This window comes from Psychrobacter sp. HII-4, from assembly GCF_904846595.1.
Classification (GTDB): Bacteria; Pseudomonadota; Gammaproteobacteria; order Pseudomonadales; family Moraxellaceae; genus Psychrobacter; species Psychrobacter celer.
Map to the genome: position 1 here is coordinate 1 of NZ_CAJHBJ010000009.1, position 57,671 is coordinate 57,671.

Genomic DNA, 57,671 nt, shown 5'->3' on the forward strand with positions numbered 1-57,671 from the left:
CTTTGATGTCATCAAAGCTTTTCATGCTGCTAGCCATTTGCTGGGCAAGTTTTTTAAGGTCGGTTTGCTTAGTCATTGCTTATTCTCCGGTTAGTGGATTATAAGCAGTTACACAAAGTTTGGGAAACTCTCGCGAATTATAGAGCTACCAGAGATTTTGCCTTAAATTTAAAAATATGATTAAAAAGGAAATATAGTCAGATGACCACAAAAATGTTATACAATAAATCAACTAAACGATTATCAGTATAAATGACCATGACTTACTCCCTAGATTACCGCAAACAAGTTTTAAAAAGCTTAGATGAGGGCATGACCTTTGCCGAAGCTGCTGTTTTCTATGATATCAGTCCAACGACTATCCAGAAGTGGAAAAAGCGTCTTCATAGTAAAACCACCCGATATATTAAGCCCTACAAAATAGAGGATGAAGCCTTAGCTCAAGATGTCAAAGACCACCCTGACGATTATCACTATGAGCGAGCCCAGCGTTTTAATTGTAGCCCAACAGGCATCAGCAAAGCCTTAAAACGTATTGGTATTAGCAAAAAAAAAGACACTTGAGCATCCCAAAACGTCCTCTATTACTCTTAACTCCAATGTTCGGGTAAATACAAACTTGTAGGCTCTAAAGGGTAGTCTTTTTTCGCTTCAACTACTTTCATTATTTCTGAGCGATATTGTATAGCATCAAATTCATAAACTAGATTGCTACCATCTATTTCTATAGTCCATAGCACACTATTGTTTTTAAAAGCTATATTAACTCCTTCCCAACCGCCTTCGTCAGCAATACCTGTAACTGACGTAAATATTAAATATGTACCATCCCCATTTAGTGAACGTACTAGCTCAGATAAAACTATAATCGCTTCGTCAAATTCTGGAAACTGCCATGTTGGCTTATCATCGATAGATAGTTTAATTAAAGAAGCATTTTTAAACTCGTAATTATCAATGACTATAGGATTAATATCTGTTGCATTGATAAGATTAAGATCAAAATTATTCATTTTCATTCGCCTTCTGACGGGAAACATATGGAAACTGAGTAGATCTATCTGGTTTGTCATGATTTATAAAAACTCTCATTTCACCTGTTGGAGTATCGGGAGTACTGATGTTAACAGAATATCTTTTTGCATAACGAGTTATATTATGCATCGTAGATACTGAATCAGGATTTTTAATAGTATCCTCTCTCAAAGCTTTCACATTAACATTTTGTCCAAATTGAGACTTGTTCTTAGTTGACAGCTTACTAGAATCATAAGCATGTTTTTGAGAATGAGGAGTTATAAAGTCTTCAAGATCATTACCTCCACCTTTTTTCCAAAATTGATCGTAATTTTTTGAAGATATTTTTTGGTTATTATCTAACAATACTACTGAGCTGACTAACGATCCCAATTCATCTGCATCTTCCTCTATTTCAGATGAAACTGCTTCGTTATTCCAAGAGCCACCAGCTCCTGCCCCAGAAAACTCACCTCCTTTACCATTAAAACCCGCCCAAAGCCCACCGTCTGCTAAAGCGTCCTTAGTTGCTTGATCAGCCCATTGCGCCATAATTTGCTCAGCCTGAGCGGCATCTACCGTGACATACATTCCTTTGACATTGCCGTTGTTCATCGTGCAAGCATCACCTTCTCTAACCAGCGCCTTGCCTTCGATAAATATCGTGCTTGACCCTGATATAGGTTTGACTTCACCGCCTATCGTCCCTGATTTTACACCGCCCCCAATACCTGCGGCATCACCGAAACATTTGGGCTGAGTGGTTTGATCAAGTAAATATGCAGGCTGACCGTTAAAAAAGGTATGTTCGGCTGTCGCCTCTGCATTATCGATAAATGAGTACAAGGTATAACCAGCAACAGCATCTTTTTTATGTGAAGTATAATTGAATGAGGGTCCAGTACTAATTGCCATGAGTACCGTATCTTTAGAACCTGCTGATGGTAATCTACTCATTATTGATATTCCCTTCCAGAACTAAATCTGATCTAAACGTTGTTATTACGCTAATAAATACCAACTTTTGTGTAATAATACGGGAGCTGCTTCGTAGACGCAATTACGGTTATGGTATCTAATCAGCATTCAACTAGATTTATAGCGGTATATCCCAGCGGAACCATCTGAAAAGGCTCATTAATCAATTAATAGACTACTCATAGTAGACTGCTGTAGTGGAACCACTTAATGAGTACTGAGCATTTTTGGTCTTTCCTTAGCTACATCAGCGATTAGATGCCGTGAGCACTTGGTCATACCTTGTATCTCAGAATAGCTATGACCTGATTTGAGTAGACTTGCGATGATCTTACGTTTTTCAGTATCTTTCCTACGTCCTAAATATTTGCCTTCTGCTTTAGCACGATCAATACCTTGCATCTGACGGTTACGCCGATCTTCATAATCTTTTCGAGCAATGGCTGCGAGCATATCCAGCATCATCGAGTTAATGGCCTGCAATACACTACTCATAAATTCAGTGCTGCTTTCAGGTTGAAGTGCCATATAGGAGGTCGGCAGCTCTTTTGATACAATAGAGAGTTTTTTCTCTGATAACATTCTTTTGAGCGTATCCCAGTCGGCTTGGTTCAAACGCGCCAAGCGATCAATCTGCTCGACTAAGATAATATCGCCCTTATGAGCATCTTCAATCAGCTGCATAAGCTTTGGTCGCACCAAAATAGCTCCTGATTCGTTTTCGACATAGAAAGCAGCAATCTTGTGGCCATGATCGCTTGCAAAGGCGATAAGCTCATTTTTTGCACGTTTAGCGTCTTGCTCTTTGGTAGAGGCGCGGAGGTAAGCTCTGATAAACATAAACACCTAAAATAGTCTGTTATAAGTGGTTCCATTATACCAGTCTGTTTTAAGTGGTTTGTTAATAGATTTAAGGGGCAAAATAACTGGTTCCCTTGGGGTATACCGCACAACAACGAGCATATAAAAAACTGGTTAAATGTTTATTAAATATAATTGTGTCTATAGATCAGACACCGTATGATTATACAAAAGTTGGCCTTATATGGCGTAGTATGACATAGCAACACTTAAACCAGTTTAAAAACAGAGCTTAGTTCTATGGGGGAACATAAATAATGACCACATTACCATCAGCAGGCTCTAAAGATACGGTACTCATGGCAATCAGTAGCGGACCTTCTTTTAATTACACCTCCCATAAAAAAGATGCTGTTGCTGGTTATACCTTGTACGCATTTATCGATAATGCAGAGGCGACTGCCGAACATACCTTTTTCAACGGTCAGCCTGCCTACTTACTTGATCAAACGACCCAGCCCAAATGCTTCGGTGATGCAGCAGGTAGAGGGGGCGGTGTTAGATCGGGGACGATAGGCGGTGAGGTTAAACCCACCTCAGGATCTAGCACGATATTTATAGAAGGCAAGGCGCTTATTAGAGAGGGTGACACTTGCACTATGAACAACGGCAATGTCAAAGGGAAGTATGTCACGGTAGATGCCAGTGAAGCTTACGATATCATGGCAAAATGGGCTGATGAGGCAACTGCGCAAGCGTTAAAAGATGGTGGTTTTTGGGCAATGTCCGAATTAATTTACCAAGCAGAAGCAGATGCTCTTTGGATCAATGTAAAGGGCGATGAAAAAGCATATTATGAAGGACTTAAAAAGATTGCTGAAAGGGATATGGTAGCCTTAGATATATTGACTATGGGCTACCCTATTGGAAAAGTTGGAAGTTTTGCTGCGAAGGCCGGAGCAAAGGGTTTAGGTAGATTTATCACACCCAAAGTTAGAATTGGACCATATAAAGGTTCAACTTCTTCTTCAATTGAACGATATAACAAGTTTCTAAATAACACTACACAAAACACTACCGGTAGTGGAGTAAGAAATTTTTCGAAACCTTCAAGCACTTCTAGAAACAAAGATTGGGAATTATTAACAAAGGATGCTCAGTCTGTAAGAAATATTGGTAAGGATCGTAAATTAGCAATTTTCCCCGATAAATCTAAAGCTATACTTAGACCTAGCACGAGTGGACCAAGAACTATTGAAATACAGAGACCTGATGGAAGTAAAATTGTGGAGATAAGATATGCTAGAGACTAATACGCCTTATATTTCTGAACTAGGAGATACGCTAGATGAAAGTTGGTTTATTAAAGATAAATTAATTTTTGAAAATATGTCTAATATTATCGATAACTTCATTAACTATGATGAAAGCACTATTAATTATAGTACTTTGCGACAAGAATTTAAAAATGAAAAAGTAATAAACATAGAATATGAAAATGAAAGTCACTTTGCTAGTTTTTTAGATTTCCTCTCAAATTATGTAAATCGCAATGTGTATTTTATACCTGCTTCTTTTCATTTAACTGAGGTGGATGAGATGCGACAAGAGTTTTATCCTTACCTGATGGCTAAAGGCTTATTGAGCACTGAAACTTTTCAAAAATCCTTAAATTCTCTTATCTCTATTTACACAGGAGAGTACTTTATCATTCAAGAAAATCATGAATTTCTCATGTTAATTAAGAATGGCGAAGCGATTATTATATATTACTAGCTATTGAGCTTATTTAAAAAAATGCTAAAGCTTTGCATAAGGGGCTTATATTAGAACGTGGTGTAAAATGACAATCAATAAAGTATTAGAGGGTTTTGTTAGCCTATTATGTTTGTACTGGCCTAGTATCGAGCAGTTAATATGTGCGGATGCCACACGTTCTTTCAAGGATGATTGGTTACAAGCAAATTGGGAGTTAATTGTTGAAAGACAGTTAGGGAGTTCTGATCTATATTTAGAAGTATATGGAGACGGTGCAGATTGTAATGATACAAGTTCTCGAGTGCTATTTCCTAACGAAAATGCTACCCATAATCTGATTCTAAAGCCTAAGAATAAAGATAATGTTTATGATATTTTGGGAGAAATTTATATTGATAACAAGGACAATGATATTATTTTTCAAAAGTTCGTAACTATAAAAAAAGACGGCTGGTATAGTCAAGACCATATAAAAGTGTTATAAACTAATTATCAAACCCAATTGTTATTATAAAGACCATGACTTACTCACTAGATTTTCGCAAACAGGTACTAAAAAGTATAGATGACGGTATGACCTTTGCCGAGGCAGCTGAGTTTTACAATCTCAGTCCAACCACTATACAGAACTGGAAGAGACGTATTTATAGCAAAACAACCAGGCAAACCAAGCCCTATAAAATACCAGATGACGTGCTACTTAATGATGTCAAAGAACATCCCGATGATTACCAGTATGAGCGAGCGCGTCGTCTGAACTGTAGCAAAACAGGCATTTATCATGCTCTAAAGCGTCTTGGCATCAGTCAAAAAAAAGACCTTAGAACATCCAAAAGCTTGTCCGATCAAAAGAGCGGCGTATCAGGGAAAGCTTGATCGCTTTACGCAGCAAGGCTATCCCATCGTCTACATGAATGAAAGCGGCTTTGAGCACGAGACCATCCGCTCTCATGGTTACGCGCCTATTGGTAAGCCTTGTATCGATAGCTACAACTGGCAAGGTAAAAAGCGAACCAACGTTATCGGCGCTCTGTATAACAAAATGCTGTTTGCACTGGATTACTTTAATCTCAACATTAACAGCAGCATATTCTACAACTGGTGCAAACACACGCTAATCCCAAGTCTTAAAACCAAATGCGTGATTGTGATGGATAATGCTCGATTTCACAAAAACAAACGCGTTCAAAAGCTACTCAACAGGCATGGTCATCGTATACTATGGCTGCCACCTTATAGCCCTGATTTGAACCCTATCGAGAAAAAATGGGCGCAGGTGAAGTTGCTACGCCAAGGCTGGATGGAGAATAATCTACATAAACTGTTTCATGATATGGGCTGTATCGATTTTATAAAGACTTAACTATATATCAATATGTTATCAGCTTCTAAGCGTTTAACGTCAAGCCATAATTAGGAATAAATATTCTTGCAAACTAAAAATAAAATCTTAAAATTCATACTGATTTGGTTATCAAAGTTCTTCTTACCGCCCTTGGTTGGTGCGGTTTTTTTGGTGTTGGTGTACTCGATATCAACTTTTGATACTATGTTTTGGGGTCATGCTACATTATTAGAGAATATAAGAGTCTCGATAATAATATTAGTAGGCAACATATTTACCTTTTACGTTTATTATTTATTGGCTTACCTCGTATTTTTCTTATATCTGATTATTTTGGAAAAAACGAAGAAGCTTAGCTTATTGGTGGTGATGGTCAGTGGTTTTATTTACGGACTCATACCACTTCTATTTGACCATAAAAGCGTAGAGTCTATTTTGATAGTGGTCATTATCGCCGTCAGCGGTGCGATGTGTGCTGCTTGCTATTACTATTTAGATAAAAAACTTAGGCCGTTATATTCAGTAAAAAATTAAGGCATCAGACTTTATAAGGTGTATGGGATGCTCTACAGCATAGGTCGAGTTAAAACCAGCAGCCCTTTAATAGCGCCAAGTTAATCTGTCTACTTCTTTAAGATCAGGTCTATATTCTTAGCCTCTAACATAGAGGGCATATTTATCTTGCCATCTAAGATGTCACCTGCTTGATTAATCTCATAACAAGCCTTTAAAAAAGCATCTGCTCCTGATGACTGGTCCGAATATTCAAAGGTATCGCACAACCAAGCCGTATTGGACGTGGCTTTGCTTAATGACCATGATGATTTGATATTATCAAAAATATTATTGTAAGTGGCTTTTGGGATGTGATTTTGCGATGTGCCAACCTTTGCACATTTTGGCACTGGAATAGATTGGCCTACCATGGTTTGTACGTCAAGGTCTTCGTTCACAACGTATAAGTATAGCTGTAGAGGATTTAAGGAATAATAATACTGCTTTGGAAAATAAATATTCGGTGCGTCACCTAATTTGTAAATATTTTGAACCTGAGCATATTTAGCCGTTTTGCCGTCGAGCTCAGTATCTCCCGTTTTCACTGTTTTAAGTCGCAGCTCATGAGCATCCTCCGGATCTACGGAGACAAAGGTAAGGTCCATGTCTTCCATTAATTTAATCAGCACTGATGCAACAGGGTATTGACCTTTTGCTATAGCGCTTTCATCAGCTTTACTAATTGAGTTAACGTCTTCACCAACGGCTGAATGGGATTTATTTTGGCTATGAGCCATACCCTCTGTTATATCATTTGCACAAGCTATTAACCCTGATGTAGCAAACAATCCTATCATTATATTTAAAAGTCTTACTCTATAAGACTGGTTCATTTTGTATCCTTTTAAATATAGTAATAATTATCTTATAAACAAATATTCGTTTTTTTCACAAGAGCAAAGCATTGGCTGCACTATATTTTTCAGCAATGATCGATATGGGTATAGCCTACTATTGACGATTAGTAATAGAATTTGCATCTATTGTAATCAGCTTATTATTATCAATAATATAGGCCACCATAACGCTCATAAGACCAGTAATCAAGTTTGCCATACTCATCCGTAATTGTATAAGTTCTATCTGGGAAGCGGTAAAGGGATAATTTGATACTCGTCCATGGAAACCTCTTTGGATATTGAACCGCCCCGGGATTATCAGAGACTCAACTCTCTGAGATATAGCATATAGTTCGATGCCTGTATAGCGCACCAAACACGATTTTATGAGATAAGCGCAAGATTGAACGATCTATCCACTACCCAAAGTTGGACGTTAAGAACAGCACACCCTCGCCATGATATTGAACGTCAAAACAGACATAAAAAGCCTTAGCTAGGCTTTGAGAGATGAAAATGAAAAAAAGTAGCAAGATAATTCTATTGTCCTTGATAGCTGTGCTATTTTTAGCTCTTGGCGTTGGGCTATATGTTCTTTATCAAGGCTATCTAGTGATTTTACATTCTGTCTAGTAAGTAGCTTTAAGGATAATAAAAGAATGAATCAAGTCAAAAAACCTTCGAGTTAATCACAATAATTACACTCACAAGTACATTGACAGCGACCATCAATATATAAAAAATTTAATATAAATAACTTAGGTTCCGTGTTCAAGTCCTCACTAGGGTACCGAACGATTATCATCAAAGCACATTCCCTCACAGAGTATCAATTTTCTTGTAGAATTCCTTGGTTTAGTCGATAATATTTGATTAGAAAAAGCGTTGTGTTTATATACTTACCAGCTTTTTTGAACTCTTTTTATAAGAAACTTAATTTATTGATAACTCGGTAAGGAAAGCTTAATGTCTAATTTTAGATTGGTAGTAGGAGCACTTACGACACTTATACTTATGAGTATAGGTTGTAGTCACAAAGAGCCTAACAACGTTAATGAAGTAAAAGAAAACTCATCAGAAGCCATAACAAAAAACATCTCAGAAGAAGTAGAGGTACGTGGAAGTTTTAAAAGAAGCTTTGAAGTATATCAGCTAGAGGCAAATGGCAAAACTTACTATGTGGCAGATCCAAAACAGCTTTTGATAGAAAACTCTAATAAGATTGGTCAAGACGGCTACTACAAATCGTTCGAAACTTGCGTGGTTGGAGTAATTGGCTCTGAAGGTGGTTACGGGCCTACTGGTAAGTATGAAAACAAAATTACAGTTAGCAAAGTCTGTGTTTAAAAAAAGGTGTACAGCTAATAGCCCAATGCCATTCTAGGAGGTAGCGGGTAGTGTTCAAAATTCTGTGTCATTCCCCTAAACTATGTAAAAAACAAGGAATGACACCATGCAAAACTTTGACTTTAACGAAGCCTTAAAAGGCATTCAAGCAGGTAAACCTATCACAGGCAGTGACGGGGTACTTGCCCCACTCATCAAACAGCTCACCGAAGCTGCCTTAAATGCCGAAATACAAAGCCACCTTGAACAAAGTACGACAAGCAACCGTCGTAACGGTTACAGCAAAAAGACGGTCAAATCAGCAGCGGGTAGCTTCGAGCTTGAAACCCCACGAGATCGTAACGGTGAATATGAGCCTGTGTTGGTCAAGAAACATCAAACTAAACTCACCGCTGGACACTATCTCACCCTTATTTATCCTGAGTGAAAGATCCTCAAATATTACCTTGTCCTCATATTTTTTTGTCACTTGTCTTAGCTCTAACATATTCACTCACCTACACCTAGTCGCTTACTGTCTATTTAATCGTCATTTATTAAATGACTTGTCTTGTGCAGCTCAGCAGTGTATCGGTCAGTTATGACACTTCGATGAAAAAGCCTTGATAATAATCTCGATAAGGGCAGTATTGACCGCTTTATCATTGTTCTCTTTTTTTGACAAAAAAATAGCGCCCATGTAGGCGCTATTTTTAGATAGTAATAACAAGAGATATTGATGACTCAAACAGTATCGTTGGCTAGATTTTTAAAACTAGCGTAAATCATCGACGACTGCCAACATCGCAACCAACGATGCCTCACCCAGCCTCATAGAACGCTCAGGCGACCAGCCTGTCACTGCATCAGGGCTATTATCATTGTCTTTAAAAGGCATCTCCAACGTATTGGCCAGACAATCGAAATGCTCGGCTACCCAATTGGTAGCGACGGTCATATTTGCGGTGCCTGGTGCGTCGATCTCATAGCCATATTCAGACTGAAAATCTGCGCAAGCAAGCTTTAACACCTCTGAGAATCTATCACGCAAATGTGCCAGACGATCATTATAGCTTGGCGTACCCTGTGAGCCGGCTAAAAACACATATGGCAACGCTTCATCGCCGTGCACATCATAAAAGAGGTCAACGCCAGTCTCCTCCATCTTATTGATTACATAAAAGACCTCAGGGCTTTTGTCCAAGCTTGGGTTAGACCATTCACGGTTTAAGTTGGTGCCAGCAGCATTGGTCCGTAGATGTCCACGCACACTACCATCGGGGTTCATATTTGGCACGATATAGACATCGGCTTTTTCTAATAGCTGCTTGGCAGTGGCATTATCGCTGTCTAGCAACGCATATATCAGCCCCTCAACCAACCACTCTGCCATCGTCTCGCCGGGATGCTGGCGAGCGGTAATCCAAATGCTGCGTTTTTGTGTTTCACTACTGCTATCACCATTACCGATTTTTACTAACGTCAAATCACGCTTATCAAGGGTCTCGCCCAGATGCTCCAACGCTACCAATGGGTGCGTTTGGACAGCCGCCAGCAGGTCTTGATGACGCTCATAACTGTATGGGGCAAAATAGGCAATTTGAATAATGTCATATTCCAAGTCTGCCACTATAGTCAACTTGCCATCTTTATAATTGGTAGGCAGACGGAACCAATACTCCCGATCATACGAAGCAACTGCTTGGTAATTCTCCCACCCTGCAACGTATGAGGCCTCCCCTGCATTGACGATATTTAAAGTGTACTGCTCACCTGCCTGACCTGTTAGGCGAAAATTAAACCACTGAAAAAATTCGCCCCCCTCGTCTGGTCGAATCGCCAATTGAATGTCGTCTTTATTTTGTGTATTGATAATATCGATATTACCTGCATCGAAATTTGCCGTGATATGCATAATTTATCCTTTATAAGTTTTATGATATTTATCGCTTACTGCTGAACGGCAAGCGCTTTTGACATACGATTAAGAAACGCCATCAGCCTATTTTAGCAAAAAAAACGCCTCAAAACCCTGCAGGCCAAAGCAGGGTTTTAAGGCGTCCATCATCAGTTAATGATTATCGGTCTTTATTGACCATGACTATCTGCCAAATTATACAAACACCATCCCATCTTCGGTCTGATGTGCCTTGATATCGACATCATAGGCAGCGCTGAGTCGTTGACGGGTCATTACCTCAGTAGGCGTGCCTTGGGCAATAACTCTCCCACCGTTTAGTAGTATCACCTCATCGGTATAGCGATGGGCATGGGTCAAGTCATGCAGCACTACCAAGATACTTTTGCGCTGCTCATGTACCAGGGTGTGTAAATAATGCAATAAAAAACGCTGATGGCGAATGTCAAGATGATTGGTCGGCTCATCAAACATCATGATTTTGGTGTCTTGCATCAGCGCCCGCACGATAGCCAAGCGCTGCTTTTCCCCGCCTGACAAGGTTTGCACACGAGCATCGGTTAGATTTGACAGCTCAAAATCTTGCAGCAAGGTTTGCGCGCGATCAACATGGTGACGATTTGGCCGCTGATACCAAGCAAGGTTTGGCGAGACGCCCAATAGCGCATAATCAAGCACCGTAAGCGGCAGCTCAAAACGCTCATGTTGCCCAACCCAAGCGATATGACCATCACGCATCATCTCATCGATAGGCTGGCCTTGAGCTGTGATATACCCCTGTGTTTTTAACGCCACCCCAGTATGCTGACCCAATACTGTATGCAATAACGTGCTTTTACCTGCACCATTGGGCCCGATAAAGGCGACGAGCTTTTGGCTTGGCACGGTTAGCTTGTCTATTTTTAGCAGCACTTTGTCACCATGCGAGATATGAATATCTTGCATCGACAACAGCTCGCTTGCTTTCTTATGACTTGTATTATTATTTTGACTCGGTTGCCCTGTTTGCATTGACCGTACTGGCCGCACGGGTTTTGCTGCCGCAGCGCTGCGTCCACTTTGAAAAAATGAATCAAGCAATGAATCAAGCATAGTTACTCCTATCAATTAACGGCGGCTACTGCGCACAAACAGCCAAATAAAGAAGGGGCCACCAAGCAGCGCTAAAACGATGCCAACAGGCACATCCACTGGATAAGCGACATGCCGCGCTGTGCCATCAATGAGCAGCAATAATATCGCCCCAAGCCAGCCCGACCAAATCATCAGCCGCATACGCCCGCCACCAAACAAAATAGCCAGCAGGTTGGGCACCATCATGCCAATAAAGCCGATGACGCCGGCTAAGGATACCGCCGCTCCTGTCAATAATGCCGAGGCAATCACCACCAGACAGCGCACCACTCCCACCTTGATACCCAAAGACTTAGCAGCGGCCTCCCCTAGCATCAACCCATCTAACTGCCGACCTAAGGGTAATAAGATAGCCAGCCCCAAGATCATAGAAATCATCGCATAGCGCAGCGGCACAAACCCCGCCTCCGCCATACTGCCCGACAGCCAATTGGTCGCCGAGCGCAGCACCATATCATCAGACATAAATAAAATCAGACTGACCACGGCCGCACAAAACGCACTGATCACAAACCCTAATATCAGCAGACCCATCTGCCCGCCGCCCAAAAACCGATGACAAGCGAGAATAAACAAACACACCAATACGCTTCCGCTAAAAGCGGCAAGCGGTATGCCAACGCCGCCAAACCCCAACGCCAATACCAGCACCACCCCAAGCGCTGCCCCACCTGACGTACCGATTAGGCTCGGATCGGCTAATGGGTTTTCAAACAATGCCTGCAGCGCCGCCCCGCTGACAGACAACGCCATACCAACCAGCAATGCCGTCACCACGCGCGGATAGCGCAGCTGCCAGATAGTATCGTCAAGATGATTGGGGCTTGACCAGTCGCCAAAGCCAATACCAAGAGCCAGCCAAATCAGTAGCAGTGATATGGCCGCCGCCACCAGATAATAAAGGCTGTGCTTGTATTTACTTGATAATACAGGGGTCGGTACTGTTAGTGTATTTGCCATGGAAAGTATCGTTTTATGTAGATAAAAACTCAGTGAGTATATTTGCTTGATGTAGATTTTTTACTTAGGCTATTTTGCGAGTGCATTTAGCTTTTTTAGCACTTCAGGCGACTGTAAGCCATAGCGCAAAAAATCATCGGCTGGCCAAAAATGGACGCCGCCATTTTTACCTGCTGTACTGGCAGCAACCTCAGGACGCTTACTAAATTGACTGACACCGCCAACGACCGCCTCATTATGCTCAGCAATGACAATCACATCAGGCTTGGCGGCCAGCCAGCCTTCTCTCGACAAGGGTTTTAGCCCCGATACGTTGGCGGCATTGATTCCGCCCGCACGGCGAATCAGCTCATCGCCTACCGTACCCTTGCCAGCGACAATACGGCCATCGTAACTTAGCAGATAGCGCTTACCGGTTTTTGCCATAGGACTCATCCCTGCCTGCCAACGCTTGGCGAGCTGCGACCCGGCAGCTTTTTTATCGACATAACTACCAATGGACTTGATACTGCTGGCAAAGGTGCTGACTTCTTCTTTGGGTGCGACATTGACGGCTTTGACTTTTAGTCCATTTAGGCGCTTATAGATACTCGCCGGCTGTACCATATAGCTGCCGAGCACCAAGTCAGGCTTGACCGCCAACACCGACTCGGCGGTGATATTACGGTGCATGCCCACAGCGGGCACGCTCTTTAGCGCCGGATTTTTATTGGTAGCATCTTTACCTACCAGCTTATCGGTCGCTCCTAACGCCACGACCACATCGGCGACATCGGGACTCATGGCGACGATACGCTCATAAGCTTGAGCAGAAAGCGACGGCACGGCCAATATACTAAGGATGGCAGCCGTACTGATAGCACCACGGGTACGTTTTTTATTGATAACTGAGTGCGTGAGTGTTGTTTTTGATAAGGCAGAAAGCATACGTACTCCTAATTTACTAACATAAAAAATGACCCTATATATAGCTAGCTCAAAACAAAATGCTTATAAATTCATACTCGTTGCACGTTCATATGAGCGTCTCGACTTTATTTTGAACTGACTATATTTATAAGCCATTAATGTTAAATAATTATCCAAAATTGATTTTTATGATTGATTTATGCGCTCTCTACTTCAGCCATGACAGCTGGTGCTGACGCTTCTGTATAGCCATGTTCGTCGACAACATTAGCAACTATTTGCTGCCATTCAGCCAGCTCAGGTGTGCCTTCGAGTCGTTGACCAAACACGCTAAAGACACTCGACCCTTTATTATCAAAGCCCTCAATACAAGTCACGACGCCATCTTTGGTAGGGCGTTTGACGCACCATACTTGCGCCAAAGCTTTGTCTTTGAGATGCAGGGTAAAGTCATTGTGGTCTTTGTCTAAAATATTAAACCAATCCCCCATGCGTTTAAGCGTCTGCACCGTACCCGTTTGAATTTGCACAAGTCCGCTATTACCGACAAATATCATAATCGGACATTTGGCATCACGGGCCTGAGTAAATACCGCTTCGACAGCGCTAACCTCAAGCTGCTGCGTCATCTGCTCTGGCGCTTGACGGTAGCTGCTGGCACGGTCGATATCGAGATTTTTTAATAATGAATGAAACTGATGCACATCTGTCATTGCTTGCCAGTCTTGTTGGAGCTGCGTGCGTGCGCCTTCATCCAGCGCCTTGTAGCGCCAGTCACTTAGCGGCGCTTGTACCTCTAACATCAGCGTCTCCGTATTTACCGTCTGCTGCTGCGCCGCAATCAGCGCCTGCCAGCTGGCGATATTCTCATCGCTTAATTCGCGCAGATAGACTTTATCAATCGCCGCTCCCTGACCGTTATAAAACTGAATGCTATAAGACGGTTTGCCTGTGCGACTGGTATCGGTGACCGCCAGCATATGCTGCCACTGCCACATGAAAAACCGTAAATCCAAACCACCAACATTGAGCGCCAATCCCATCTTTTCGCCGAGTTTTAAATTGTGATACGGCGCGGTTTTTTCATGTACGGCCAGATCGTTTCTGACGATGCTCTCAACACTGCCAAAACTTGCAAACTGCTGTAGCACTGCTTTGCACTGATCTCCGATGTACTGACTGTAAGGCGATGCGAGCATCAGCTCAAACTCACTGACCCCCAATGCCGCCGCCCCTTCTGTCGGAAACAGCATCGGCGTGTTTGCTTTTAGTGCTTGGTACTGCTGCCACAGTTCGGTATTTTTTGTGATTAAAGATAACGGTTGACTCATGAGGGTCTCCATAAAATAAATAATAAAAAGCCAATCAGCTCGCTATATACGTAAAGAGATGTACAGCAAAGAGATAAATGACTGAATAATAATCGCCGCCTTTGGCCAAATCTATCTCACTAAATCAAGCAAAATGGCAGCGCTCCATGTTTGTGCTTATCGTTTTTGTCAGACGGTATTGGACGGGAATGATTATGGCAACATTTTTTTAGTTTGTAAATAGAAATAATTATCATTTACATGTTGATAATTATTATCGTTTGAAATATGATGTCTGGGCTTTGTTACTCGTATTGAGTTTTTAAGTAACAAAACCTTGAAGAATTAAATCACCACTAGCCGCTTATTTTGTTGTTTTGATAATTAATCTTAATAAAGCAGAGCGTCAAACCCCTCTGTTTTTTGCTTTCTCTTTTACGAAGGTTGTTTTGTTTATGTCGATGTCCCCGCTTCGCTCTTATTTACCAGATACCCGCTTCTCTACTCGTTTACCACAGTGGCGACAGCGTGCTTTGGTCACTAGCATCGCCTTAGCGTTATTTGCATTGGCCCCTGTCAGCGTCCAAGCAGCAGATTTTGTGGACGACACTCCTGAGCTTACCGATGATACTGCCCTACCAAGCGTCCGTCTCGACCCTATCGTGGTGACCGCCACACGCTCTGAGCGTGCCTTAAGCGATGCGCCAGTTGCGATGCAAGTACTGAGCCGCCAAACGCTCGATGACAACCACGCCCATACCTTAAAAGAAGCACTGGCGCTGTTGCCCAATGTTTACTTGCGCGAAGTCCATGGCAAGACAGGCTATGAAGTCAGTATGCAAGGCTTCACCGGCGATCAGGTATTGGTGCTCATCGACGGCTTACCGATTACCGCCAGTACGGGCTCGACGGTGAACTTAAATCAATACATGAATATGGATATCGAGCAAATAGAAGTGGTACAAGGAGCGGCGTCAGCGCAGTTCGGCAGTGCAGCCATGGGCGGGGTGATTAATATCATCACCAAACCTATCGGCGCAGCGACAGGACATATCACCACCGAGATTGCCAGTAATGATGAACAAAACCCATCAGGTAAAGAAATAGACGCCAACAAACGCTATGTCGAAGCCAGCGTAGAAGGCGCTTTAGATAAAGCTCAGCGTTTTCAGGCGCGCCTATCAGGCTCATATCTAGACAATGACGGCTTGAGCTTGGATCATAAAGCGTGGCCCAGGTTCAAAGACGCCAGCGAGCAGTCACAAATCAGCGCACGCCTAAGCTATCGCCCTGATGGCAAAGGCATATCAAGCGATAGCAATAGTAGCGACGATAGCCGCGTGGTCAAAAACGCTCAATATTGGCTAGAGGCCAGTCACTATAAAGAAGATGACGTCAGCCGCTTTAATTACTACGTGGCACCGCGCTATTTGGCGCAGCAGCGAGATGAGCACATCAGCAAACAGCGCTTTAATGTCGGTGCGCGCGCTGATATCACGCCGCATGCAGACGATCGTAGCAAGACCTATCGGCTGTCCGCTCAAGCGCTGCATGAGGACTATCAAAGTGAGTCTAATACCAAAACCCAGCAGACCATTACCAGCGCCCGTGACACCGACATCAGTACCACGCTAGCGCAGGCACAGCTCGATCTACCTGAGTTGGTGCTATCCGGCGAGCACATTCATCTTATTCAGATCGGCGGGCAGCTTCAGCAAGACAAGCTGAGCCAAACGAAAAACCAAGTCAGCGAGCTGATCAGCGATGAGGTCAGCCGTGACGTCGGTGAGCTGTATATACAAGACGACTGGCTAATCGGTGAGAACTGGGAGGTACTGAGCGGGATTCGCTACCAAAACGATGAAGACTTTGGTGGCCATACGGCGCCAAAAGTATCGCTCAAATATAATCTCATGGACGCCAGCGGCCGCGAGCATATCTTGCGTGGCAGTATTGGCGGCGGTTATCGCGTGCCCAATCTAAAAGAGCGCTACTACGTCTTTGATCATAGCAATTTGGGCTATAAAGTGATGGGCAACCCAAACTTGCAGCCGGAGACCTCAACCAGCTACCAAATCGGCTACCAAGGTCAGCTGAGCGATACACTCAACCTCACCGTCAATGGTTTTTATAATGACGTTGACGACCTTATCCAAACCGACGAGGACAATGCAACCTTTGATGGCAATATCGCTGTTTATAAATATATGAACGTCGATAGCGCCAAAACCTACGGCGGCGATATCGGTATCGACTGGCAAGTGGACGAGCGCGCCAAACTACAAGCCAGCTATGCATATCTCAAGACCCACAACAATGTCACCGATACCGAGCTGACCTATAAGCCCAATCACAAGGCCATGCTGGCACTTGACTATCAAATCAACGACAAGCTACAGCTGATTCCGCGCCTCAACTACGAATCCAAACAGCTCGTCAGCACCAGCACACAGGCGTATTCACCGTCTTGGTGGACGCTCGATAGCAAGCTCAACTATGACATGACGGCAAACCTGAGCCTATACGCGGCGATTAATAATATCTTCGATGTACAGCGTAATGTCACCGATGCCAGTGACTATCGCCCGATCGACAATCGTGAATGGTTACTGGGTGCCAGCTATCACTGGTAAGCCCTTGCCCGCACTTATATTAAAGCAACTTTTGTAAAGCAATTGTTGAAAAAACTCTGTCTATAGCGCTGTTTTTATCTTTAGCCAAAACAACAACCATCAAGGAGCCTGACATGACCAAACCCACCCTAGCAATGAGCACCAAGCCGACCAAATTGGCACTACTTTTTAGCAGCAGCCTATTAGCCCTTAGCATGACCGGCTGCGGTGGCAGCAGTGATGGCTCGAGTAGTGGCAATAACGGAAATAGCGATAATGATGGCAGCACACCGCCTGCCAGCAGTGCCAGCTTTAGCGAAACCGCCACATGGCAAGTCACCAACCTAGCACCTGATAGTGCCACTTGTTATGACTTTGATGCCAAAGCTGAAAGCTCATGTGACGGCGATACATGGGATATTAAGTTTGAAAACCAAGCACGCTCAGTCAAGCTTTGGTCCAATAGTGGCGACTCTGGCGCAGGCATGGGCGGGGTTTTTGGCTTGATCGATTGGTCTGATCTGAGCCGTTATACCAATGCCACCCTTGACCCTGATACAGGCCGTGACATCAGCCTGCACTATAACGAAGACCGCAGCGGCGGGGTGTTTACTGCCAAGCCTTGGTTTGAGTACAACTTACAAGGCAATCATCAGCTATATCCCAACAACCGCGTCTATATGGTCACCACAGACAGTAGTCGCGCCATGACAGACAGCAGCGTCCAGCAGCCGATCTATGCCTTGCAAATCACCAACTACTACAATGATGCTGGAAAATCTGGCTACCCAACCATTCGCTGGATTGATACGGCGCTACCAAACAAGGTACAGACCCAAACCATTAACGCAACCAGCAATGATGATTGGGTATATGTCGACCTAAAAACAGGCCAAAGCAGCACGGACAAAGACAGCACTTGGCAGATCGGCTTTAAGCGTAATGATGTGATTTTGAATGGTGGAGATTCGGGCAGTGGTAAGATTGGCGGTTATCTTGCCGTCACACCAGCAGGATATTATGATGCAAAAGACGAGCCTATTGTCAGTCAATTTATCACCGATGGTAGTGCAGCGACCTTAGCCGACCTTACCAGCACAGCAGACTACGACAAGCCGCTAAGCGCTAGAAGCTGGGTGATTGACAGTAAAGGCTCAGATCTCAACCCTGCGTATACTGGCAACTTCCCGAATTTGGATTTTGGCTGGTACACCTACAATGGCATGACCCATCAGTTAAATGCCAAACCACTTGATAGTGCTCAAGGCGCCCTTATCAGATCTGCTGAAGGCAACAGCTATGCGCGTGTGCGTTTGGATAAGATCAATTATCCTGATAGCACGGCGACGACGGCGACCTCGTGGGAGTTTAAACTAGACATTCAGCCAGCTTCTTAGGCTGTGTTTTTTCACCCAGTCGCAAAGCAAGAAATCTATATAAAAAGCTATTTTTTATAGCTTCTACTTGTCATAGCTTCTATTTATATAGCCTGTATTTGTTTTTTATCAGCGTTCAGCCTTATAAGCATCTATAGGGCGAACGCCAAGCTTCTTTAAAACCCTCAAAAACGTACATTTATTGAGTCTTTATGTCCCCTCGCGCTGCCGCTTCTTTGTATCATATGGTATGGGCGCACTATCGCCTGCCGTTTTTAAAAGTTGTTTTATTAAACCTGCTCAATGCCGCCGTCAGCGTCGGTATCATCGCGTATATCAATCACACCTTTATCAGCCAGTCTGTCTTTAGTGCTTTATCATGGCAGAGCTTGGGGCAGTTTTCGCTATTGGTGCTGCTATTGCTAACGACCACGTTTTTAGCACAATATGCCCTCACGCGCTTGGGTCATCGGTTTGTCTATGAGCTACGGACAAAACTGGTCAAACAAATCATCGACACCGCCGTGCCGCAGATAGATAATCTAGGGAGCGCACGCCTACTTGCCAGCCTATCCTCTGACATTCAGTCTATCACCACCGCGTTTGTGCGCATGCCAGAGCTGGTACAAGGCGTGATTTTATCGGTAGGTGTCGGGCTGTATCTGGGCTGGCTGTCGCTGCCATTGTTATTGATTGTCATGTTCTGGATTGTGATGACGATTTGGATCAGTACTATTTTGGTCAAGCACGTCTATACGCATCTGACAGAGCTACGCGAGATCAATGATGATTTATACCAAGATTATCAGTCCATCATAGAAGGGCGTAAAGAGCTGGCGCTCAACCAACACCGCGCCCAAAGGCTGTATAACGACGACTTTTTGCGGCACGCCAAAGCCTATGAACAGACCGTGACCAAGTCTGACACCTTTCATTTATCGGCAGTAAACTGGTCCAATATCATGATGTTTGCCGCGATTGGTATCATCTTTGCTGTCGCAAGCTCTCTGAACATCTCCATGACTGTGGCCACGACGTTTTCTTTGACGATTTTATTTATGCAGTCCCCGCTCCTACATGCTGTCGGCGCTTATCCCACGCTACAAACTGCCCAAGTGGCTTTAGAAAAAATACAGGCGTTGGCACTTGCTGATTATCAGCCGGATTTTCAAACAGACAGCGCGGCGACAAACTGGCAAACCATCTGTTTTCAGGATATCTGTTATCGCTACCCACACAACACCGATAGCCAAAACACCGATAGCCAAAATGTGACAGCTATCGACAGCAAGCATGCCGATGATATCTTACAGTCTGTTACACTAACTTTGCAACGCGGCGATGTGGTGTTTTTGATAGGGGCAAATGGTAGCGGCAAGTCTACGCTGGCCAAGATCATCACGGGGATTTTTGCCCCGACGACGGGCACCGTAACAGTCGATGGAAAGCTCATTCATTCTCAAAACAGCGATTCACAAAGTAGCGACTTACAAACTAACAACTTACAAAGTAGTGCCGATTATCGCCAACTGTTTTCGGCGATTTTTAGCGATCAGCATCTGTTTACGCAGCTCATCGGTCCTAAAGGACAAGCGCCTGATCGAGTACTGACCGATACATGGCTGCATCAGCTCAATCTGCAAGACAAAGTGAGCATCACTGACGACATTCTCTCTACCGATAAGCTGTCACAAGGCCAACGAAAACGACTGGCCATGCTCATCACTGTCGCCGAACAAAAAGACATCCTCCTCCTCGATGAATGGGCCGCAGACCAAGACCCTGCCTTTCGCCGTGTGTTTTATCAAACACTGATACCCAAGCTCAAAGCCATGGGCAAAACCTTGTTTATCATTAGTCACGACGACAGCTATTTTGAGCATGCCGATCGATTGCTACTGATGAAAGCAGGCCGACTGATAGAGCTAAACGCTGAAGAACGGCAGCGTGCCAGCATCGACGCCATTACAATGCTCAAATAAATGACGCGCGCTTGGCACGATACGCACTACTCGCAGTGGTCGATACTTCTATAGTCAATCCGATATAAAAACGATATGGCGAGATGAAGTGTCGTTTTACGCAGCATCGAGCAGCGCAGGTACAGCACGCAAGAAAACCAACGCTTTATCGAGCAACTTAGATTCGACTATACGAAGTCCTTGAATGCAATTTTCTAATGATAACAATTATCATTAATGTTATTATTATCATTGTTGTAAGTATTGTTACAACTTTGTACCCAAAAGCCAACCATTTCAGTTCAAAAGGACATCAGATGCGGTCTCATTTACCCCCTCTATCTATCCGAACCATCCGAAAAAAACACCTGACATTGGCCGTACAGATCGGCCTCTTAATGGGTGTCAGTCATATCGCAGCCGCTCAATCGATTGCGGCCAAGACAATCGACAACTCAGGCAGTGCTGAGTCGTCTACAGGCGCAGAAGTCATCAGCGAAAGTGAAACGACCACTGCTGCGACCTCGATCGCCCCATCGACCACGTTAGAGGCCATTACTGTCTATGCCGATGGCTATCGCAGCACCGGTACCAAGACCGCCTTAGACCCTGAAGATGCGCCCATGAGCTATACCCGTATCGATCAGGAGCTGTTAAAAAAGCGCCAAGCAGATAGTGTCAACGCTGCTTTGCGTTATGAGCCAGGCATAAGCTCGGAGAGCCGCGGCACAGTCTCTATCTTTGATGAGTATAATATCCGCGGTTTTAAAACCTACTCAAATTTTTATGACGGCCTCAGACTGCCCTATGATGGTGCGTGGAATCTGATGCCACAAGTCGATGTCTATGCAACTGAAGCGGTCGAGGTGGTCAAAGGTCCCGCCTCTTCGCTCTACGGTTATGCTGCACCAGGTGGTATGGTCAACCAGATCGCCAAAACCCCAAAGAGCACGCAAGAAACCGAAGTACAGCTGCGACTTGGCAATCAAAACTTAAAAGAGGTAGCGGTCGATACGACAGGACCAGTCAGCGATGCGCTTAACTATCGCTTGGTGGCATTAAAACGCCAAAAAGACGGTCAAATGCAGACCACCGAAGAAGAGCGATTACTGATTAATCCATCGCTTGAGTGGCAGGCGACTGACGATGTCTCTGTGCTTGCCAATCTGTTTTATCAAGATGATCCAGAAATGGTACCATCCACCCCATTACCTGCCGTCGGTACTGTCTATAATGCCAGCTATGGCAAATTAGACAGCGACGCCTATGCAGGCGATGAATGGAATCATTTTAGTAAAGAAGTACTGATGCCAAGCATTACGGTAAACTGGGATATCAATGACAATCTCACCTTTAAGCACATCTTACGCTACACCGATGCCGAAGCTGAGCAGCGCAATATGTATAATAGTGGCGGGTTGGTCGATGGTAGCGATAAGATCTTAAACCGCGTGGCGTATACCACTGATGAGCGCATGAAAAACTGGACCACAGACAACCAGCTGGCTTATAAGTTTGATACTGAAAATACCTCACATAATCTATTGTTTGGTGCTGAGTATCAAGAGACAGATAGCAATGCGGTTTATTATGATGCGGGCGCAGCGGGTACGCCAAACCTTGACTTATCAACCCCCAATTTTTCCCAGATCGATATCGATACCCTGCCGCTAGATACCTATCGTCAAGACGAAGACATCGAGCAAAGCCAGCTTGGGCTCTATGTACAAGATGAGATGCAGTGGCAAGACTTGACCGTGATTGCTGGCTTGCGTCACGATAAGTTTGAGAGTATCACTGAGCAGACCAAAGCCGCACAAGGCGCGGTGTACGATGCACAAACGATCGATAATGATGCCTCAAAAACCAGTGGTCGTCTGGCGGCCATTTATGATTTGGATAATGGTTTATCGCCTTATGCCAGCTATTCGCAGTCGTTTCAGCCTGTCGTTGGTAGCAACTTTATTACCAATGAAGCGTTTAAACCCACCACCGCCGACCAGCTAGAAGCGGGTATCAAATATCTGTCCTCAGATCGCGCGACCAAAGGCACGCTCGCTGTCTTTGATATCACGCAAAAAAACGTCGTGGTCGCAGACGAAATCAACTATAGAAGCCAAACTCAGACCGGTGAGATTGAGTCAAAAGGCTTTGAGATATCAGGCAGTCATATGCTCAATGACTGGGTGGATGTTGCGGCAAGCTATAGCTATACCGACGCTGAGATTACAAAAGATGAATTCAACCCTGATGTGGTCGGCAATACCCCAGCGCAAACAGCTAAGTACAAAGCCACGCTGTGGACCGACTACTACGCCACAGATAAGCTTACACTGAATGCAGGCGTACGCTACGAAGACGGCATGCAGCTTGATAAACAAAACTCGGATGAGCTACCAAGCGTGACCTTGGTCGATATCGGTGGCAATTATCAAATCAGTCCGATGCTGGCTGTCGGCGCGAGTATCAATAACTTGTTTGATAAAACCTATGTCGGTGCCTGTTACGATATCAACAACTGCTGGATGGGGCCTGAGCGTCAAATGTCTGTCAGTTTGCAGGCGACGTTTTAAGCGTTAATCAAAAAGGCTGGTGTTTTGGTGGAGACTGACCAGAGCACCAATGCTTTATAACTGGCCTGATGACATCCCCTACAAACAAAGCATCTCCGGTAAACACACCTACCGCCTTGTCTGGATAAGTGCTGTCAAATACCGCGTACGCTAGGTGATCATCAGTATGACCTAGTGTCTCGAGCACCCGAATCTCAAGCTGCCCAATCGTGAAACAATCACCCTCATACACCGTCTACTATATTTATCGTTATCGTTGATGTTTTATGTCGTTATAATTTATTCAAGCCGGTGCTTACCGCTTATTGAATTGATGATTTTTTATAAGCTGTTTTATGGGCAAGCAGTTCACACCAATATTTATTTAAAATTTAGCACAGACCAGCGCCACAACATACAACAACATATATTAACATAGCCATTATCTGCTTTGGTGCTAAGCGATGGGTAGCGCCGCCCTATAGTCGATTCTAAATAAAACAGATACATCATATGTCAACGTGGAACTGGTATAAATTTTCCTTGCGTGCTGTGCCTGCGCCGCTCGATGCTGCGTAAAATTTATCCCAGTCCCACTGTATCGTTTTTATACGGAACTCACTATACTGTGAAAATTTTACTGATAAGAATAGATAGATAAAACCTTACTGATCAAAACAGCAGGCATAAAAAATCGGCCTGCAAGCAGACCGATTGGGGCGTCATTTTTATGTTTTTTATGAAGAGCTATGCAGACGCCTTGGCGCTAGGAGCATCTGCGCGGCTGATGGTAATACCGGTAAAACCGAATATCAATGTCAAGAGCAGTGACAAATAGCAGAAAAACGCATAAGGCAAATAATCCAGTACAGGAACGCCTAACGCCTGACTGATAAATACCCCGCACACACTCCATGGTACCAGTGGATTGATGACCGTACCTGCATCCTCAATGGTGCGTGATAGATTTTTGGGATGCAGGTTCAAGCGCTCAAAGGTCGGGCGAAACGCTGTTCCTGATAGTAAAATACTCAAATACTGCTCACCGATCAACACATTGATACTAAGCGCGGACATCGCCGCGGCAAAGATTGCGCGCCCTGCAGTGGTCAAGCTGCCTTTAATCCCTGATAGCAATGCTGGCAAAATACCCAATGCCGTCAGCAAGCCACCCAGACTCAGCGCCAGCACCACGATTGCTTGGGTAAAAAACATGCTTTGTACACCGCCGCGCGATATCATCCCTGCCACTTCGCCCAGCTCTAGCGACTCAGCTGGCGTATAGCCTGCAAATAAATAGCCGCCCAATTGCCCGATACTGGGTGAGCTATGAAAATAGGTGACGATAAGGGCGACAAAAATAGTACAGATGATGGTATAAATGGCGTTGACGCGAAACACTGCCAACCCTACCAACACGACAAAAGGCAGTACCGCATAGTTTTGTACCAAGCCGCTGTCTATCAGCTGGTTTTGTAGTACAGTCACTTGACTTAAGTCCGAGCTCACCGTCTGCCCCGAAAAAAACCAAAACAATATCACGGTCAGTATCCATGCAGGGATGGTGGTATACATCATATTGCGAATATGGGCAAACAGATCAATCCCCACCACAGATGAGGCGATGGTACAAGTATCGGACAGCGGCGACATCTTATCACCAAAAAACGCACCCGACACCACCGCACCTGCAGCGATAGCGACGTTGGCATCAAACGCATGGCTCATGCCGATAAAAGCCACCCCAAGAGTCGCCGCGGTCGTCAAGCTACTGCCTAAGGCCACGCCGATAATAGAGGTCAGTACAAACGCTGAAATATAGTAATACTCAGGCGATATCAGCTGAAAACCAAAATACATCAGCGTCGGGATGGCACCAGACATCATCAAGGCGGCGACCATCAGACCGATAAAAAAGAACAAATATATCGCGCCAATACCGCGCATCACGCCAGAGGCCATCTGCGCTTGCATGTCATCGAAGCTGAGGCCTCGAAACAAACCAATGGCCAGTAGGACACAGATAGCGAGTATCAATGAGAGATGAGGCACCCAGCCAAAGCCGATCATGGTGACGCCCATGATCGCGATGACGATGGCAGAGATCATAAATGCCAGTTGAAAAGAGATTTGAGTGAGTATTTTTGGTGGCATCACACATCCTTAGATTGCCAGTGGATTTGGCGTTAGGGTTGGCTTTGGTGTGGCAAGTTTAATCAGTTGCTCTGATTATTACTACCCTGATTATTTACCAAGTAGGCTATCGGTCTTGGCAGCCATGACAAAATCATTGCGATGCAGCCCCTTAATACTGTGTGACCACCAAGTAACCGTGGCCTTCCCCCACTCTACCAATATGCCTGGATGATGACCTTCTGCTTCGGCGATATCGGCAAGCTCATTGGCAAATGCCATGGCCGCGACGAAGTTTTTAAACTTATACTGGCGCTGCAACTGCCGGATACCATCGACCTCGATAAGTGACCAATCAGGAATCTGCGTTAATAGTTCGCGCGCTTCAGTCTCACTGACTGTCGGGGCACCGATACGGCAGGCTTCGCAGCTGGCTTGGGATAGTGTCGTCATAATAAACTCCTTTTATTGTCATGATTACGTTTTTACGTGATATACGTCCGTGTTAAAGCAAATAAAGCAAATCAGCAGTTGGCATCCATGGCATAGCTCGGCTCAAACAAACCCAGTGACATCGCTTGCTTGACCACGCCCATGATATCGCTGTCGACGATATCAAACAGCGTATCCAGCTCATCAATCACATAATAAATAGGCTGGATATGGTCGATACGATAAGGGGTGCGCAGCACATCGAGCAAATCAAACGCCCGATGCTCAGGCGTGTCGCTCAGCGCATATAATGTCTCAGACGGTGAACTTAAGATACCGCCACCATAGATTTTGCGGTCTTTTGGGGCATGGCCTACCAGTCCAAACTCGATGGTAAACCAATAGAGGCGCGCCAAAAACCACCGCTCTTCTTTGCTGGCGTTGAGACCTAATTTGCCATAGGTTTCATTAAAAGCGGCAAATGCAGGATGAGTCAGCAGCGGGCAATGACCAACGATTTCATGAAAGATATCCGGCTCTTCGATATAGTCCATGTCATCCATGCGGCGAATAAAAGTCGCAACAGGAAAACGCCGCTGGGAGAGCAGTTTAAAAAACTTACCAAAGCTAATCAATGCTGGCACAGCAGCCGTTTGCCACCCTGTGGTCGCTTGCAAGACATCATCGATAGTAGCCAATTGCGGAATTTGGGTGATGGGTAGCTGCAGCTTTGTTAGGCCGTCTAAATATGCTGAACAGGCGCGATTGGGGATTTGTTTGGCTTGTCGCTCGAGCAGCGTTTGCCACATGAGGTGCTCATCATCGCTATAGGCAATATGGCCGTCGCTATCTGGCTGGTGCGAGACATATGGCTGCTTTTGCGGCGCTTCTAGATAGGAAGCTTCTAGACGAGAAGCCGCTAGATGGGCGCTGCTATTAGTGTTATTAGTGGTATTGATATTAGTGCTATCGGTAATTGAGCCGTCAGCTTCTTGTTTTTTGCCGATGTCATTTTTGTGAGTGTTGCTGACAGCGCGTTGATAAGAGGGGATATGTGAGAGGCGATCCATGCCTGTACTCCTTATATGACGATTGTTTTTTCTATCAGCCCATTGTCCCCTACCTGTTGACCATTCAAACTGGCGCGTCTATCACGTCGCCTAATCGGTCAAACAAGCTAGCCAGTCAGGCCAGTCAATGCGGATAAGACTAAAAATACGCAAGCCAACTGCTACGTATAATGAAGCAAGTGGACAAGACAAACTCCTTTTGTCTTGCCCGCAGCTATAGCTATAGCGCTTCTGCTTCTGGTTGACCGATAGCGCCGCGGCGCACTTGGTCGCGCTCGATAGATTCAAACAACGCCTTAAAATTACCTTCGCCAAAGCCCTCTGCATAATCGCCTTTACGCTGGATAAATTCAAAAAACACTGGACTGCCTAAGATGGTCTCGGAAAAAATCTGTAGCAGCAAGCGAGGCTCATTGCCCTCAGTCGTGCCATCTAGCAAGATACCGCGCGTTTGCAGCGCCGCGACATCCTCACCATGACCCGGCAGACGCTCACTTAACATGTCGTAATAAGCAGCGTTTGGCGCGGTCATCAGCGGAATGCCCGCCGCTTTGAGCAAATCGATACTCGCCAGCAAGTCGTCACTGGCTAAGGCAATATGCTGAATGCCTTCGCCATTAAAGTGCATCAAATACTCTTCGATCTGCCCGCCGCCCTGCTTTGATTCTTCATTAAGTGGGATGCGAATTTTGCCATCAGGGGCGGTCATGGCTTTACTAGTAAGACCTGTGTACTCGCCTTTGATATCAAAATAACGGATTTCGCGGAAATTAAAGATACGCTCATAGAAATTTGCCCAATACGCCATTCGGCCGCGATAGACGTTGTGCGTAAGATGATCGATGACTTTAAAGCCATGACCGGTAGGCTGCCTATCGACATCAGCAAAAAACTCAAAGTCGACATCATAGATAGACTCACCGTCTTTGTAGCGGTCAATTAAATATATCAAAGAGCCACCGATGCCTTTTATCGCAGGCAAGCGCAGCTCCATCACGCCTGTTGGCACCTCGACAGGCTGCGCGCCCATCTCAATGGCCCGCTCATAAGCTTTTTTGGCATCCTTCACCCGAAAGCCCATACTACATGCCCCTGCACCATGCTCTTCTACAAAATAGCTGGCGTGGCTCTTTGGCTCACGGTTTAAGATGAGATTGATATCGCCTTGACGATAAAGCGCCACGTCCTTTGAGCGGTGGTTGGCGATGTGGCTAAAGCCTAGCTGCTTAAACAATGCATCGACGGCATGTGGCTCAGGTGAAGCAAACTCTACAAAATCAAATCCGTTTAGTCCCATTGGGTTTTCAAATAAATCTGCCATGGTCATCATCCTTAATATCAATTACTGCTAAAAATAGTTAGTGCTAAAAATTGGCACTGTCAATCCGTATAAAACCTGAAATCAGCGTAAAAATTTGTCTATATCAATAACGCTTATTGACGATGCATTTATATTAGATTAGCTTTATTTATAAGACTAATTGTTTTTTATGATTTATTTATCAGGTTTGCTTATGAATATCAGCATTCGCCAATTGACCGCATTTATCACTGTCGCTGACAATGGTAGCTTTACCCGTGCCAGCGACCAGATGCATCTGACCCAATCTGCCGTGAGTGGTTTGATCAAAGAATTAGAATCCAGCCTCGGTATCGTATTGTTTGACCGCACCACCCGCCAGCTGTCGTTGTCCGCTGTCGGTCGCCATCTGCTGCCACAAGCGCGGCGGGTACTAAATGAGATGCATCTTTTTGAAAACGAAGCCAGTAGTTTGACCAGCTTGGCACAAGGCCAAGTCAGACTAGCGGTGTCGCAGTTTGCAGCCTCCTCTATGCCTGCTGTCATCGCTAAGTTTTCCCAAACCTATCCTGATATCAGCGTGTCGTTATTAGATTGCTCGGCCGAAAATGTCCTACAACACATCCAAAATATCGAGGTGGACTTAGGCGTCGGTACCGAGCTTGGATTTATGGAGATGGATGATGACATCAGCACCGACTTACTGTACGAATTGCCGTTTTGTGTGGTGATGCCAGCGCAGCATGTGTTGGCACACAGAAGTGAGATCGTCTGGCAAGACTTGCTAGAGACGCCGCTTATTACCTTGCAAGGGCCATTTATTGAGCAAGTCACCACCGAGCTTGATGAAGCGGTCGCCGCCCATATTCAGCAAGCGCGCTACAAGGTCAATTTTATGTCGACAGCGCTGGAGATGACGCGTCAAGGGTTTGGTATCACGTTGTGCCTACCCTATATGCCAGAGGTGATCGACTGGGTCAGCGCCAATGGCTTACAGATGCGGCCACTTGCTCATCCAGTCAAGACAAGGCGGTTTTTTATCTATCAACGCTCATCACGAGCGCTAGCGCCTGCAACGGTTGCCTTTAAGCAGTTTTTGCAAACGTATTTTTCGCAGCACTTTACCGATCTGCATGGCTAATAGCGCCCCTAAAAGTAAGCGATAATGGGGATAAAAACCCTTGCAATACCTCTGATGATAACTTAGCATAAGACATAAATTATACTATAAGTAATAAATTACTTATTACGTAATAAACCTTGTATTTCTTATTCACTCGCTTTTTATCACCTAACTTTATCCTTTATTTTTTTAGCAAGGAGCATCTTATGTCAACGATTGACAAAAACCTGACTTCATTTATCGAGGTTGCCGCCGACTCTGATTTTTCTATTCACAATTTGCCTTATGGTATTTTTAGCGATACCAAGACTCAAGCAGAGGCAAACAACCGCCGTGCTGGCGTGGCAATCGGTGAATACGTACTGGATTTGTCTGTGCTTGAGTCAGCAGGTCTTTTAGATTTAGCAGGCGGGCCGTATTTTAACCAGCCGACTCTAAACGCCTTTATTGACTCAGGTCGAAACAATTGGCAAAAGGCGCGTGCGACGGTTCAAACACTGCTATCTGACGCAGACAGCACCCTACGTGACGACACCGAGCTACAAAAAAAGGCACTGTTTAAGCAAGCGGATATCACCATGCATCTGCCCGTTCACGTGCCAGGCTTTACCGACTTTTACTCATCTAAAGAGCACGCAACCAACGTCGGTACGATGTTTCGTGATCCAAACAATGCGCTGCTACCCAACTGGACAGAGATGCCAGTCGGTTACAATGGCCGCGCCAGCACGGTCGTCGTCAGTGGCACCGATATCGTGCGCCCTTCTGGGCAGCTAAAAACTAATGCGGATGAGCGCCCTATCTTCTCACCTTGTAAGCGCTTGGATTTTGAGCTAGAGACTGCGTTCGTCGTTGGCAAAGGCAACCAGCTTGGTCAGCCTATCGCCGTCGATGAAGCATTTGAGCATATTTTTGGCATGGTGTTGCTCAATGACTGGTCAGCGCGCGATATCCAAAAATGGGAATACGTGCCTTTAGGGCCATTCAATGCCAAAACCTTTGCTTCTGAAGTCTCGCCTTGGATTGTCACCATGGAGGCGCTTGCCCCTTTTAAGACCTCATGCCCTACCCAAGAGCCAAAACCGCTGGCGTATCTAAACGAGACCGCCACTGATACCAGCTTTGATATCAACCTATCGGTCGAGCTGCTACCCGAAAATGCCGAGAGCGCTACTGTCGTTTGTGAGACAAACTTTAAGTACATGTACTGGTCGATGGCACAGCAGTTGACGCACCACACCATCACCGGCTGTAAGGTAGAAGTCGGCGATATGATGGGCTCAGGTACGATCTCGGGGCCGACACCTGACGCTTATGGCTCGATGCTCGAGATCGCTTGGAACGCGACCAAGCCTGTGACGCTGGCCGGCGGTGAGACGCGCAGCTTTATCGAAGATGGCGATACCGTCATCATGAAAGGCTATAGCGAAAAAGACGGCGTTCGAGTCGGTTTTGGCGAAGTACGCGGTAAAGTCTTGCCTGCCCTGAGCTTTGATTTTTAGCTTTGATTTTGACCACTGATACTGGCTATCACATAGGCGTGCAATGCTAAACAGTTCATCACGCTGCCAGAATTTTAGTAAAGCATACGTCCGCTCTGATCAGACCGTTGCTCGAACCATACTGGCAATATGACGCAGGTCACGCCTTATCAAAAGGATATTGATATGAGCTTTACAATTGAAAAAATCCATCACGTGGCTTATCGCTGCAAGGATGCCAAAGAAACTGTCGAATGGTACAAAAAACATCTAAACATGGACTTTATCTTGGCATTTGCCGAAGATCATGTACCCTCAACCAAGGCCTTCGACCCTTACATGCATGTGTTTTTAGACGCAGGACACGGCAATGTCTTGGCATTTTTTGAAGTACCAAATCAACCTGAGATGGGCTTTGACCCCAATACGCCAAGCTGGGTACAGCATTTGGCACTGAAAGTAAAAGATCGCGATGCCCTGATGCTGGCAAAAACGCATTTAGAAGACAATGGTATCGAGGTGGTCGGCGTGACCAATCACGGTATCTTTCACTCGATTTATTTCTTTGATCCAAACGGCCACCGCTTGGAGCTGACCTATGACGATGTCACGTCAGAAGAAAAAGTATCAATGATTACCGAAGCGATGAAGCAAGAGATGCTCGATGAGTGGTCACGTACCAAACGCGCACCCGTCCATACGCAGTTTTTGCACAACGAAGAGTTAGAAGAAGTAAAGCAACAACTCCCTATGGGCGAATAAATAGTCGGTGCAGAACTTGAGTATCGAAAAATAGTGTTAAGGAAAAACAACGTTAAGAAAAAAAACAACGTTACATCACATCATAACGCTGCGCAATTGCCCGTATCTGCGCGACCAAATCACATTGCTCATTTACTGGCAGTTGCTCATTAGTCCCAATGACCGTGATGGCATACTCTAAGCCGATAGGTGCGTTTTTTGCGGTACTGTGGTCGTCTATATGACTTGCCTGTGATGATATCAAAGCAGGCATACTAATGGCGTTGATACCTTTGAGCATATCGCCTGTCACCATGGCATAGCCTTGGGTACGGATATTGGCGCATCGTTTGCTAAACGTCTGACGTTTTTGTGCCATGTCATCATAGGTCTCATGATCACGCCATTCTGCCCTCAACAATGGCCAAATAACCGTATCTGACTGATAGCTGGCAAACAGCTGTCCTGTCGCCGAGGTGCTAAGCGGCATCCGTGAGCCCACACGCGTGATGATACTGATGGCGCTATCTGGCTCGACCGACTGGATAATAATAGGCCCTTCGGTAAACCATTTGGCAATCTGTACCCCGCAGTGCAAGGTGTCTTTGATATCATGAGCGATAAGCGTCAGGCGCTCTAGAAGGTTGTTTGGACGGTGGGCGCGGTGACTTAGCGCATCGACTCTGTGCCCAAGTCCGTAGCGCCCGTCTGCCAATTGCTGTGCATAGTTTTTTCGAATGAGACTGACCAAATAGCGATGACACTTGGCAGGATGCATTTGCAGCGCTTGAGCAATGTCTTTTAACATCATAGGCTCGCGGCGCTCGATAAGGATATCTAAGACGGACAACCCTGTCTCCAAAGACTGGACGCCATTTTTTTGAGTGGTCGTCGCGCTGTCTATAAGGCTTTTGGCTGCTGGCATAATGGACTCGCTAAAAGGCTGCTTTGTGTAGGCTTAGGCCGTGAAATGAGAAGTACAATTTTATAACACTTACGCCTGATTGTATGCATGTGCAGTTGGAGAGCATACATATCTTATGCAACGATAATGACGGGACAAGCTATGGTGGCAACGGGGCGTTTGACTCACAACATAACATAATAAAAGGAAGATACCATGATGAAACTTTACGGTTATTTTCGTAGCGGCACATCTTACCGTACACGTATCGCAATGAATCTAAAAGGCCTAGAGTACGATTATCTGGCAGTCAATCTGGCCCAAGACGAGCAGCTAGCTGAGACGTTCAAAACCCTAAACCCACAAGGATTGGTGCCTATTTTACAGGCTGATGACGTATTACTCTATCAAAGCCCTGCCATATTAGAGTGGCTAGAAGAGGTCTATCCTGTGCCGCCTTTACTGCCCAGTGATGCTGCTGGCCGTATGCAAGTACGAGCGCTGAGTGCGATGATTGGCTGCGACATACACCCTATTAATAACCGCCGTATTTTACAATACTTACGCCACGAGCTGTCTGTAGATGAAGCGCAGGTCATGACGTGGTGCAACCGCTGGATCAGCGAAGGCTTTGCCGCTTTAGAAAAACGCTTGGCAGCTGACCATACTCGCGGTAAGTTTTGTTACGGTGACACGCCAACCTTTGCAGATTGCTATTTGATACCACAAGTGTCGTCTGCGCGCCGGTTTGAGGTGGACCTCACCCCCTACCCAACCATCGTCGCCATTGATGCTCACTGCCGCACATTAAAAGCCTTTATAGATGCCGAACCGATGCAGCAGCCCGATGCACCACAAGCGATCTAGCTGACCCAATGCCATCACCAGTACCCTATTAAGTGCGATATAGTGAACCGCCCCGACTATGTCGGAGTCTGATTTACTTGAGTCAGGCAGCCATGCCTGACAGGATTAAATTATCATAATACCGCTTTTCAAACTCAAAAGGCGATACATAGCCCAATGCACTGTGTATACGCTTTTTATTGAACCAATCTACTCAATTCAAGGTCGCAAGTTGTACATTCGCTAAACCTTGCCAACCTGCTTTTAAATATTCAATCACCTCTGTTTTGTATAACCTATGCCCTGTTTCAGCCAAAGCATTATCAAGGCCTGGTTATATATTTTTTCTTATGTTATCAAGCCAAGCTCGCATACTTGGTGTAAGCAAGCGATGACGACGCCAAGCCATGACAAGCTCCCATTTTAACTGAGGTTGGGTTAGTGGCAAGCAGACTAATCCTGTCAAATCCAACTTTTGAGTATAATATTGAGGCAAAAGAGTCACACCCATATCCTGTTTTACCATGTCAAGAAGCAAGTGCCACTGATTGGTTTGGCAAATAATATTAGGTTCAAAACCTAGTGCTTGACAGTTTTCTATAATCATTGGAGTAAATGATGAGTTGGAGGTAAATAAAATTAGGGGTGCATTTGATAGTGACTTAAGTGTTACCTTGGTTTTTCGCTTACCCATACGGTTTTTATTTGCTACGACCACCACTGGATAACAACATATCGACGAGTAGTCAAAATCATCGTCAATCGGCTTCATCAATGTTGCCACATCAAGTTGCCCCTCTAGAAGAGCCTGCTTAAGTGACTCAGCACCATCTTCGATAAGTGAGGTTTCTATACTAGGATGCATTTGGTAAAAGTTAAAAATAGCTTTGCTTAGTATTTCACTGCCTAACGGTGAAATCCCCAGACGCAACTTACCACCTATTAATTGCTGATAATCTACTACTGTTTGTTCAAGGTTATCTGCCTTTTGTAAGATATCCACTGCTTGAATATAGAGGTGTTCACCAATTTCCGTTAAATTAACTAGCCGCTTTTTTCTATGAGTCAACGGCTTATCAAACAGAGCTACGCCTAAATATTCTTCAAGGTTACTGATGGATTTGGTAACGGTGGGTTGGGTTAGATTGAGTTGGATACTAGCCTGAAGAAACCCACCTGTTTTTACGACTGTCACAAAGCAGCGTAATTGTTTCAAAGTTATCATGAATAATAAACCATGGTTAGGAAAGATAATGAAATTTATTATAGAAATTGGGAATAAAAATAAAAATATAATTCATAATTTATGACTAGGGTATTTTTATAATAAGTAGTCTCTAATCAACAAACAACAATTATTATGCGTAATCCTAATATTCACTTATCCCTATCCTTTGTAGCTGAAAAAAAACTTAGACTTCAACAGTTCTGTCGCCAATCATGGCTTCATGTCCTTATGCAATGCGCTATTATCGCAGCTGTCTGGTATTGTGCTGCGATATTGGTTGAGTTATTGCATTTACCCGTATCCTCAGGCGTCTTAGGAGTATCTTTAATGCTGATCTTATTAATGAGTGGTGCTATCAAGGTCAACTGGGTCAGACTGGGGGCAAAATTTGTTTTGGGTGAATTAGTATTAATGTTTATCCCACTTATGATGTCAATACTTCAATACAAGGCGCTATTTATCAGTAAGGGCTGGCAATTAATGCTGACAATTATCTTAAGTACCGCGATGGTGATGTTAAGCTCAGCATTCACTTTTATTATGGTGCACCGTTTGCAACGTAGATTGTATCGACATCAGATTCATAAAGCCCAATTAAACCTAAAAAATAATGATAATGCGTGAGGATTTACAATGAATATCTGGTCAATCCTTTGTCTCATTTGGACATTAGCTGCTTATTATATGGCTAAAGTAATCTATATGCGCTATCGAAAATCTTGGCTAAACCCAGCTATCACGGTTCCAGTAATAACGCTTTCATTAATGATTATCTTTAATATCTCTTATGATACTTATTGGAAGGATACAGCTTGGATTGTGCAGTTACTTGCCCCCGCAACGGTTGCGTTTGCTATACCTATTTATGAATATCGTCGTTTAATACGTCAACATGCTTTGGCTTTGACCGCTTCTATAACTGTTGGGATGGTGGTGGGAGTCTTAAGCATATACCTATTCACTGGTTTGTTCCACTTTGATAAGACCTTGACCTATAGCTTGATGGCCCGTTCAATATCGACACCATTTGCGTTAGACTTATCTGAAAAAATCCACGGATCTTCCTCCTTAGTTTCATTGTTTACTTTGATTACAGGGATGGTGGGAATGATTTTAGGGGATATGATTTTGACTTTTTTTCGTATTCGCTCACATCTTGCAAATGGAATCGCATTTGGTAATGCATCACACGGTTTTGGTACAGCCCGGGCAAGTCAACGCAATGAGGACGAGGGCGTTATAGCTAGTTTAACAATGATTTTAGCGGGATTATTTATGGTATTCTTAGGCCCTTCATTAATACATGGCGTAATGTTATTTGGGCAAGTTTAAACAAATAAAGCTTGGCTGCGGTGCGCACGCTTATGCCTTGTTCAAGAGACTGTAGTACCTTTTTACGAAGGGTAATGAGGTATGTCATGGTAATTAGCGAGCTGGAATTTAGAATTATCGTAATTAAGCACTCTGGTGAGGCTCATTCTATCTTTAGCGAAGATGGTATTTGGAATGCGATGACAGAGCATCAAGAGCAGGCGATTACTTGGATGCGCTTAGGGTTGAACGCTATCGACAAGTAAATCAAGGCGTTAGCACTTAGTGATTATCGGCCTGCGCGTTTGTTAGTTTTTATCAGATAAACGCCGCTTTACAAACCAACCGATTATCAACACCACGATAAGGATGCCAATACCTGTCGAGTAAGGGGCGAGTGTCGATTCAATAACCTCGTAGTTTTGGCCCATATAGTAACCCGCGAGCGTCAGACCTGTCGTCCAAATGCTTGCACCAAGTGCGGAGAGTCCCAAAAACGGTAGCATCGGCATATTATTCATACCGGCAGGAATCGAGATAAACGAGCGGATACCAGGCACCATACGACCAAAGAATACCGCTTTTTTACCGTGCTTATCGAACCACTCATTGGTAGCTTTGATATCGTCAGGTTTTACAAAAACAAATTTGCCATATTTTTTGGTTAAGGCTATCAAGCGCTCTTCATTAAACACGCGGCCTAAATAGTACAGCGGTAACGCACCAAGCACCGCGCCAAGCGTCCCTGCTAGTATGGCAAGTATGAGATTAAGCTCGCCATTTGAGGCGGCAAACCCAGCAGCAGGCATAATGACCTCAGAGGGAATAGGCGGAAAGACGTTTTCGGCAAACATGGCAAAGATGATGCCAAAGTAGCCAAACTTCGCCGTAATAGAGAGCACCCAGTCACTGATTTGACCCATAAAAAACCTTTAAAATAGAATGAACAATACTGCTGCTAAACCAAATCTTTAGGCAAAAAGATACTAGCTCATCAGTGGTTTTTCAATTTAGAAGGTTTTATCTGCTGTGCAAGTTTCGTTAACGTATGTAGTGGCATCGCGACACCAGCAGCCAGCAGCCAGCAGACCGAGTCCTATAGCGCTCACATGCCATTTTTTGACAGAAGTGGTAGCTGTGGTATTAATACGAGCATTGGCACTGACGCTAGATTTAGAAGACTTGCCACGTGCTTTGGCATATTCACCAACGGCGACAAAACAATTTAAAGCTTCATTCCATATGACTTTATAGATGCGGTTCATGATGCGCACTCCCTTACATAATTATTAGAGGCCAACTCATAGTCGGTATGTAGAGAGCGAATACGACAAAATGACACGGCGGTAAGCTTTAATGAAACTTTTTGCGCAAATGTAACCATTCTTAGCGTTTAAAAACCTAAAAGTTTCATCGTGTACATGTCACTCTTCGGCTATTTACTACCGCTTATCGGAATATATTCTTATAAATGAATATATTCTTTTCATTATCTCTTATTTATATTAGGGCGTGTCCTCAATTCAATTGATAGCCATCTAAATGGGCTAAAAATGGCCAAATCTGGCCAAACGGTGTCAAATAGCTGACGAATATCTCGATATTATCTGCGCTATTTTCCTTGTTTGACGGCGATTTATCTCATTTTTATCGCCATTTTTAAAATGAGGACATGCCCTAAATTACCTCCATTTTTCACAATTTTCGTTCATTGTTCTGATACCAAGCACACCTTTTCGCAGGTATTCGTTACTTATTAAAAAGGTGTGGCAACCATGTAGATCATTAATGAGACGTTTTATAATCCAATAGGTAACACAATCTGCACTATCAGCCCTTGGACACCATCAAGACGATTATAAACGTCAATTTGGCCTTTATGTGCCAGCACCACGGCATGGACGATCGCCAGCCCTAGCCCATAGCCGCCAGTGTCGCGGTGACGCGCCGAGTCTAGCCGTACAAAGGGCTGAAAAATACGCTGCAAGTCTTGCTCTGCAACGCCGCCGCCCTCGTCTATGATGCGGATTTGAATGGCAGGTCTTTTGCCATCTATCTCTGCTGCTTTAATCTCAGCCATAACCGTTGAATCAGCTGCTGTGTGCATAAAAGCATTACGAATGACGTTTTCAAGCGCACTATGTAACTGTTCTTGGTTGCCCTTTACCGTCGACTTTAGGGTTGGTGGCTGCCAGTGCCAATGGACGTTTTTGTGCTGAAATTCAAAACAAACATCTTGTCCAATCTCACTAATAATCTCAGAGACATCAACCCAGTCATTTTCTACATTATCAGTGGTGTATTGCTGCATCTGTAGCGACTGGATATGAATGATTTGTTCGATCAGCTCATTCATTCGCGCAGACTCTTTGTCGATACGGTCGAGGTAGCGATTGGCATTGGGGGCAAAATCTCGCGTCAGCTCGGTCGCCACATCAAGGCGCGCTAAGGGCGAGCGCAGCTCATGCGAGATATCACTAAGCATTTGCTTGCGCGCCAGCTCACTCTCAGCCAGCCGCCTTGATAGCTTGGCCACGTCTTTTGCCAATAGACCCAGCTCATCATCGCCCATTTTTGCCAGCTGGGTATCTGCCTGATAATCGCCAGCAATCATGCGATGTACCGCATGTTGGACGCGGCGCATACGCTGGGTCAAGGTACGGCTAAGCCAAACACAGACCAAGACACTAAAGAAGATAATTAGCAGCAAACGTACCGAAAAATTATTCCGTTGCAGCGCGACGACGTCGGCAAAACGCAGGTGCGGACGCAGCTGTATAATGACAGACTGACCATCTGGCAGCGCGACGGTCTTATCCGCCAGCTCAGGGCGCATCTCGGGGTCTGCTATCGTGCGCTGAGACATCATCGATTGCCAATAAGGATTGCGAGTATTGTTTGGCATACTGGCAGTATCGTCAGAGCGGTGGTGATCTAAGGCGGGTGCGGCGGGTGCGTTTGGCATGGCAGGCATTGATGGCATCGGATGCATGGGCGCACGCGGCATAATTTGCCTGCCGTCTTGACGGTCCGCTTGGTCTCGATAACGCGGAAAGATAATAGCGCCTTGCCCGTTATAGACTCTGATTTGACTCATCAGCCGCCGATCATCACGGTACATCTGCCTGACTGATGCAAAATCGCCCGCTTGCAACGCGGCAGCCAGCTCATTGCGTTTAATCAACAACTGCTCAATCTGCACTTCCATACGCGCGGTCAGCGCTCTTTCAACCAGTATCCGCTCTACCACGATGGACAAAATAGAGGTGAGTAAGATCGTCAATAGTAGACTCAAAAACAGCCGCCAAAACAGCGTGATTCTGGGTCGAAAGATAGAAGTATTTGCGGAATATGTCATTACAGTACCAGCTGATAGCCTTTCCCACGAATCGCTTTGATCGGCTCATCATGAAAAGGTTGGAGTTTTTTGCGCAGGCGTGAGACATGCACATCAAGGCTGCGGTCGAAGGGCTGTAGCTCACGCTGCAACACATGCTCTGATAGCCACGCTTTACTCACCACCTCGCCTTTTTTCTTGAGCAAAGCGAGCAACAAGTCAAACTCGGTGCCTGTCACTTGTAGCTCTGTCCCGTCTATCTGACAGAGTCGCTGGTTTTGATCCAAATGTAATCGGCTCTCAGGTAGCGGCATGTGCTCTAACGTACTATCAGAAGCACTAAGACGGGTGCGTTTTATCACCGCATTGATACGTGCCAACAGCTCACGCGGATTGCAAGGCTTGGTAATATAATCATCCGCGCCAAGCTCAAGCCCAATGATACGATCAATCTCCTCGCCTTTTGCCGTCAGCATAATGACCGGAATATCACTGATGGCCGGCAGTTGCCGCAGCACACTGAGCCCATCGATTTTGGGCATCATGATATCGAGTACCAGCAAATCGTAAGCGGTGGCAGTGCTGGTGTTTTTGAGTCTTTGCATGACCGCTTCACCATCGTGCACGCAGTCACAATCGATATTATGATTTTGCAAGTATTCTTGTAATAACTGGGTCAACTCTTCGTCATCATCGCCGAGTAGTATGTTTGGCACTGCTTTCTCCTTAAGCCGAAGGTCGCTTTGTTGCCTATATTATCAGGCATGGACTTATCATAACGCCATAAACGTTACCTTTCTTAATACTTCATAAAGTATCGCAACCTTTAACTGTCGTAAGATAGCACCTATCAATCACTTGTCGCACTTATCGCCATACTGGCAAGATAAGGTATTTATTGTTTATTTACTCAAATTATAAAAGGATTGTATGATGAAAAAACTACTTATGAGCACAGTATTGGCCGCCTCTAGTGTATTTGCTGTCACCGCCTGCACCAGTGTCAATGCAACGACTGACACCGCACCTGCCACCAGCAAAATGCAAAAGCATCATCAAGGCGGCATGCATAAAGGCGATATTAAAGGCGGCATGCGAGGCCCACTGTCACAGCTAGATTTGAGTGCCACGCAGCAAGCACAAATCAAAGCCATCATGGAGGCCAAACATGGCGACCGTAACGCTGAGCGCGCGCAACACAAAGCAGAACGGGCGCAGATGCATCAACAAATGCAGGCATTAACCACTGCCAGCACGTTGAATACGGCCGCGCTTAACCGCCTAGCGGATCAGCAAGCGGCTAAAGTCAAACAGCATTTTATTGAGCATGCTCAGACCCAGCACGCCATCGCGCAAGTGCTAACGCCGGAGCAACGTGCCAAACTTGCCAAACTGCAAAACGAGAGAATGGCAAAAATGACAAAAGGTCAGCATGGCCAACCACATCAGCATCAAGGCATGTAGTAGTTATTACTACCCGCTACACCACTCAGAAAAAGCGCATCGTGATAACGGTGCGCTTTTTTGTATAATTCTGATGATAGCTCAATACCTTTTAATCAGTACCGCCCAAACGCTCTTGCGACAGCGGTAGCGCCTTAAATATCATCTTGCCTATCGCCGTGCCATTACCATCGCGATAGTACTGCATCAGCTCGCGACCATACTCGCGCGCATCAACACTATTGCGCGCATTTGGTACTTGTACATCGCTTGGTAAGTTGGGAAATGCAGCGTCTTTTGGACGAATAGCAGAATACTGCTGCATGGCATCTATCACGACGCCTTTATGCTGATTGGTCTCGCTAGGAAACTCACGCCGCAGATGCTGCCAGATGAGACGGCCACGTTTATCAATGCCGTATAGCGTTTGCACGTTTGGCGTCTCTGCACCAGTATCTACTGTACGGCTGGCGACCGTATCATCAGCGGCGTCTATACTGTTTTTGATTATTGTCAGTACTTGCTGTACCAAGGCCTTACTGGTAAAAATGTCAGGCGCTATATCAGAAGCACTGTCAGCACCATCAGCACTGTCATTGACAAGCTCTGGATACTGCTCGCTTATCCGCTCATAAAAACCACGCATATACTCTTGATATGACTGCTCGTGACTGGTCGCGCTTTGAGTACGGCGGATGACTTGCTCACTTGCCAGCATTGCGGGCATCTGGTGCGCTGGCAGCTTAGGAGATAGCGCAGTCAAAGACGTGGCCGCGACGTACTCAAACTGACTTGCTGGCGCTGTGGCAAATACGGCATCGAGCGCGGCAAAATGATGGGTGATCACTGCTTTGCCAAAGCCTTTGGGTAACGTGCCATCGTCCAGCGTGACTTTGAGCCATTTGTTTTGCCATGTCGTGCCAAGTTTGTCGTCCAATAGCTTTGAGTTAATCATCGCAAAATTGTCCGCCCATAGATAAATATCACCGTTTTTAAAATCGATATAGACCGGTTGGTTGAGGCTACTTTGATGATTACGCGCTTGGTATTGGGCACTGGCAAGCATGGTCGCTTTGCCCGCCATCGGCTGATACACGCCTTGGGCGTTGATAGACAACGGTTTTAGTAGATAGGCATCGAGTAGCTTTGCTTTTTTGATACCCTGCGCGGTTGGCTGCGCGTCATAATTATCAAACAACTTTTGGTAATCAGCAGGCACACTTACCTCACTGTCGTATTGGCTGTCTTGCCATGCTTGATAGGCATCCGTACAGGCTAGATAGGATTGTTTGATGGTTGCACGCTGAGCGTCATATGTTGTCGCCGATATATCTTGCTTTTGTTCTTCTGCCTGCGCCAATAATGCCGCATAGGCCTCGTCATGCGTATCTTCGCAGTATTGATAGATATCATCAGTAGTGACTGGGTTGTTAGCACCATTGTTGGTAGTGCTTTGAGCCGTTATACCGTCAAACTGCTGCTTATTACTAATCTCAAGGTTGCTATGATAACGAAAGGACTGGCGACGCTGCGCTTGTAGCGCGCTTGCGACGGCTGTTTTGGCAGCTACTGAGGTTTGGGTAGCCGTCAGGGCCTTAGACTGTCCAAGGCTGGTCGATTGACACCCTGTCAATAACGCCGCGCCTGCGACAAGCGCGCTGGCAAATACCGCATGACCATTGATAATAGTAGATGCACGTGGCGGGCGGCTGGTATGAGTTTGCTGGGATTTTTTCATTTTTTATCCTTAATAGGGAGAGTTAACAAGACAGACCTACTGATCCGCTAGCTTGCTATCGATGCCATACTTGGCCGCATCGTCATACAATGCCTCATCGTTGTCGTTCCAGTCCTCACTATTACCACTGTCATAAACGCTACCCTCTTCATCAGTATTATCAACATCATAACGATCTTCATCATCATACTCGTAGTCATAGCGTGCATAACGAGCGCTTTGCAGTCTGTCTTTTTGTTGGCGGATCTTCGCAAGCCACGCGTTGCCATCGATGGCAGGCTTGGCATTTGCCCCAAAAGACTCGGCCAATAAAGGTGTGAGCGCATGGTCGTTAAAGCTGGCTTTATCATAACGCACTTGGTTGAGTACGCTGGTGGTCGCACCCATCAAATCGCTACCAACATTTAGCCGTTGCTGCTTGGCCAGTAGCTGATTTGCGCGATCCAAATAGTAGTAGTTTGTTTGATTAAAAGAGATGGGACCGATCGCTTCAATCAGCTGTAGCAGTGCGCCGACATCCGCGCTTTGATAGCCTTTATGGTATAGCTGCGCCTTAGCAAGTGCAGCTTTTAGCATCGCTCCATCAGAATACTGTGACGGATTGGCATCGACATGCTCTTGTAGTGACTGGGTCATATATTTTAGGATTTTGCCGACCAGCTCACCGCCTTGCTTACTGCCGATATATAACTTGACGGCATGGCTGGCCCCCACTTCTTTGGCAAATGCGTCATTACGTATATCAACGGCGCTGAAATACTCTGGTGCCAGCTCGGCCATACTCTTCTGTATCGCAGCAAGCGCAGCATCATACAATACCGTAGGCGGCAGCTGCTCGGTGATGCCCTTAGGCAGACCAAAGCTGACCGTATGAGAGGCCATCTCCTGAGGCAGCGGGGTATTTTCAGGACTGGCCAGCGCCACAATCGGCATGATGGCCGATGGGTCTACCGTGATACGACTGTCATTAAAATCCAGTGCGAGCGGTATCTGTATGGATGAGCTAAGCGTTGGGCTGACATAGTCATAACTATAGACGCTACGTAGCTGTCGCTGTTTGGGCCTGAATTGGCTGACGCTATTAAATGTCAAATGCTGATATTGATAGGCGTTGGTCGCAGCGATTTGCTCAGGTGTGCGATGCAACATAGCAAGCATCTGACCGATGACGCCGGTAGTTGGCATCGGTTTGTCATCGCTCGCCACTGGCTGCTGCTTGGCGGCTTGCATGGCTTCATAGCTCTTTAATAATGCCTTGGGCTTGACATCTTGCACGCCCGGTATCAACCCATCGTCTTTAGTATTGGCGCTATACTCATCATCATCAGCAAACGCTTCATCTGCATCGTCAGCAAACTCACTATTATAATCAGCAGCCTCGTCGTCTATCGCTTGCTCTTCTTGATACGCATAAGTTTCGATGATGGTTCTTAGCAGACTGCTCGCGCCAGCATCGATACTGTCTGGATCGATAAAGGGTACCATATGATAATTGGCCTGCGCGACGGCCACGTGCTCACTAGCGAGATGCTGACGAATGGCAGCAAGCAAACGTGTCTTTGCCTGAGTCTCCGTATTGGGATAGCTCTGCTGGTCAAACAGTTGCTCATAGCGCGCAGAGTTGGCTTGTAGACGGTCAGTAAAGACGCGCCCCTGTGCTTGGTTTACTGCACTGTCTGCGACCTCAAAGTCGATGAGCGCATCTGATACCGCGCCTGAGGAGACGCCAGCGCTTGTCTGACAGCCCATCAATACCAATGACGTACCACCAAGAAGCAGCGCACAACCGGTCGCCGTCAGTGTACGTGATAAATTTCGATGTTTGTTTTTATGATAAATCGCCACAGGCGCAGTTACCTCATGCAGCTGCGACCTACAACCAGACTGTCGACTGCGATGATTGCTATGAGTAGATGACATAAAGGTGCCTTTATTTAATGGGTAAAATAAGGATAAACGCGTATGATATTTATAACACAAAGCGTTACAATTTAGTAATATTAGCGTGCGTTTATAGGCAAAAGTCTGTATTGTTTTTATCTATTAGAACCTGCCCTCTCATATTTTGTATTTTATATATATAGTTAGCTGAATGTAAAACCGTTATGGATTTAAACGCGCTACTGGTATAAATTTTACTTGCGTGCTGCGTTCCCAGAGGCTGCGCAAAATTCATCCCAGTAGCGCTATGACATTTTTAGAGTGTATCGACTATATAAAAAACCTCTTACTCAGACTTATGAAATACCCAGACTTTACCACTCACATAAAAAGGACTTTGCTATGCCAAATCTGTCTGGCCACTCTCAATTACCCATCATTACCACATTAAAATCTGCGATGCTCATTGCTAGCAGTACATTATTGCTATCTGTATCAGCGTACGCGCTTGAACCAGTAACACCAACTGATGCCAAGGTGATAAATAACACCTCAATCAACACCAGTGCGATCAATCTGGCCATCATGACCGACAATCCGACGGTTTTGTCTGAAACCAAGCGCATCACACCAGCGCAAACCAATACGCTGACATCCACAACCAATAAAACAAAAACCGAGCAAGCTATCTACTCCGAGGATGCCATTCATCATCCCGTCTGGGCCAAAAACGGCATGGTCGCAACTCAAGAAGCACTGGCTTCCGATATTGGCTTACAGATTCTAAAAGACGGTGGCAATGCCGTCGATGCTGGCGTTGCGGTGGGTTTTGCCTTAGCCGTGACACTACCTCGGGCGGGCAACATCGGCGGTGGCGGTTTTATGATGATTTATGATGCCGAGCAGGGCGAAACGGTGGCACTCGATTACCGCGAAAAAGCCCCAAGCAGCGCCTCGCGTGATATGTATCTCGATGAGGACGGCAATGCGGTAAGTGATTTGTCTCGCTTTCATGGCTTAGCTGTCGGCGTACCAGGGACAGTCGCAGGACTGCTCAAAGCGCTAGAAGACCATGGCACCATGAGCCGCGAGCAAGTGATGGCACCAGCGATCGCACTGGCTGAAGATGGTATAGAAGTCACCGCTGGCTTGTCGGAGTCACTAGAAGCCTTAAGCGATCGCCTGCAAAAATGGCCCAGTACCAAAAAAGTGTTTTTTAAACCTGATGGCAGTGCGTATCAACCTGGCGAGCGCTTGTATCAGCCAGAGCTTGCCCGCTCGCTAAAGCTCATTGCCACTCAAGGTGCTGATGGCTTTTATAAAGGTGAGACCGCGCGCAGTATTGTCAAAGCCGTTAATGATGCTGGCGGCAATATGAGCTTGCAGGATTTGGCCAATTACGAAGCCATCGCTCGTACGCCTGTGACAGGCGACTACCGTGGTTATGAAATCGTCTCTATGCCGCCGCCCTCCTCTGGTGGTATCCACATCGTACAGATACTTAACATCTTAGAAGGCTATCCACTAAAAGATTATGGTCACAATAGCGCGCAAACCATTCATCTGATGAGCGAGGCAATGCAACTGGCGTATGCTGACCGTGCAGAGTATTTGGGGGATTCAGACTTTATCGATGTACCAGCCAGCGGCCTTACTTCTCAAGCCTATGCCGATCATCTGCGCACCTTGATTGATCCAAACAAAGCCACGCCAGCGAGTACGATTAAAGCCAACAACCCACTACCCTACGAGAGCGACCAAACCACGCATTTCTCTATTGTGGATAAAGACGGCAATGCAATCGCCAATACCTATACGCTGAACTTCTCTTACGGCACCGGTCTGGTTGCAGACGGCACAGGCATTTTACTAAACAACGAGATGGACGACTTTTCTGCCAAGCCTGGCACGCCAAATGGCTATGGGCTACTGGGCGGTGAGGCAAATAGCGTAGAAGCCAATAAGCGGCCGCTATCCTCGATGAGTCCGACGCTGGTATTTAAAGACGATAAGCCTTATATCGTGACTGGCAGCCCCGGCGGTAGCCGCATCATCACCACCGTCACCCAAATCATCTCCAACGTTATCGATCATGATATGAATATCGCTGAAGCCACGCACGCGCCGCGTATTCATGACCAATGGCTGCCTGATGAGATTCGTGTTGAGAAAGCTCTCAATATCGATACGGTAAAAAAACTAGAATCCATGGGGCACACGGTTAGTCCAAAAGCCGCTATGGGCTCAACACAGTCGATTATGATAACGCCAAATGGTGTCTACGGCTCCTCTGATCCACGTATTGTCGATGCAGCGGTGGTTGGGTATTAAGTTAAACTTTTGGTGTCAAATACGCGTGGCGGAACTGAGTAGGCGATATGCCTGTGAACTGCTTAAACTGGCGGCTAAAAGCACTGTGATCGCTGTAGCCGCAGTGCAATGATATCTGAGTCACTGACATTTCAGGATTAGCCAATAACTTCACCGCATACTCCAAGCGTAGCTTTTGTACAAACTGCAGCGGTGACATACTGAGCACTGCCTTAAACGTTCGCTCTAGCTGCGACACGCTCAAATTAGCCAGTTCCGCTAGCTGAGCCACATTAATTTTTTGATCGAGGTTAGCTCGTACAAACTGAGCAACTTCTGCCAAGCGAGCGTGTTTACGTAAAACGCGCTCATTATCTTCATCAATATCGACTGATATCCCAATCATCGCCACCACTTGTTGACTCTTATTATAAATAGGCAGCTTATTGGTAATACACCACCCTAATTGACCAGACGCATAACTGTGCAGCTCTAAGTTGTCGACAATCGACTTTCCCTCGCGCAATACCTTCATATCTTGCACCATATAGTCTTTGCCCTGATGATGTGAAAACACCTCTTCTGTGGTGAAGCCTATAATGTCTGCATGCTTATTCAACTGACAACGTTTTAACAGCGTTCTGTTTGCCAGCTGGTAGCGCGCCTGCTCATCTTTTACAAAAAAGACAATCTTGGTGAAATTGTCAATCAAAGGCAGCAATAGCGATATATTCCCAACAAATTCATCCATACTTTCTGGATAATAATACGTAATACTCTCTTGTAGTGACATCACAAGTTCAGTGTTTTCATTTACTTCATCAAGCATAGCGCTTCCTTGTTCTATCAAGCTGAATAAACATATTAAACGTTAAAAAACTCTATACGCATCACTCTCATATTCTATGACACAAAGCTTATATAACAGCATCCACTGACTATATTTATGAAAAAAAGTCATGTCTTATTTACTCCAAAAATATATTACAACCTTACTAGTGTACACCTGAATACTATGCAGAAATACGCATTTATCCATGAAAAAACAGCAAGACGCTCCATTCAAAAACGTCCATTCTATATATAGACCTTAGCAATTGCGGATTAATGGATGACTGCAAGCTATGCTTGCATTAGCTCTATTGCACAACAATGGAATGTAACTTTTTCAAGGATGAATTAGGGTACCCGTCATGTCTTCTATATTATTTAACTTTAAAATTATCGACTCACATACTGGCGGTGAGCCTACTCGTATGGTCTATGACGGCTTTCCTGAGCTGGTCGGTGAGACCATGCAAGATAAGCTGCATTATTTCAAACAAAACTTTGACCATCTGCGCCAAAGTATCATTCTAGAGCCCCGCGGCAATGATGTCCTTGTCGGTGCACTAGTCCTTCCTGCAACTGATCCTAAAGCCACAGCGGGCATTATCTTTTTCAACAATGCTGGTTATTTAGGTATGTGCGGGCACGGCACGATTGGTGTCGTCGCATCGCTGGCTTATCAACAAAAAATCACGACTGGCACACATTGGTTTGAGACCCCGGTGGGTTTAATCAAAACAACCTTGCATGATGATGGCAGCTGTAGCATCCAAAACGTCCCTTCTTATCGTTATAAAAAACAAGTTGAGGTTCAAGTTTCTGAATTAGGCCTTATCCGTGGCGATATCGCTTGGGGTGGCAACTGGTTCTTTTTAGTCAGTGAGCATGGACAAGACATTCAAGCAAATAATGTCGAAAAACTGACTCAAGTAACCATGCAAATTAAGCAAGCATTAATCACTGCTAACATCGCTGGCGAAAACGGCGGCGAGATTGACCATATTGAGCTGTTTGCCGATAGCAATGATGCTCAAGCAGATAGTAAAAACTTCGTCCTATGCCCAGGTGCGGCGTACGACCGCTCACCTTGCGGTACCGGCACCAGTGCCAAACTGGCCTGCCTTGCTGCTGACGACCTGTTAGCGCCTGGTCAAATCTGGCGCCAACAAAGTGTTGTTGGCAGCGTATTTACCGGCAGCTACCAATATGCCATTGATCTCAACAATACAGAGTCTACAGCCTACCCTGAGCACACGATTATCCCAACCATCTGTGGTCATGCCCATGTCTGCGCCGAGACCACACTGATTGTACAAGAAGACGACCCATTCAAATGGGGCATTTCTTGCTAAACACTTGTTATGTAATTATTAAGCAATTGCTAAAAAACTATTAAGCATATGCGAAACCACAGATAGCAATAAATTGGTCAGCCAATGTTTATGCATGAGTATTATCGAGAGATCCTATGAGCACCTCACACTTCGACATTCATATTATTGGTGGCGGCATTATCGGTCTTGCGACTGCGGTGACGTTACAAGCGCGAGGCATCAAGGTCGCACTACTCGACGCCAATGAAGTCGGTCAAGGCGCATCCTTTGGCAATGCAGGTCATTTGGCTGCCGAGCAGGTTTTTCCGATTGCCGATGCAAGTATGCTTCGCCATATCCCAGCCATGCTCTTTAACCCAACAGGGCCATTACGTATAGACTGGCGCTATCTGCCGCGCTTAATGCCTTGGGCAATGCAATTGCTCATGAACATGCGCCCTGAGCCATTTGAGCGCATTCATCAGGCATTACTGACCCTTAATCAGAGCAGCATTAAAACTTGGCAGGATTTTGCTAATCAGTGGCAACTAAACGATTGGGTACATATTAAAGGCTCATTATTAACGGTTGAAAAACCCGTTAGCGTGGCGTTATTAACCGCACATGGCAACCGTCTTAACGAGATTGGTGTGGCAAATGAGTTACTCAGTCAAAAAGAGCTGTTGGCGCGTGAGCCTGCCTTACAAGATAACCAGTTGGCGGCGTTGTTCTTTCCAAATACCGGTCACATCACCAATCTAAAATCCGTCATGAAACAGCTTCACAGTACCTTTAGACAATTAGGGGGTCATACGATTGAACATTGCCGTGTACTGGATGCAGCCGTGCATCCAGACGGTATTCATCTAACCACCAGTCAAGGCGATATGACAGCATCTAAGGTCATGCTATCTGCCGGTGCTCATTCAAAAACATTGGCGAGGAAACTCACTGGTGTGACGGTACCGTTAGATACCGAGCGTGGCTATCATCTAATGCTACCGCATGAGCCGCAGCGTTTGCAGATACCCGTATCCAGTATGGATCGGCGCTTTATTATGACACCGATGCAAGAAGGCTTGCGTTTGGCTGGCACTGTGGAATATGCAGGACTTGACGCGCCAGCAAATATGAGGCGAGCTCACATGTTATTGCAACAAGCGCAGCCCATGTTAAAAGCACCATTAAATGCAGCAGACAGTGTGCCTTGGATGGGTTTTCGACCTTCAACAGCGGATTCACTACCCATCATAGATAGGGTTGACAAGGTGTTTTTAAACTTCGGGCATCAACATTTGGGCCTAACGCAAGCTGTCGTCAGCGCACGCATGGTCGCGGAGCTATATTTTGATGAGCCGCCTGTGATAGATCCAAAACCATATCGACTTAACCGTTTCAAATAAGCAGTTTATGACTGCCATGTAGTAAGCAAAAAACCAACCGATTCAATATTGAATCACCATTATTTAAATCACTACTAACAAGGAAAGACTTATGAATATTAATGGAATCTTAGTCCCAATCGTTACCCCATTTGACAATAACGGTAACGTTGATGCGCAAAAACTAACGGCACTGGTCGAAGCCTTTATCGATAAAGGCGTTGCTGGTATCGTCGCTTGCGGCACTACCGGTGAATACTACACGTTTTCGGCAGCTGAGCGTGAGTTGGTATTGACCACTATTGCTGAAGCTGCAAAAAATAAAGTGACCCTTATCGCTGGTATTAACAGCTTATCAACCGATCATTCTATTGAGCTTGCCGCACAAGCAAAAACCTTAGGTTATGACGGGCTTATGCTGTCTGCCACCCCTTATAGCTTACCTGAGCAAGATGGCATCATCGCTCACTTTGAAAAAGTAGCCGATGCCAGCGAGCTGCCAATCATCATGTACAACTTCCCGGATCGCGTCGGCGTTGCCATTGAATTTGACACGGTTGCTCATCTAGCCAAGCACCCTAACATCGTCGGCATAAAAGAAAGTAGCGGCGACTTTAGCCATGCGCTACGTATGCTACAAGCTGATTTTGATGACTTTGAAGTGGTCTGTGGCTGCGATGATCAACCCGTTGACTTCTTCTTTTGGGGCGCAAAAAGCTGGATCGCAGGCGCAGCAAACGTTTTTCCAGCCGAACAAGTCGCTCTGTTTGAGGCCACCCAGCAAGGCGACTGGGATAAAGCTAAGCAAATCATGAGTGAGATTTATCCTGCCATTCATTCTATGGAGTCTGGCAACTACAACCAAAAGGCCAAAGCGGGATGCTTAAACGGCACTATGGATGTTGGCTCAGTTCGCGTACCACTCACGGACATGCCAGCAGATGAAAAATCAGAGTTTTTAGCATTGCTGTCTAAATAGCACTCAGCTTAGTAAAAGGACTGTTAAGGATAACCAACGCTAAATTTGATGCCGTAGTTAAACTGACGGCATCAAACTTAGCAGACAAGGATTAAAAAATGAGCACTAAAGAACAAATCACTAAAGAGCAAGTATTCGAGCAAGCAAAACAACAAAAACTATGGGCGGGTCACTTAATCGCCGCCGAAAATCTATCAACAGAGACCTTAGACAATTACACGCCTATTGATAACAGCGTCATCGGTCAAATCGCCTCAGGTAACGCCGATGATGTTGACATTGCCGTCAAGGTCGCACGCGATAGCTTTGAGAATGGTGAATGGCGCCGTCTAGCACCAGCTGGACGTAAAGCCATCATGCAGCGCTGGTGTGCGCTCATGCACGAACATAGCGAGGAACTTGCAGCATTAGATTGTGTGGATGCGGGCAAACCCATTACCGAATGCCTAAATACCGACATCCCAGCGACCATTGAGACTTTTGAATGGTACGCCGAAGCCGCTGATAAGGTTTTCGGTAAAGTCGCTCCAACTGGCAGCGCCGCTTTAGCTCTCATCGTACAAGAGCCTATTGGCGTCGTCGGTGCGGTGTTACCTTGGAACTTTCCAGCCCAAATGTACGCTTGGAAAGTCGCCCCTGCTCTCATTTCAGGCAACTCCGTTATTGTCAAACCCGCTGAGCTGACCTCCCTATCCGCCTACCGTTTAACCGAACTCGCCTACGAAGCTGGCGTGCCAAAAGAAGCCTTACAGCTGGTCTGTGGTCTTGGGGAAAATGTCGGTGCAGCACTCGGTCAGCATATGGATGTCGACATGGTGTCATTCACTGGATCAACAGAAGTCGGACGTCTGTTCTTACAATACGCGGCACAAAGCAACTTAAAGGAAATCGTCTTAGAGTGCGGCGGCAAGAGCCCGCAAGTCGTCTTTGATGACGCCGTACTTGATGACGCTGCCATCAACGACATCTTGTCTGCAGCGTTTTGGAACATGAGTGAAAACTGTAGCTGCGGCTCACGTTTGATCGTACACAGTAGCCAAAAAGCAGCTTTACTTGAAAAACTTAAAGAAGGTCTAAAAGACTGGAAAGTTGGCTCACCTTATGATCCAAGCACTGCCATTGGCCCGATGATCGAAAAAGCACATTTCGACAAGGTGAGTCATTATCTACAAACCACCAAAGATGAAGGCGCAACGCTTGTTGCAGGAGGCAATATCCATTCAGAATTGGGCAGCGGTTGGTATGTCGAGCCTACTATTTTTGACAATGTCAGTCCCGACATGACTTTGTTTAATGAAGAGGTATTTGGTCCCATCCTTGCCGTCACTAGCTTCGAGACTGAAGAAGAAGCCATTAGTCTTGCCAATCAGTCTAGCTATGGTTTGGCGGCGTCATTTTATACTCAAAACATCAAGCGCGCGTATCGAGTCGCTTCAGCCATCAAAGCGGGCACTGTCTCTATCAATGGCTTTTCAGAAGGCGATATCACCACGCCATTTGGCGGCTATAAACAGTCAGGATTCGGCGGACGTGATAACGGTCTAGAAGCGTTAGAGCAATACACACAGACTAAGACTATTTGGGTGGTCAATTAATAGAGATTCGCAACACGTACGGTCATATTAACGCGCTTAATGTGACCGTATTTCATATCAAAACAGTTGAATTCTTTAGTCAAACTTACAAGGAAGTAAGGTCATGGAAGCAATTATTAACGCCATAGTCGGCTATATTTGGAGTGATGCGTTAGTTTATTTGGCACTCGGTGTCGGTATTTATTTTACAATTATGACCCGCGGTGTACAGTTCCGCCATTTTAAAGAGATGATCAAGTTATTATTTGACAAGCAAAATTCACATAGAGGTATTAGCTCATTCCAAGCCTTTTGTATGGCGTTGTCGGGTCGTATTGGTGTTGGTAACATTGCCGGGGTTGCCACAGCCATCGCAGCTGGCGGACCTGGAGCTGTATTTTGGATGATTGTGATGGGGCTGCTGGGCGGTGCAAGTGCCTTTATTGAATCCACTCTTGCGCAGGTATACAAAGACGATGTAGATGGTCAGTACCGTGGTGGTTCGCCATTTTATATTGAGCGCGGCCTTAAGATGAAGCCTTTTGCCATTGTCGTTGCTGCCGTTACTTGTCTGTCTTATGGCGTATTGGTTCCCGGCGTTCAAGCCAATACCATCGCTGACTCCTTTCAGACCGCTTTTAATATCCCCTCTTCGGTGACTGGTATAATCATTGTGGCGCTATTGGCCATTATTATATTTGGTGGTGTAAAACGTATTGCCAGCTTTGCTGGTACTATTGTACCTTTTATGGCGATTGGTTATATTTTAATGATGGTCATCGTCTTAGCCTTTAATGCATCCAACATACCTGCCATGTTTGCCCTTATCTTCAAGAGCGCCTTTGGAATGGACGCTGTCTTTGGCGGCATCGTTGGTACTGCTATTTCTTGGGGCGTACGCCGCGCGGTATTCTCCAACGTCGCCGGTGCTGGCGAGGCGACTTTTAGCTCCGCTGCTGCTGAAGTATCACACCCTGCCAAGCAAGGTTTGGTGCAGGGCTTTTCGATTTATATTGACACCGTTCTCGTCTGTACTGCGACCGCACTGATGATCTTATCTACAGGTATGTACAATGTCATTCCGGCAGAGGGCATGACATTGGTTGAAAACATGCCAGGTGTGGCCGCTGGTACCGCATTTACACAAGCGGCGGTATCAACCGTATTTAGCCAATATGGCAGTGGCTTTGTGGCCATTGCTATCTTCCTATTTGCTTTTACCTGCTTGATAGCTTATTACTATATCGCCGAAACTACCTTGGTATTTTTGGATAGCAAGCTGCGTTATCCTGTATTAAAGCCAATACTAAAAGTTGTATTTTTGATCATCTGCTTTGCTGGTAGTGTGCAATCAATCGGCATGATGTGGGCACTTGGTGATATTGGCTTCGGTAGTATGTGTTACTTAAACTTCATTGCTATCCTACTGCTTAGCAAAACCGCATTAAAAGTTCTAAAAGACTACGATGAACAGAAAAAATTAGGACTTGATCCAATGTTTGATCCTAGAAAAGTAGGTATCGAAAACGCAGATTTCTGGATAGAGTATAGTGATAAGTACGGTAAGCGTTAAGTATTGGTAAAAAACCTCGTTTTACTTCCTCTCAAAGCCTTTTATATCAGCATAGTATAAAAGGCTTTTTTCATATCAGCACCTGCCAGCAAAGACAGGCTGTTTCTTATGGCAACCACCGAAGCTATAGCTGTCAACAGCAAATAATGCTATGATGTCCTGCTCAATTGAGCATTTGCGACAAAGGCTTTTACGGCCTAAACTTCCCATGTAAACCACGCAAAACCCGCTAATAAAACCTATTGTTATTGACCGCACCAATAAGAGTCCTCTATGGCATTTGTACACCTTGGCATTCACAGCGAATATTCCATCACTGATTCTATCGTGCGCATCAAGCCGCTTATTAAAGCGGCGGCAGCTGACAATCAGCGTGCGCTGGCGTTGACCGACCTCTCCAATCTGTACGCGACGGTGAAGTTTTATCGCGCTTGTCTTGGCGCTGGCATCAAGCCCATCATCGGCAGTGAAGTTATCATGGACGATGAAGACACTAGGCTAACGCTGCTGGCCATGGACAACGAAGGCTATCAAAATATCACCCGTATTGTTTCGCTTGGCTTTACCGAAGGCCGCGCCGACCCTGACAATCACGGCACCCCTGTCATCAAGCGCCGTCATATCTTAGAGCACGCAGCGGGCGTTATTGTCTTGTTTGGCGAAAAATCAGACGTCGGTCATGCGCTAGTCAGCTCTATGCCAGAAAATGCCGACGTGCTGATCACAGAATGGCAGGCGCATTTTGCTGATCGCTTGTACTTTGCGATCAAGCGCACCAACCGCTCAGGCGAAGACGCTTTTATCAAAGCGGCTATCCACGCTGGTGCCAAGCATCAACTGCCCATTATCGCCCACAATGACGTGCGGTTTTTGGAGCAAGAGGACTTCGATGCTCACGAAGCCCGCGTCTGTATCGCAGGCTCGTACGTACTGGCTGACCCTAACCGTCCGCGCTTGTATTCAGATGAGCAGTATCTAAAAACCCAAGACCAAATGGCGCAACTGTTTGCCGATATTCCGCAGGTGGTCGACAATACCATCCGCCTAGCCACCCGCTGTAATGTGACACTAACGCTAGGCATCAACGTGTTGCCTGACTTTCCTGTGCCAGAAGGCGAGACCATTGAGTCTTTTTTTCGGGCAGAATCACAGCGCGGTCTTAATCACCGATTGGACAAGCTCTTTCCTGTGGAAGCGCGTGACGAGAGCTGGAGCGACTTTCGTAAGCAGTACGATGAGCGCCTAGAGTATGAGCTCGATATTATTTTGTCTATGGGGTTCCCCGGTTACTTCTTAATCGTTATGGACTTTATCCGCTGGGCCAAGGCCAATGGCGTCCCTGTGGGGCCAGGTCGCGGCTCTGGTGCCGGCTCTTTGGTTGCGTATGCGCTCAACATTACCGATCTCGACCCCATTCATTACGACCTATTATTCGAGCGCTTCTTAAACCCTGAACGTGTCTCTATGCCCGATTTCGATATTGACTTTTGTATCGAAGGTCGCGACCGTGTCATCGATTATGTGGCGCAAACTTACGGCCGTGAAGCGGTCTCACAAATCATCACCTTTGGTACCATGGCGGCAAAAGCGGTGGTGCGTGATGTGGCGCGGGTACAAAGCAAGTCATACTTTTTGGCCAATAAAATCTCTAAATTGATTCCGAAAACACCTGGCATCACCTTGTCTCAAGCACTCGAGCAAGAACCGCAGCTCAAAGACTTAATCTCCAATCCTGATAACATGGATTATGAAGATGCCATCGAGATTTGGGAGATGGCGGTCAAATTAGAGGGCGTGTGCCGCAACGTCGGCAAGCACGCCGGTGGTGTCCTCATAGCCCCGCATAAAATCACTGACTTTAGCGCCATTTACTGTGACGATGAGGGTCATCGCGTTAGCCAGTTTGATAAAGACGATGTCGAAGATGTCGGTCTAGTAAAATTTGACTTTTTGGGCTTGCGTAACTTAACCGTCATTAATGCTGCGGTAGAAAACATCAACCAACGCCGCGCACGCGAAGGCAAAGACGCGCTGGTACTAGAAGATTTACCGTTAGATGACAAAAAAACCTACAAACTCTTGCAAGAAGCAAAGACCACCGCCGTCTTTCAGCTAGAGAGTATGGGTATGAAAAAATACTTGGCCAAACTGCAACCGACCAACATCGAAGACGTCATCGCCATGTGTGCCCTCTACCGCCCAGGGCCACTCGATGCCGGTATGGTAGAGATGTATATCGACCGTAAGCACGGCCGCGAAGAGGTCATTTATGACCATCCCAACCTCGAGCCAATTTTGCAAAACACCAACGGCGTTATTGTCTATCAAGAGCAAGTAATGCAGATCTCGCAGGTAATGGCCGGTTACAGTCTCGGCGGCGCGGACATGCTACGCCGCGCTATGGGTAAGAAAAAACCTGAAGAGATGGCCAAACAGCGTGATATTTTTGTCACGGGTGCCACCGCGCAAGGCATCGATGAAGCAACGTCAGGCGGCGTCTTTGACTTGATGGAAAAATTTGCCGGTTATGGCTTCAACCGCTCGCATTCTGCTGCTTATGGCGTCCTTGCTTATCAGACCGCTTATCTCAAACAGTACTACCCTGCCGAATTTATGGCCGCGGTACTGACATCCGATATGAACAACACCGACAACGTGGTGTTCTTTATCAATGACTGCCGTGAAAACTTTGGATTAACTGTAGACAATCCATCGGTCAACCGCAGTGAGTGGCACTTTGTCGCTGATACGCCGACCAATATTATTTATGGTTTAGGCGCGATTAAAGGCGTGGGTGAAGGTGCGGTGGAGTCTATCGTCGATGCGCGCCGCCGCGGTGGGCCGTTTAAAGACTTATATGACTTTTGCCGCCGCGTTGATATCAAAAAAGTCAATAAGCGCACGCTTGAGGCATTGGTCAGTGCTGGCTGTTTTGATGACTTTGCCGCGACGTTGCGACCAGACTTACCAAGTGACGCCGCCTACGAGATTCGCGGCGCGCTGATGAGTCAGCTGCCAAGCGCAGTACAAGCCGCGGAGCAAGACCGCCAAAACAATGAGCTTGGCATGATGGACTTGTTTGGCGAGATGGACGGTGTGGTCGCCGCCCCACCACTCAAAATGACGCCAGAGCTGATCTGGGGTGACAAGCACCGCCTCAAAGCAGAAAAAAACACATTAGGGCTATACCTAACTGGGCACCCGATCAATGAGTACTTGGATGAGCTAAAACGCTACACCTCTGGCGCTCGTCTCGATAAGCTCACAGACACAGGCTATAACGGCAGCTGCTACTTTGCCGGCCTTATTATCGATATTGCCAACTTTGGCAATCGAAATGTCATTACCTTAGATGATGGCACCTCACGATTAGAGGTCAGCTGCTATGCTGAG

At 45.7% G+C, this 57,671-nt stretch carries 48 protein-coding genes and 2 pseudogenes (1 of these 50 running past the window's edge); 27 read left to right on the forward strand and 23 right to left on the reverse strand.

The genetic code is table 11. The features are described 5' to 3' along the window. Positions 1 to 258: 258 nt before the first annotated feature. Positions 259 to 564: an IS630 transposase-related protein gene (locus JMX98_RS06360; protein WP_201585375.1), complete on the forward strand. Its 306-nt coding sequence runs from the start codon at positions 259 to 261 to the stop codon at positions 562 to 564. A 26-nt stretch (positions 565 to 590) separates the two neighbouring features. Here the strand turns inward: JMX98_RS06360 and JMX98_RS06365 are convergent, their stop codons facing one another. The 3 genes from JMX98_RS06365 to JMX98_RS06375 form a co-directional block, all read right to left on the reverse strand. Next, on the reverse strand, positions 591 to 1,013 hold the full coding sequence (locus JMX98_RS06365; RefSeq protein WP_201585376.1) for a hypothetical protein: 423 nt from the start codon (positions 1,011 to 1,013) through the stop codon (positions 591 to 593). Continuing rightward, complete coding sequence (locus JMX98_RS06370; protein ID WP_201585377.1) at positions 1,006 to 1,974, reverse strand: DUF4150 domain-containing protein; 969 nt, start codon at positions 1,972 to 1,974, stop codon at positions 1,006 to 1,008. Before JMX98_RS06370 ends, JMX98_RS06365 begins: the two co-directional genes overlap by 8 nt. Positions 1,975 to 2,202: 228 nt before the next feature. After that, positions 2,203 to 2,835, reverse strand: a complete 633-nt coding sequence (locus JMX98_RS06375) for a recombinase family protein (protein ID WP_201585378.1) — start codon at positions 2,833 to 2,835, stop codon at positions 2,203 to 2,205. A 278-nt stretch (positions 2,836 to 3,113) separates the two neighbouring features. On the opposite strand from JMX98_RS06375, the gene JMX98_RS06380 reads away from it, so the two are divergent. The 5 genes from JMX98_RS06380 (at position 3,114) to JMX98_RS06400 (ending at position 5,917) form a co-directional block, all read left to right on the forward strand. After that, a complete protein-coding gene (locus JMX98_RS06380) occupies positions 3,114 to 4,109 on the forward strand; it encodes a DUF4150 domain-containing protein (protein WP_201585380.1) in 996 nt (331 codons plus the stop codon). Next, positions 4,096 to 4,572, forward strand: coding sequence for a hypothetical protein (locus JMX98_RS06385; RefSeq protein ID WP_201585381.1), 477 nt, complete (start codon positions 4,096 to 4,098; stop codon positions 4,570 to 4,572). The genes JMX98_RS06380 and JMX98_RS06385 overlap by 14 nt, the downstream gene beginning before the upstream one ends. A gap of 67 nt (positions 4,573 to 4,639) precedes the next feature. Beyond that, the gene (locus tag JMX98_RS06390; protein WP_201585382.1) at positions 4,640 to 5,038 is read left to right on the forward strand and encodes a hypothetical protein; all 399 of its coding nucleotides are present in this window, start codon (positions 4,640 to 4,642) and stop codon (positions 5,036 to 5,038) included. 35 nt (positions 5,039 to 5,073) lie between these two features. Then, complete coding sequence (locus JMX98_RS06395) at positions 5,074 to 5,430, forward strand: IS630 transposase-related protein (RefSeq protein ID WP_201585383.1); 357 nt, start codon at positions 5,074 to 5,076, stop codon at positions 5,428 to 5,430. Further along, positions 5,351 to 5,917, forward strand: a complete 567-nt coding sequence (locus tag JMX98_RS06400) for an IS630 family transposase (RefSeq protein ID WP_201585384.1) — start codon at positions 5,351 to 5,353, stop codon at positions 5,915 to 5,917. The genes JMX98_RS06395 and JMX98_RS06400 overlap by 80 nt, the downstream gene beginning before the upstream one ends. A gap of 605 nt (positions 5,918 to 6,522) precedes the next feature. On the opposite strand, the gene JMX98_RS06405 is transcribed toward JMX98_RS06400, so the two are convergent. Next, the gene (locus JMX98_RS06405; protein WP_201585385.1) at positions 6,523 to 7,287 is read right to left on the reverse strand and encodes a hypothetical protein; all 765 of its coding nucleotides are present in this window, start codon (positions 7,285 to 7,287) and stop codon (positions 6,523 to 6,525) included. A 972-nt stretch (positions 7,288 to 8,259) separates the two neighbouring features. Here JMX98_RS06405 and JMX98_RS06410 point away from each other — a divergent pair. Both JMX98_RS06410 and JMX98_RS06415 read left to right on the forward strand, forming a co-directional pair. Beyond that, positions 8,260 to 8,640, forward strand: a complete 381-nt coding sequence (locus JMX98_RS06410) for a hypothetical protein (RefSeq protein ID WP_095570666.1) — start codon at positions 8,260 to 8,262, stop codon at positions 8,638 to 8,640. Positions 8,641 to 8,746: 106 nt separating this feature from the next. Further along, a pseudogene (locus JMX98_RS06415) lies at positions 8,747 to 9,031 on the forward strand (transposase); the annotation flags it as partial. Between the two features lie 363 nt (positions 9,032 to 9,394). On the opposite strand, the gene JMX98_RS06420 reads toward JMX98_RS06415, so the two are convergent. The 5 genes from JMX98_RS06420 to JMX98_RS06440 form a co-directional block, all read right to left on the reverse strand. Then, positions 9,395 to 10,534: a M14-type cytosolic carboxypeptidase gene (locus JMX98_RS06420; RefSeq protein ID WP_201585386.1), complete on the reverse strand. Its 1,140-nt coding sequence runs from the start codon at positions 10,532 to 10,534 to the stop codon at positions 9,395 to 9,397. 198 nt (positions 10,535 to 10,732) lie between these two features. After that, positions 10,733 to 11,629, reverse strand: a complete 897-nt coding sequence (locus JMX98_RS06425; RefSeq protein ID WP_227680059.1) for an ABC transporter ATP-binding protein — start codon at positions 11,627 to 11,629, stop codon at positions 10,733 to 10,735. 15 nt (positions 11,630 to 11,644) lie between these two features. Beyond that, positions 11,645 to 12,631 carry a FecCD family ABC transporter permease gene (locus JMX98_RS06430; RefSeq protein WP_201585387.1) on the reverse strand — a complete coding sequence of 329 codons (987 nt, stop codon included), beginning with the start codon at positions 12,629 to 12,631 and terminating at the stop codon, positions 11,645 to 11,647. A gap of 69 nt (positions 12,632 to 12,700) precedes the next feature. Then, a complete protein-coding gene (locus JMX98_RS06435; RefSeq protein ID WP_201585389.1) occupies positions 12,701 to 13,558 on the reverse strand; it encodes a heme/hemin ABC transporter substrate-binding protein in 858 nt (285 codons plus the stop codon). A gap of 179 nt (positions 13,559 to 13,737) precedes the next feature. Next, on the reverse strand, positions 13,738 to 14,871 hold the full coding sequence (locus JMX98_RS06440) for a ChuX/HutX family heme-like substrate-binding protein (protein WP_201585390.1): 1,134 nt from the start codon (positions 14,869 to 14,871) through the stop codon (positions 13,738 to 13,740). A 434-nt stretch (positions 14,872 to 15,305) separates the two neighbouring features. Between JMX98_RS06440 and JMX98_RS06445 the strand changes: the two genes are divergently transcribed. From JMX98_RS06445 to JMX98_RS06460, 4 genes are all read left to right on the forward strand, one after another. Next, positions 15,306 to 17,483, forward strand: coding sequence for a TonB-dependent receptor plug domain-containing protein (locus JMX98_RS06445; protein ID WP_201585391.1), 2,178 nt, complete (start codon positions 15,306 to 15,308; stop codon positions 17,481 to 17,483). 113 nt (positions 17,484 to 17,596) lie between these two features. Beyond that, positions 17,597 to 18,859: an HmuY family protein gene (locus JMX98_RS06450; RefSeq protein ID WP_227680060.1), complete on the forward strand. Its 1,263-nt coding sequence runs from the start codon at positions 17,597 to 17,599 to the stop codon at positions 18,857 to 18,859. 191 nt (positions 18,860 to 19,050) lie between these two features. Continuing rightward, positions 19,051 to 20,820 carry a multidrug ABC transporter permease/ATP-binding protein gene (locus tag JMX98_RS06455; RefSeq protein WP_201585392.1) on the forward strand — a complete coding sequence of 590 codons (1,770 nt, stop codon included), beginning with the start codon at positions 19,051 to 19,053 and terminating at the stop codon, positions 20,818 to 20,820. A gap of 296 nt (positions 20,821 to 21,116) precedes the next feature. After that, entirely contained in the window at positions 21,117 to 23,372 is a 2,256-nt protein-coding gene (locus tag JMX98_RS06460) for a TonB-dependent siderophore receptor (protein ID WP_201585393.1), read from the forward strand. Between the two features lie 726 nt (positions 23,373 to 24,098). Here JMX98_RS06460 and nhaC read toward each other — a convergent pair. The 4 genes from nhaC to hppD all read right to left on the reverse strand — a co-directional run bounded on the left by nhaC (position 24,099) and on the right by hppD (position 28,307). Next, on the reverse strand, positions 24,099 to 25,505 hold the full coding sequence (gene nhaC, locus JMX98_RS06465) for a Na+/H+ antiporter NhaC (protein ID WP_201585394.1): 1,407 nt from the start codon (positions 25,503 to 25,505) through the stop codon (positions 24,099 to 24,101). 90 nt (positions 25,506 to 25,595) lie between these two features. Next, positions 25,596 to 25,937, reverse strand: coding sequence for a 4a-hydroxytetrahydrobiopterin dehydratase (locus tag JMX98_RS06470; RefSeq protein WP_075102380.1), 342 nt, complete (start codon positions 25,935 to 25,937; stop codon positions 25,596 to 25,598). A gap of 71 nt (positions 25,938 to 26,008) precedes the next feature. Next, positions 26,009 to 26,986, reverse strand: a complete 978-nt coding sequence (gene phhA, locus JMX98_RS06475) for a phenylalanine 4-monooxygenase (RefSeq protein ID WP_227680061.1) — start codon at positions 26,984 to 26,986, stop codon at positions 26,009 to 26,011. Between the two features lie 220 nt (positions 26,987 to 27,206). Continuing rightward, the gene (gene hppD / locus JMX98_RS06480) at positions 27,207 to 28,307 is read right to left on the reverse strand and encodes a 4-hydroxyphenylpyruvate dioxygenase (RefSeq protein WP_201585395.1); all 1,101 of its coding nucleotides are present in this window, start codon (positions 28,305 to 28,307) and stop codon (positions 27,207 to 27,209) included. A gap of 193 nt (positions 28,308 to 28,500) precedes the next feature. Here hppD and JMX98_RS06485 point away from each other — a divergent pair, with 193 nt between their 5' ends. The 3 genes from JMX98_RS06485 (at position 28,501) to JMX98_RS06495 (ending at position 31,652) form a co-directional block, all read left to right on the forward strand. Next, entirely contained in the window at positions 28,501 to 29,427 is a 927-nt protein-coding gene (locus tag JMX98_RS06485) for a LysR family transcriptional regulator (protein ID WP_201585397.1), read from the forward strand. A gap of 188 nt (positions 29,428 to 29,615) precedes the next feature. Beyond that, entirely contained in the window at positions 29,616 to 30,911 is a 1,296-nt protein-coding gene (gene fahA, locus JMX98_RS06490; RefSeq protein WP_413786525.1) for a fumarylacetoacetase, read from the forward strand. Between the two features lie 165 nt (positions 30,912 to 31,076). Continuing rightward, positions 31,077 to 31,652 (forward strand): VOC family protein, encoded by a 576-nt coding sequence (locus JMX98_RS06495; protein WP_105245880.1) that lies wholly within the window; start codon positions 31,077 to 31,079, stop codon positions 31,650 to 31,652. Positions 31,653 to 31,722: 70 nt separating this feature from the next. Here JMX98_RS06495 and JMX98_RS06500 read toward each other — a convergent pair whose 3' ends face one another. Continuing rightward, positions 31,723 to 32,556: an IclR family transcriptional regulator gene (locus tag JMX98_RS06500; RefSeq protein WP_201585400.1), complete on the reverse strand. Its 834-nt coding sequence runs from the start codon at positions 32,554 to 32,556 to the stop codon at positions 31,723 to 31,725. A gap of 198 nt (positions 32,557 to 32,754) precedes the next feature. Here JMX98_RS06500 and maiA point away from each other — a divergent pair, with 198 nt between their 5' ends. Continuing rightward, positions 32,755 to 33,402, forward strand: coding sequence for a maleylacetoacetate isomerase (maiA, locus tag JMX98_RS06505; protein ID WP_201585487.1), 648 nt, complete (start codon positions 32,755 to 32,757; stop codon positions 33,400 to 33,402). An 82-nt stretch (positions 33,403 to 33,484) separates the two neighbouring features. Here the strand turns inward: maiA and JMX98_RS06510 are convergent. Then, positions 33,485 to 33,706, reverse strand: a pseudogene (locus JMX98_RS06510) (integrase core domain-containing protein); the annotation flags it as partial. 9 nt (positions 33,707 to 33,715) lie between these two features. Next, on the reverse strand, positions 33,716 to 34,606 hold the full coding sequence (locus JMX98_RS06515; RefSeq protein ID WP_169393563.1) for a LysR family transcriptional regulator: 891 nt from the start codon (positions 34,604 to 34,606) through the stop codon (positions 33,716 to 33,718). Between the two features lie 135 nt (positions 34,607 to 34,741). Here JMX98_RS06515 and JMX98_RS06520 point away from each other — a divergent pair, with 135 nt between their 5' ends. From JMX98_RS06520 to JMX98_RS06530, 3 genes are all read left to right on the forward strand, one after another. Beyond that, complete coding sequence (locus JMX98_RS06520) at positions 34,742 to 35,233, forward strand: CidA/LrgA family protein (protein ID WP_075102373.1); 492 nt, start codon at positions 34,742 to 34,744, stop codon at positions 35,231 to 35,233. Positions 35,234 to 35,242: 9 nt separating this feature from the next. Continuing rightward, positions 35,243 to 35,941, forward strand: a complete 699-nt coding sequence (locus tag JMX98_RS06525) for an LrgB family protein (RefSeq protein WP_201585402.1) — start codon at positions 35,243 to 35,245, stop codon at positions 35,939 to 35,941. Positions 35,942 to 36,027: 86 nt separating this feature from the next. Further along, a complete protein-coding gene (locus JMX98_RS06530; RefSeq protein WP_227680063.1) occupies positions 36,028 to 36,186 on the forward strand; it encodes a DUF4298 domain-containing protein in 159 nt (52 codons plus the stop codon). A gap of 42 nt (positions 36,187 to 36,228) precedes the next feature. On the opposite strand, the gene JMX98_RS06535 is transcribed toward JMX98_RS06530, so the two are convergent. From JMX98_RS06535 to JMX98_RS06550, 4 genes are all read right to left on the reverse strand, one after another. Next, entirely contained in the window at positions 36,229 to 36,843 is a 615-nt protein-coding gene (locus JMX98_RS06535; RefSeq protein WP_201585406.1) for a DedA family protein, read from the reverse strand. Positions 36,844 to 36,930: 87 nt separating this feature from the next. Next, positions 36,931 to 37,185 carry an ESPR domain-containing protein gene (locus JMX98_RS06540; RefSeq protein ID WP_201585408.1) on the reverse strand — a complete coding sequence of 85 codons (255 nt, stop codon included), beginning with the start codon at positions 37,183 to 37,185 and terminating at the stop codon, positions 36,931 to 36,933. A gap of 533 nt (positions 37,186 to 37,718) precedes the next feature. Next, positions 37,719 to 39,278 (reverse strand): sensor histidine kinase, encoded by a 1,560-nt coding sequence (locus JMX98_RS06545; RefSeq protein WP_201585409.1) that lies wholly within the window; start codon positions 39,276 to 39,278, stop codon positions 37,719 to 37,721. Then, the gene (locus tag JMX98_RS06550) at positions 39,278 to 39,973 is read right to left on the reverse strand and encodes a response regulator transcription factor (protein WP_201585410.1); all 696 of its coding nucleotides are present in this window, start codon (positions 39,971 to 39,973) and stop codon (positions 39,278 to 39,280) included. Before JMX98_RS06550 ends, JMX98_RS06545 begins: the two co-directional genes overlap by 1 nt. A 217-nt stretch (positions 39,974 to 40,190) precedes the next feature. Between JMX98_RS06550 and JMX98_RS06555 the strand changes: the two genes are divergently transcribed. Further along, entirely contained in the window at positions 40,191 to 40,721 is a 531-nt protein-coding gene (locus tag JMX98_RS06555; RefSeq protein WP_201585411.1) for a Spy/CpxP family protein refolding chaperone, read from the forward strand. Positions 40,722 to 40,812: 91 nt separating this feature from the next. Here the strand turns inward: JMX98_RS06555 and JMX98_RS06560 are convergent, their stop codons facing one another. Beyond that, on the reverse strand, positions 40,813 to 42,438 hold the full coding sequence (locus JMX98_RS06560) for a hypothetical protein (RefSeq protein ID WP_201585412.1): 1,626 nt from the start codon (positions 42,436 to 42,438) through the stop codon (positions 40,813 to 40,815). A gap of 36 nt (positions 42,439 to 42,474) precedes the next feature. Further along, positions 42,475 to 44,358, reverse strand: coding sequence for a hypothetical protein (locus JMX98_RS06565; protein ID WP_201585413.1), 1,884 nt, complete (start codon positions 44,356 to 44,358; stop codon positions 42,475 to 42,477). A 363-nt stretch (positions 44,359 to 44,721) separates the two neighbouring features. Between JMX98_RS06565 and ggt the strand changes: the two genes are divergently transcribed. Then, a complete protein-coding gene (gene ggt, locus JMX98_RS06570; protein ID WP_201585414.1) occupies positions 44,722 to 46,650 on the forward strand; it encodes a gamma-glutamyltransferase in 1,929 nt (642 codons plus the stop codon). A 1-nt stretch (position 46,651) separates the two neighbouring features. Here the strand turns inward: ggt and JMX98_RS06575 are convergent, their stop codons facing one another. Further along, complete coding sequence (locus tag JMX98_RS06575; RefSeq protein ID WP_201585415.1) at positions 46,652 to 47,458, reverse strand: AraC family transcriptional regulator; 807 nt, start codon at positions 47,456 to 47,458, stop codon at positions 46,652 to 46,654. 364 nt (positions 47,459 to 47,822) lie between these two features. On the opposite strand from JMX98_RS06575, the gene JMX98_RS06580 reads away from it, so the two are divergent. From JMX98_RS06580 to dnaE, 6 genes are all read left to right on the forward strand, one after another. Further along, a complete protein-coding gene (locus tag JMX98_RS06580; protein ID WP_201585417.1) occupies positions 47,823 to 48,809 on the forward strand; it encodes a proline racemase family protein in 987 nt (328 codons plus the stop codon). 116 nt (positions 48,810 to 48,925) lie between these two features. Further along, on the forward strand, positions 48,926 to 50,173 hold the full coding sequence (locus tag JMX98_RS06585; RefSeq protein WP_201585419.1) for an NAD(P)/FAD-dependent oxidoreductase: 1,248 nt from the start codon (positions 48,926 to 48,928) through the stop codon (positions 50,171 to 50,173). A gap of 91 nt (positions 50,174 to 50,264) precedes the next feature. Beyond that, entirely contained in the window at positions 50,265 to 51,131 is an 867-nt protein-coding gene (gene dapA, locus JMX98_RS06590) for a 4-hydroxy-tetrahydrodipicolinate synthase (protein WP_201585421.1), read from the forward strand. A gap of 98 nt (positions 51,132 to 51,229) precedes the next feature. After that, entirely contained in the window at positions 51,230 to 52,726 is a 1,497-nt protein-coding gene (locus tag JMX98_RS06595) for an aldehyde dehydrogenase (protein WP_201585423.1), read from the forward strand. 103 nt (positions 52,727 to 52,829) lie between these two features. Next, a complete protein-coding gene (locus tag JMX98_RS06600; protein ID WP_201585425.1) occupies positions 52,830 to 54,278 on the forward strand; it encodes an alanine/glycine:cation symporter family protein in 1,449 nt (482 codons plus the stop codon). A 273-nt stretch (positions 54,279 to 54,551) separates the two neighbouring features. Beyond that, on the forward strand, positions 54,552 to 57,671 hold the 5' portion of the coding sequence (gene dnaE, locus JMX98_RS06605; RefSeq protein WP_201585428.1) for a DNA polymerase III subunit alpha. It continues 585 nt past the right edge of the window; only the first 3,120 of its 3,705 coding nucleotides appear in the window; the start codon lies at positions 54,552 to 54,554; its stop codon lies off the right edge, out of view.

Excerpts from the sequence above, each read along its gene's own strand:
- JMX98_RS06360 (WP_201585375.1), top strand. The coding sequence starts at position 259 with ATGACTTACTCCCTAGATTACCGCAAACAAGTTTTAAAAAGCTTAGAT.
- JMX98_RS06365 (WP_201585376.1), bottom strand. The coding sequence starts at position 1,013 with ATGAATAATTTTGATCTTAATCTTATCAATGCAACAGATATTAATCCT.
- JMX98_RS06370 (WP_201585377.1), bottom strand. The coding sequence starts at position 1,974 with ATGAGTAGATTACCATCAGCAGGTTCTAAAGATACGGTACTCATGGCA.
- JMX98_RS06375 (WP_201585378.1), bottom strand. The coding sequence starts at position 2,835 with ATGTTTATCAGAGCTTACCTCCGCGCCTCTACCAAAGAGCAAGACGCT.
- JMX98_RS06380 (WP_201585380.1), top strand. The coding sequence starts at position 3,114 with ATGACCACATTACCATCAGCAGGCTCTAAAGATACGGTACTCATGGCA.
- JMX98_RS06385 (WP_201585381.1), top strand. The coding sequence starts at position 4,096 with ATGCTAGAGACTAATACGCCTTATATTTCTGAACTAGGAGATACGCTA.
- JMX98_RS06390 (WP_201585382.1), top strand. The coding sequence starts at position 4,640 with ATGACAATCAATAAAGTATTAGAGGGTTTTGTTAGCCTATTATGTTTG.
- JMX98_RS06395 (WP_201585383.1), top strand. The coding sequence starts at position 5,074 with ATGACTTACTCACTAGATTTTCGCAAACAGGTACTAAAAAGTATAGAT.
- JMX98_RS06405 (WP_201585385.1), bottom strand. The coding sequence starts at position 7,287 with ATGAACCAGTCTTATAGAGTAAGACTTTTAAATATAATGATAGGATTG.
- JMX98_RS06410 (WP_095570666.1), top strand. The coding sequence starts at position 8,260 with ATGTCTAATTTTAGATTGGTAGTAGGAGCACTTACGACACTTATACTT.
- JMX98_RS06420 (WP_201585386.1), bottom strand. The coding sequence starts at position 10,534 with ATGCATATCACGGCAAATTTCGATGCAGGTAATATCGATATTATCAAT.
- JMX98_RS06425 (WP_227680059.1), bottom strand. The coding sequence starts at position 11,629 with ATGCTTGATTCATTGCTTGATTCATTTTTTCAAAGTGGACGCAGCGCT.
- JMX98_RS06430 (WP_201585387.1), bottom strand. The coding sequence starts at position 12,631 with ATGGCAAATACACTAACAGTACCGACCCCTGTATTATCAAGTAAATAC.
- JMX98_RS06435 (WP_201585389.1), bottom strand. The coding sequence starts at position 13,558 with ATGCTTTCTGCCTTATCAAAAACAACACTCACGCACTCAGTTATCAAT.
- JMX98_RS06440 (WP_201585390.1), bottom strand. The coding sequence starts at position 14,871 with ATGAGTCAACCGTTATCTTTAATCACAAAAAATACCGAACTGTGGCAG.
- JMX98_RS06445 (WP_201585391.1), top strand. The coding sequence starts at position 15,306 with ATGTCGATGTCCCCGCTTCGCTCTTATTTACCAGATACCCGCTTCTCT.
- JMX98_RS06450 (WP_227680060.1), top strand. The coding sequence starts at position 17,597 with ATGACCAAACCCACCCTAGCAATGAGCACCAAGCCGACCAAATTGGCA.
- JMX98_RS06455 (WP_201585392.1), top strand. The coding sequence starts at position 19,051 with ATGTCCCCTCGCGCTGCCGCTTCTTTGTATCATATGGTATGGGCGCAC.
- JMX98_RS06460 (WP_201585393.1), top strand. The coding sequence starts at position 21,117 with ATGCGGTCTCATTTACCCCCTCTATCTATCCGAACCATCCGAAAAAAA.
- nhaC (WP_201585394.1), bottom strand. The coding sequence starts at position 25,505 with ATGCCACCAAAAATACTCACTCAAATCTCTTTTCAACTGGCATTTATG.
- JMX98_RS06470 (WP_075102380.1), bottom strand. The coding sequence starts at position 25,937 with ATGACGACACTATCCCAAGCCAGCTGCGAAGCCTGCCGTATCGGTGCC.
- phhA (WP_227680061.1), bottom strand. The coding sequence starts at position 26,986 with ATGGATCGCCTCTCACATATCCCCTCTTATCAACGCGCTGTCAGCAAC.
- hppD (WP_201585395.1), bottom strand. The coding sequence starts at position 28,307 with ATGGCAGATTTATTTGAAAACCCAATGGGACTAAACGGATTTGATTTT.
- JMX98_RS06485 (WP_201585397.1), top strand. The coding sequence starts at position 28,501 with ATGAATATCAGCATTCGCCAATTGACCGCATTTATCACTGTCGCTGAC.
- fahA (WP_413786525.1), top strand. The coding sequence starts at position 29,616 with ATGTCAACGATTGACAAAAACCTGACTTCATTTATCGAGGTTGCCGCC.
- JMX98_RS06495 (WP_105245880.1), top strand. The coding sequence starts at position 31,077 with ATGAGCTTTACAATTGAAAAAATCCATCACGTGGCTTATCGCTGCAAG.
- JMX98_RS06500 (WP_201585400.1), bottom strand. The coding sequence starts at position 32,556 with ATGCCAGCAGCCAAAAGCCTTATAGACAGCGCGACGACCACTCAAAAA.
- maiA (WP_201585487.1), top strand. The coding sequence starts at position 32,755 with ATGAAACTTTACGGTTATTTTCGTAGCGGCACATCTTACCGTACACGT.
- JMX98_RS06515 (WP_169393563.1), bottom strand. The coding sequence starts at position 34,606 with ATGATAACTTTGAAACAATTACGCTGCTTTGTGACAGTCGTAAAAACA.
- JMX98_RS06520 (WP_075102373.1), top strand. The coding sequence starts at position 34,742 with ATGCGTAATCCTAATATTCACTTATCCCTATCCTTTGTAGCTGAAAAA.
- JMX98_RS06525 (WP_201585402.1), top strand. The coding sequence starts at position 35,243 with ATGAATATCTGGTCAATCCTTTGTCTCATTTGGACATTAGCTGCTTAT.
- JMX98_RS06530 (WP_227680063.1), top strand. The coding sequence starts at position 36,028 with ATGGTAATTAGCGAGCTGGAATTTAGAATTATCGTAATTAAGCACTCT.
- JMX98_RS06535 (WP_201585406.1), bottom strand. The coding sequence starts at position 36,843 with ATGGGTCAAATCAGTGACTGGGTGCTCTCTATTACGGCGAAGTTTGGC.
- JMX98_RS06540 (WP_201585408.1), bottom strand. The coding sequence starts at position 37,185 with ATGAACCGCATCTATAAAGTCATATGGAATGAAGCTTTAAATTGTTTT.
- JMX98_RS06545 (WP_201585409.1), bottom strand. The coding sequence starts at position 39,278 with ATGACATATTCCGCAAATACTTCTATCTTTCGACCCAGAATCACGCTG.
- JMX98_RS06555 (WP_201585411.1), top strand. The coding sequence starts at position 40,191 with ATGAAAAAACTACTTATGAGCACAGTATTGGCCGCCTCTAGTGTATTT.
- JMX98_RS06560 (WP_201585412.1), bottom strand. The coding sequence starts at position 42,438 with ATGAAAAAATCCCAGCAAACTCATACCAGCCGCCCGCCACGTGCATCT.
- JMX98_RS06565 (WP_201585413.1), bottom strand. The coding sequence starts at position 44,358 with ATGTCATCTACTCATAGCAATCATCGCAGTCGACAGTCTGGTTGTAGG.
- ggt (WP_201585414.1), top strand. The coding sequence starts at position 44,722 with ATGCCAAATCTGTCTGGCCACTCTCAATTACCCATCATTACCACATTA.
- JMX98_RS06575 (WP_201585415.1), bottom strand. The coding sequence starts at position 47,458 with ATGCTTGATGAAGTAAATGAAAACACTGAACTTGTGATGTCACTACAA.
- JMX98_RS06580 (WP_201585417.1), top strand. The coding sequence starts at position 47,823 with ATGTCTTCTATATTATTTAACTTTAAAATTATCGACTCACATACTGGC.
- JMX98_RS06585 (WP_201585419.1), top strand. The coding sequence starts at position 48,926 with ATGAGCACCTCACACTTCGACATTCATATTATTGGTGGCGGCATTATC.
- dapA (WP_201585421.1), top strand. The coding sequence starts at position 50,265 with ATGAATATTAATGGAATCTTAGTCCCAATCGTTACCCCATTTGACAAT.
- JMX98_RS06595 (WP_201585423.1), top strand. The coding sequence starts at position 51,230 with ATGAGCACTAAAGAACAAATCACTAAAGAGCAAGTATTCGAGCAAGCA.
- JMX98_RS06600 (WP_201585425.1), top strand. The coding sequence starts at position 52,830 with ATGGAAGCAATTATTAACGCCATAGTCGGCTATATTTGGAGTGATGCG.